This is a genomic window from Mesorhizobium sp. AR10 (assembly GCF_024746795.1).
Taxonomy (GTDB): domain Bacteria; phylum Pseudomonadota; class Alphaproteobacteria; order Rhizobiales; family Rhizobiaceae; genus Mesorhizobium.
Genome location: NZ_CP080524.1, coordinates 5653207 through 5710698, shown reverse-complemented (window position 1 = coordinate 5710698; position 57492 = coordinate 5653207). Strand labels below are relative to the sequence as shown.

At 63.3% G+C, this 57492-nt stretch carries 50 protein-coding genes (2 of these 50 cut by a window edge); 9 read left to right on the top strand and 41 right to left on the bottom strand.

Features of this window, described 5'->3' with window-relative positions; translation table 11 throughout:
- The 15 genes from LHFGNBLO_RS31480 to LHFGNBLO_RS31410 all read right to left on the bottom strand — a co-directional run.
- Window positions 1-1874, bottom strand: the 5' portion of a protein-coding gene (locus LHFGNBLO_RS31480) for a DUF1989 domain-containing protein (protein WP_258603858.1). The gene continues 496 nt to the left of window position 1, outside the view; only the first 1874 of its 2370 coding nucleotides appear in the window; its start codon is at window positions 1872-1874; its stop codon lies off the left edge, out of view.
- Window positions 1875-2244: 370 nt separating this feature from the next.
- Complete coding sequence (locus tag LHFGNBLO_RS31475) at window positions 2245-2871, bottom strand: sarcosine oxidase subunit gamma (protein WP_258603857.1); 627 nt, start codon at window positions 2869-2871, stop codon at window positions 2245-2247.
- A complete protein-coding gene (locus LHFGNBLO_RS31470) occupies window positions 2864-5842 on the bottom strand; it encodes a sarcosine oxidase subunit alpha (RefSeq protein WP_258603856.1) in 2979 nt (992 codons plus the stop codon). The genes LHFGNBLO_RS31475 and LHFGNBLO_RS31470 overlap by 8 nt, the downstream gene beginning before the upstream one ends.
- Window positions 5842-6117: a sarcosine oxidase subunit delta gene (locus LHFGNBLO_RS31465; protein ID WP_258603855.1), complete on the bottom strand. Its 276-nt coding sequence runs from the start codon at window positions 6115-6117 to the stop codon at window positions 5842-5844. Before LHFGNBLO_RS31465 ends, LHFGNBLO_RS31470 begins: the two co-directional genes overlap by 1 nt.
- Before the next feature lie 16 nt (window positions 6118-6133).
- Window positions 6134-7387: a sarcosine oxidase subunit beta family protein gene (locus LHFGNBLO_RS31460; RefSeq protein ID WP_258603853.1), complete on the bottom strand. Its 1254-nt coding sequence runs from the start codon at window positions 7385-7387 to the stop codon at window positions 6134-6136.
- A gap of 36 nt (window positions 7388-7423) precedes the next feature.
- The gene (gene glnT, locus LHFGNBLO_RS31455) at window positions 7424-8731 is read right to left on the bottom strand and encodes a type III glutamate--ammonia ligase (protein ID WP_258603851.1); all 1308 of its coding nucleotides are present in this window, start codon (window positions 8729-8731) and stop codon (window positions 7424-7426) included.
- Between the two features lie 89 nt (window positions 8732-8820).
- Window positions 8821-10149: an FMN-binding glutamate synthase family protein gene (locus LHFGNBLO_RS31450; RefSeq protein WP_258603849.1), complete on the bottom strand. Its 1329-nt coding sequence runs from the start codon at window positions 10147-10149 to the stop codon at window positions 8821-8823.
- Window positions 10150-10155: 6 nt separating this feature from the next.
- Window positions 10156-10887 (bottom strand): GXGXG domain-containing protein, encoded by a 732-nt coding sequence (locus tag LHFGNBLO_RS31445; RefSeq protein ID WP_258603847.1) that lies wholly within the window; start codon window positions 10885-10887, stop codon window positions 10156-10158.
- Between the two features lie 4 nt (window positions 10888-10891).
- Window positions 10892-11788, bottom strand: a complete 897-nt coding sequence (locus tag LHFGNBLO_RS31440; RefSeq protein ID WP_258603846.1) for a class II glutamine amidotransferase — start codon at window positions 11786-11788, stop codon at window positions 10892-10894.
- An 84-nt stretch (window positions 11789-11872) separates the two neighbouring features.
- Complete coding sequence (locus LHFGNBLO_RS31435) at window positions 11873-12196, bottom strand: hypothetical protein (RefSeq protein ID WP_258603844.1); 324 nt, start codon at window positions 12194-12196, stop codon at window positions 11873-11875.
- A complete protein-coding gene (locus LHFGNBLO_RS31430) occupies window positions 12193-12873 on the bottom strand; it encodes a hypothetical protein (protein WP_258603842.1) in 681 nt (226 codons plus the stop codon). The genes LHFGNBLO_RS31435 and LHFGNBLO_RS31430 overlap by 4 nt, the downstream gene beginning before the upstream one ends.
- A gap of 54 nt (window positions 12874-12927) precedes the next feature.
- Entirely contained in the window at window positions 12928-14322 is a 1395-nt protein-coding gene (locus LHFGNBLO_RS31425; RefSeq protein ID WP_258603841.1) for an APC family permease, read from the bottom strand.
- Window positions 14323-14336: 14 nt separating this feature from the next.
- Entirely contained in the window at window positions 14337-14498 is a 162-nt protein-coding gene (locus LHFGNBLO_RS31420; RefSeq protein WP_258603839.1) for a hypothetical protein, read from the bottom strand.
- Window positions 14499-14516: 18 nt separating this feature from the next.
- Window positions 14517-14894, bottom strand: a complete 378-nt coding sequence (locus tag LHFGNBLO_RS31415; RefSeq protein WP_258603837.1) for a hypothetical protein — start codon at window positions 14892-14894, stop codon at window positions 14517-14519.
- Between the two features lie 12 nt (window positions 14895-14906).
- Complete coding sequence (locus tag LHFGNBLO_RS31410) at window positions 14907-15194, bottom strand: hypothetical protein (protein WP_258603836.1); 288 nt, start codon at window positions 15192-15194, stop codon at window positions 14907-14909.
- A 285-nt stretch (window positions 15195-15479) separates the two neighbouring features.
- On the opposite strand from LHFGNBLO_RS31410, the gene LHFGNBLO_RS31405 reads away from it, so the two are divergent.
- Genes LHFGNBLO_RS31405 through LHFGNBLO_RS31390 form a run of 4 tightly spaced genes read left to right on the top strand, consistent with a single transcriptional unit; the run spans window position 15480 to window position 19262 of the window.
- Window positions 15480-16613 carry an aminomethyltransferase family protein gene (locus LHFGNBLO_RS31405; RefSeq protein ID WP_258603834.1) on the top strand — a complete coding sequence of 378 codons (1134 nt, stop codon included), beginning with the start codon at window positions 15480-15482 and terminating at the stop codon, window positions 16611-16613.
- A 40-nt stretch (window positions 16614-16653) separates the two neighbouring features.
- On the top strand, window positions 16654-17250 hold the full coding sequence (locus LHFGNBLO_RS31400; protein WP_258603832.1) for a dimethylamine monooxygenase subunit DmmA family protein: 597 nt from the start codon (window positions 16654-16656) through the stop codon (window positions 17248-17250).
- Window positions 17247-18212: a PDR/VanB family oxidoreductase gene (locus tag LHFGNBLO_RS31395; protein WP_258603831.1), complete on the top strand. Its 966-nt coding sequence runs from the start codon at window positions 17247-17249 to the stop codon at window positions 18210-18212. Before LHFGNBLO_RS31400 ends, LHFGNBLO_RS31395 begins: the two co-directional genes overlap by 4 nt.
- A gap of 9 nt (window positions 18213-18221) precedes the next feature.
- Window positions 18222-19262, top strand: coding sequence for a heme-dependent oxidative N-demethylase family protein (locus LHFGNBLO_RS31390; protein ID WP_258603829.1), 1041 nt, complete (start codon window positions 18222-18224; stop codon window positions 19260-19262).
- 169 nt (window positions 19263-19431) lie between these two features.
- Here the strand turns inward: LHFGNBLO_RS31390 and LHFGNBLO_RS31385 are convergent, their stop codons facing one another.
- Window positions 19432-20145 (bottom strand): helix-turn-helix domain-containing protein, encoded by a 714-nt coding sequence (locus tag LHFGNBLO_RS31385; RefSeq protein ID WP_258603828.1) that lies wholly within the window; start codon window positions 20143-20145, stop codon window positions 19432-19434.
- Between the two features lie 253 nt (window positions 20146-20398).
- On the opposite strand from LHFGNBLO_RS31385, the gene LHFGNBLO_RS31380 reads away from it, so the two are divergent.
- Window positions 20399-21757, top strand: coding sequence for an NAD(P)-binding domain-containing protein (locus LHFGNBLO_RS31380; protein ID WP_258603827.1), 1359 nt, complete (start codon window positions 20399-20401; stop codon window positions 21755-21757).
- Between the two features lie 16 nt (window positions 21758-21773).
- Here LHFGNBLO_RS31380 and LHFGNBLO_RS31375 read toward each other — a convergent pair whose 3' ends face one another.
- The 9 genes from LHFGNBLO_RS31375 to LHFGNBLO_RS31335 all read right to left on the bottom strand — a co-directional run bounded on the left by LHFGNBLO_RS31375 (window position 21774) and on the right by LHFGNBLO_RS31335 (window position 31581).
- Complete coding sequence (locus LHFGNBLO_RS31375; protein ID WP_258603826.1) at window positions 21774-23756, bottom strand: ABC transporter permease; 1983 nt, start codon at window positions 23754-23756, stop codon at window positions 21774-21776.
- Window positions 23753-24832, bottom strand: a complete 1080-nt coding sequence (locus LHFGNBLO_RS31370) for a quaternary amine ABC transporter ATP-binding protein (protein WP_258603824.1) — start codon at window positions 24830-24832, stop codon at window positions 23753-23755. The genes LHFGNBLO_RS31375 and LHFGNBLO_RS31370 overlap by 4 nt, the downstream gene beginning before the upstream one ends.
- Window positions 24833-24898: 66 nt before the next feature.
- Window positions 24899-25873, bottom strand: a complete 975-nt coding sequence (locus LHFGNBLO_RS31365; RefSeq protein ID WP_258603822.1) for an ABC transporter substrate-binding protein — start codon at window positions 25871-25873, stop codon at window positions 24899-24901.
- 32 nt (window positions 25874-25905) lie between these two features.
- Complete coding sequence (locus tag LHFGNBLO_RS31360) at window positions 25906-26115, bottom strand: hypothetical protein (protein WP_258603820.1); 210 nt, start codon at window positions 26113-26115, stop codon at window positions 25906-25908.
- 179 nt (window positions 26116-26294) lie between these two features.
- Entirely contained in the window at window positions 26295-27080 is a 786-nt protein-coding gene (locus LHFGNBLO_RS31355) for an SDR family oxidoreductase (protein ID WP_258603818.1), read from the bottom strand.
- A gap of 8 nt (window positions 27081-27088) precedes the next feature.
- Window positions 27089-27853 carry an SDR family oxidoreductase gene (locus LHFGNBLO_RS31350; RefSeq protein ID WP_258603816.1) on the bottom strand — a complete coding sequence of 255 codons (765 nt, stop codon included), beginning with the start codon at window positions 27851-27853 and terminating at the stop codon, window positions 27089-27091.
- Between the two features lie 125 nt (window positions 27854-27978).
- A complete protein-coding gene (locus LHFGNBLO_RS31345; protein ID WP_258603815.1) occupies window positions 27979-29487 on the bottom strand; it encodes a sugar ABC transporter ATP-binding protein in 1509 nt (502 codons plus the stop codon).
- Between the two features lie 19 nt (window positions 29488-29506).
- Window positions 29507-30445 carry a sugar ABC transporter substrate-binding protein gene (locus LHFGNBLO_RS31340; RefSeq protein WP_258603813.1) on the bottom strand — a complete coding sequence of 313 codons (939 nt, stop codon included), beginning with the start codon at window positions 30443-30445 and terminating at the stop codon, window positions 29507-29509.
- A 131-nt stretch (window positions 30446-30576) separates the two neighbouring features.
- The gene (locus LHFGNBLO_RS31335; protein ID WP_258603812.1) at window positions 30577-31581 is read right to left on the bottom strand and encodes an ABC transporter permease; all 1005 of its coding nucleotides are present in this window, start codon (window positions 31579-31581) and stop codon (window positions 30577-30579) included.
- A 444-nt stretch (window positions 31582-32025) separates the two neighbouring features.
- Here LHFGNBLO_RS31335 and LHFGNBLO_RS31330 point away from each other — a divergent pair, with 444 nt between their 5' ends.
- A complete protein-coding gene (locus LHFGNBLO_RS31330) occupies window positions 32026-33000 on the top strand; it encodes a sugar-binding transcriptional regulator (protein WP_258603810.1) in 975 nt (324 codons plus the stop codon).
- On the opposite strand, the gene LHFGNBLO_RS31325 is transcribed toward LHFGNBLO_RS31330, so the two are convergent.
- From LHFGNBLO_RS31325 to LHFGNBLO_RS31310, 4 genes are all read right to left on the bottom strand, one after another.
- Entirely contained in the window at window positions 32997-34487 is a 1491-nt protein-coding gene (locus LHFGNBLO_RS31325) for a xylulokinase (protein ID WP_258603808.1), read from the bottom strand. The two genes, LHFGNBLO_RS31330 and LHFGNBLO_RS31325, sit on opposite strands and share 4 nt — an antisense overlap.
- Window positions 34488-34507: 20 nt before the next feature.
- Window positions 34508-35830: an NAD(P)H-dependent oxidoreductase gene (locus LHFGNBLO_RS31320; protein ID WP_258603806.1), complete on the bottom strand. Its 1323-nt coding sequence runs from the start codon at window positions 35828-35830 to the stop codon at window positions 34508-34510.
- Window positions 35831-36218: 388 nt separating this feature from the next.
- Window positions 36219-37016 (bottom strand): DUF427 domain-containing protein, encoded by a 798-nt coding sequence (locus tag LHFGNBLO_RS31315; protein WP_258603804.1) that lies wholly within the window; start codon window positions 37014-37016, stop codon window positions 36219-36221.
- A gap of 265 nt (window positions 37017-37281) precedes the next feature.
- Window positions 37282-38937, bottom strand: coding sequence for an ABC transporter substrate-binding protein (locus tag LHFGNBLO_RS31310; RefSeq protein ID WP_258603803.1), 1656 nt, complete (start codon window positions 38935-38937; stop codon window positions 37282-37284).
- A 113-nt stretch (window positions 38938-39050) separates the two neighbouring features.
- Between LHFGNBLO_RS31310 and LHFGNBLO_RS31305 the strand changes: the two genes are divergently transcribed.
- On the top strand, window positions 39051-39953 hold the full coding sequence (locus LHFGNBLO_RS31305; RefSeq protein WP_258603801.1) for a LysR family transcriptional regulator: 903 nt from the start codon (window positions 39051-39053) through the stop codon (window positions 39951-39953).
- A 7-nt stretch (window positions 39954-39960) separates the two neighbouring features.
- Here the strand turns inward: LHFGNBLO_RS31305 and LHFGNBLO_RS31300 are convergent, their stop codons facing one another.
- The 8 genes from LHFGNBLO_RS31300 to LHFGNBLO_RS31265 all read right to left on the bottom strand — a co-directional run bounded on the left by LHFGNBLO_RS31300 (window position 39961) and on the right by LHFGNBLO_RS31265 (window position 49794).
- Window positions 39961-42000, bottom strand: a complete 2040-nt coding sequence (locus tag LHFGNBLO_RS31300; RefSeq protein WP_258603799.1) for an ABC transporter ATP-binding protein — start codon at window positions 41998-42000, stop codon at window positions 39961-39963.
- A complete protein-coding gene (locus LHFGNBLO_RS31295) occupies window positions 41993-42877 on the bottom strand; it encodes an ABC transporter permease (protein WP_258603798.1) in 885 nt (294 codons plus the stop codon). The genes LHFGNBLO_RS31300 and LHFGNBLO_RS31295 overlap by 8 nt, the downstream gene beginning before the upstream one ends.
- The gene (locus LHFGNBLO_RS31290) at window positions 42874-43827 is read right to left on the bottom strand and encodes an ABC transporter permease (protein ID WP_258609991.1); all 954 of its coding nucleotides are present in this window, start codon (window positions 43825-43827) and stop codon (window positions 42874-42876) included. Before LHFGNBLO_RS31290 ends, LHFGNBLO_RS31295 begins: the two co-directional genes overlap by 4 nt.
- 68 nt (window positions 43828-43895) lie before the next feature.
- Window positions 43896-45560 (bottom strand): ABC transporter substrate-binding protein, encoded by a 1665-nt coding sequence (locus LHFGNBLO_RS31285; protein ID WP_258603796.1) that lies wholly within the window; start codon window positions 45558-45560, stop codon window positions 43896-43898.
- A gap of 267 nt (window positions 45561-45827) precedes the next feature.
- Entirely contained in the window at window positions 45828-47012 is a 1185-nt protein-coding gene (locus LHFGNBLO_RS31280) for a mandelate racemase/muconate lactonizing enzyme family protein (protein ID WP_258603795.1), read from the bottom strand.
- Between the two features lies 1 nt (window position 47013).
- Complete coding sequence (locus tag LHFGNBLO_RS31275) at window positions 47014-48117, bottom strand: mandelate racemase/muconate lactonizing enzyme family protein (RefSeq protein ID WP_258603793.1); 1104 nt, start codon at window positions 48115-48117, stop codon at window positions 47014-47016.
- A 56-nt stretch (window positions 48118-48173) separates the two neighbouring features.
- Window positions 48174-48899, bottom strand: a complete 726-nt coding sequence (locus LHFGNBLO_RS31270; RefSeq protein WP_258603791.1) for a GntR family transcriptional regulator — start codon at window positions 48897-48899, stop codon at window positions 48174-48176.
- A 106-nt stretch (window positions 48900-49005) separates the two neighbouring features.
- Complete coding sequence (locus tag LHFGNBLO_RS31265) at window positions 49006-49794, bottom strand: 2OG-Fe(II) oxygenase (RefSeq protein WP_258603790.1); 789 nt, start codon at window positions 49792-49794, stop codon at window positions 49006-49008.
- Between the two features lie 100 nt (window positions 49795-49894).
- Here LHFGNBLO_RS31265 and LHFGNBLO_RS31260 point away from each other — a divergent pair, with 100 nt between their 5' ends.
- On the top strand, window positions 49895-50803 hold the full coding sequence (locus tag LHFGNBLO_RS31260) for a LysR substrate-binding domain-containing protein (RefSeq protein WP_258603788.1): 909 nt from the start codon (window positions 49895-49897) through the stop codon (window positions 50801-50803).
- A gap of 33 nt (window positions 50804-50836) precedes the next feature.
- On the opposite strand, the gene LHFGNBLO_RS31255 is transcribed toward LHFGNBLO_RS31260, so the two are convergent.
- From LHFGNBLO_RS31255 to LHFGNBLO_RS31245, 3 genes are read right to left on the bottom strand one after another with little or no spacing between them, the layout of a single operon-like run.
- Window positions 50837-51988, bottom strand: coding sequence for an efflux RND transporter periplasmic adaptor subunit (locus LHFGNBLO_RS31255; protein WP_258603787.1), 1152 nt, complete (start codon window positions 51986-51988; stop codon window positions 50837-50839).
- Between the two features lie 16 nt (window positions 51989-52004).
- Window positions 52005-55181, bottom strand: a complete 3177-nt coding sequence (locus LHFGNBLO_RS31250; RefSeq protein WP_258603784.1) for an efflux RND transporter permease subunit — start codon at window positions 55179-55181, stop codon at window positions 52005-52007.
- Window positions 55175-55432, bottom strand: a complete 258-nt coding sequence (locus tag LHFGNBLO_RS31245) for a hypothetical protein (protein ID WP_258603782.1) — start codon at window positions 55430-55432, stop codon at window positions 55175-55177. Before LHFGNBLO_RS31245 ends, LHFGNBLO_RS31250 begins: the two co-directional genes overlap by 7 nt.
- A 248-nt stretch (window positions 55433-55680) precedes the next feature.
- On the opposite strand from LHFGNBLO_RS31245, the gene LHFGNBLO_RS31240 reads away from it, so the two are divergent.
- Window positions 55681-56271 (top strand): TetR/AcrR family transcriptional regulator, encoded by a 591-nt coding sequence (locus tag LHFGNBLO_RS31240; protein ID WP_258603780.1) that lies wholly within the window; start codon window positions 55681-55683, stop codon window positions 56269-56271.
- A gap of 386 nt (window positions 56272-56657) precedes the next feature.
- Here LHFGNBLO_RS31240 and LHFGNBLO_RS31235 read toward each other — a convergent pair whose 3' ends face one another.
- A protein-coding gene (locus LHFGNBLO_RS31235; protein WP_258603779.1) for a LacI family DNA-binding transcriptional regulator crosses the window boundary here: on the bottom strand, window positions 56658-57492 show its 3' portion. 188 nt of this gene lie beyond the right edge of the window; only the last 835 of its 1023 coding nucleotides appear in the window; its start codon lies beyond the right edge, outside the window; it ends in the stop codon at window positions 56658-56660.

Here is a 57492-nt window from a genome sequence, read left to right as displayed (position 1 = left end):
AACACTTTTTCCGCGTCGCGCGGATGGCACCAGATCTCGTAGCCGAGCTCGCCGGTGTAGCCGGTGCGCGAGACGACCACGGGAATGCCATTGCCGCCGCCGATGCGGGCCACGGCGAAACGGAACCATTCGAGCTCGTCGATTGAAGGTTGTAGCGGCGAGGTCCAGATGACCTCCCGCAGGATGTCGCGGCTCTTTGGTCCCTGGACGGCGACATTGTGCATCTGGTCGGTCGACGAACGAACCAGCACGTTGAGGCCGAGCTTCGTCGCCGTCTCGCGCAGCCATTCGCCGGAAAGATCGTCGCCGCCGACCCAGCGGAAATTGTCCTTGCCCAGCCGCAGCAGCGTGCCATCGTCGATCATGCCGCCATGCTCGTAGCACATGGCCGAATAGACAACCTGGCCGACGCCGAGCTTCTTGACGTCGCGGGTCAGCGTGTATTGCAGCAGCGCTTCTGAATCCGGGCCGGTGACCTCGAACTTGCGCAGCGGCGACAGGTCCATGATCACCGCGTCCTGCCGGCAGGCCCAGTATTCGTCGATCGGGCTCTCCTTGGCGAAGGCATTGGCCAGCCAATAGCCCCTGTATTCGACGAAGTTGCGGGTGTGCTTGGCAAAGCTCGAATGAAAGGCTGTCTCGCGGGTCATTTTCGGTTCCGAATCGGGCGTCATGCGTCTTGCGATCGCTCGCGAGAATTTGTGCTGGCCGGAATAGGTCCGCACATGGATGTCGGTCAGGTTCCAGCCATTGGCCGGCGTCGTGTCGTCGGGGCAGGCCGACGAGACGCAGACGATGTCGGTCAGCGCCCGCAGCAGCACGTAGTCGCCCGGCCGCGACCACGGCTCGTCGGAGACCATGACGCCATGCGCGTCGATCGCCGTGTTGAAGAAGAAGTTGATCGCCATCCAGCCCGCGCGCGGACTTACGCCCCTGTCGGCCAGCGCGCGATTGAAATTCTCCGAGCAGTTGGTGTGGCCGGGATAGCCGATGTCGTCATAATATTTCGCTGCGCAAGCGAGCGCGAAGGCGTCGTGCCTTCCGCAAGTGTCCTGCACCACCTCGACCAGCGGCTCCATGTCCTGGTCGTAGTATTTCGAATGCAGGCCGGGCATCGGATAGCTCGAACCCATCAGCGTGCGCGTCGTCGTCACGTCGAGCGGGTGGTCGCGGCCCTTATCCAGCTTGCGCGCCGAAAAACACTGGAAGTCAGTGCACTGGCGGCCATCGACATCGATGATCTGCAGATAGTCGCCGGCTTTGACGAAATAGGATTCCGCCGTCGCCGAATGGACGCGCAGGTCCAGCACCGGATCGGCCAGCGGATCGCCAAGCTGCGATTTCGCCGCCGGACGGATCGTGGCGCGCCGGACGATGACGCTGAGCGGCGTCGCCGTGTCATGGCCGTCGACCAGCATCGGCCCGCCAGGCGCGGCAATCAGCATCGCGGCGTCGCGCGCGACGGTGAAACTTTGCTCGGTGCCAGCGGGCGTTGCACCGCCGAACACACGCACCGCCTTGGCCTGATCGAGCTGCACCTGGCGGCGCTCGAGCCCGCGCCGCAGGGTAGCGAGGCTGTCGTCGCCATCTGCCAGCAGCGCCTTGATGCCGGCGGCATTGCTGTTGGAAGTTTCACCGAAAATACCGGCGTCGGTGGCACCGGTCTTGTCCCATGCCAGCAACTCGGCGGCCTGCCCGCCCTCGACATTGCGCACCGTGATCGTATCGCCGACCTCGACCTCGATGAGCACCGCGCCATTGCCCTGGATCGTGTAGCGCTCCAGGCCGGGCGGCAGCGCGATCTGGCCGGGCCTCAAGATGAGGCTCGGCCGCGGCGGTCCGGCTGTTACGGCAGGGTAGGGCGACTGGCTCATCTCAGCCTTGCGGTTCGAGAAACAAGTTTGCCTGTGTGTGAAATTACTTTAGCAGCAAGAATAGCAGCGAGGTTGGATTTGGCAAGGCGAAGGTGGTGTTTCGGATGCAGTCGCTGCAGGTTAGACCTTCCAATCAAACCTATCTTCCGAACGTCGGCGCCGCCCCTCATCTGGCTGCCGCCATCTTCTCCCCGTAAACGGGGCGGGACGCTGTCGTCGCCGATTTCGCCAATCGCCAACGTTGCAGAACAAGCGCCGAGGGCGCGGCCAGCTTCTTTCTCCCCGTCACTATACGGGGAGAAATGCCCGGCAGGGCAATGAGGGGCGGCGCCGGGGTCCGAAAATTGGCAGTTCCAACAGAAACACGAAACTAGGCCAGTTCTTCGGAATGCCCGATCGCCACGCCATACTCCGCAGCCGAGTCCAGCATTGTATGCCACAGGCTCTCGGCAAACGTCGCGAACACCAGCAGGTTGAACACCGCCTGTCCGTCCGGCAGGTCGCTGCCGCGCCAGAGCGTGACGCTGGTGTGATCCATTGAGGTAGCGGCAGCAGCGCCAACCGGAAACGCATCGGGATGCAAATCGATCGACGACAGCTTGGCCAGCATCGTCCGCGCCTTGGCGCCCGAAATGCTGATCAGCGCGCGCGCATGCGACTGGTCGGACAGCGAGGCGGAGCCGGACAATACCGGCGCCAGCGATTCCATCGTGTGTTTGCCGCCCTTTGACAGCACAAGAAACTGATCCGGCCCCGACCAGATCAGCGTGGCGTCCTGCGTGCTATCCGCCTTGGGTGTTTCCGGAGCCGCGACGCCAAACCGAGTCTCCGCGGCCTTGGCCATATCAACCGCTTTGCCGCGCCGCGCCATCACCTGGATGAGGTCGAAGTTGCGGTTCTCGGTCAGCAACACGCCGGCTTCACCAGACGCGCCATAAGGCCCTACGGCAAGCACCCGATCAAGCGGGCTGCGGGCAACCCAGGAAAACTCAACCACGCTGGCGCCCTCCATCCGGATCGTAGAAGACGGGATTGCACAGCTCGACATCATAGTCCTCACCGCGCAGCGGGTCGTGCGCATGGACGATCTCGCCGATGCGTTCGCGGCCGCGCTCGACCAGCCCGAGTCCGATCCACTGGTCGAGCGTCGGCGAGAAGCAGACCGAGGTGACGTAGCCCTGGTCATTGTCAGGGCCGGGTGTCTGGCCCTTCGGAATGATATGCGCGCCGGAGCGCAAGCGGCGGGTCTTGTCCGTCGGCTTGATGCCGACCACGACCTGACGATCCGCGGCGACCAGCGCTTCTCGCCCAGCCATGACGCGGCCGATGAAATCCTTCTTGGTCGACATCATCTTGCCGAGGCCGAGGTCGCCTGCGGTTGTCGTGCCGTTCAGTTCCGGTCCGGCGACATGGCCCTTTTCGACGCGCATGACGCCGAGTGCCTCGGTGCCGTAGGGCGTCACGCCGAATTGCGCGCCGGCCAGCATCAGGTTGCGCACCAGCGCCTCGCCATAGCGTGCCGGCACCGAAATCTCGAACGCCATCTCGCCGGAGAAGGAGATGCGGAACAGCCGCGCCTTGAGGCCGCCACGCAGCGCCACTTCCCGCGCGCCCATGAACGGAAAGCCTTCGTTCGACAGGTCCTCGGCCGGATCGACGATCTCCTTGAGCAGGTCACGTGTCTTCGGTCCGGCGACGGAGAACTGCGCCCACTGGTCGGAGACCGAGGTCAGCTGGACGTCGAGTTCCGGGAACAGCACCTGGCGGCAGAATTCGAGGTGCTGCATCACCAGTCCGGCCTTGGCCGTGGTGGTGGTCAGGAAATAGTGGTCCTCGGCCAGCCGCGAGGTGGTGCCGTCGTCATAGACGATGCCGTCCTCGCGCAGCATCAGCCCGTAGCGGGCTTTGCCGACGGCGAGGCTGGAGAAGGTGTTGATGTAGACGCGATCGAGGAAGGCGCCGGCATCGGGCCCATGCACGTCGATCTTGCCGAGCGTCGAGACATCGCAGAAGCCGACGCCGCCACGCACCGCCTTGACCTCGCGGGTCACCGATTCCAGCCAGTCCTTCTCGCCGGCGCGCGGATACCATTGCGCCCGCTTCCACAGGCCGGTGTCGACAAAGATCGCGCCCTGTTCGGCGGCCCAGTGATGCGACGGCGTCAGCCGCGTCGCATGGAAAGTCTCGTCGCGATGATGTCCGGCGAAGGCGCCGATGGCGACCGGCACGTAAGGCGGCCGGTAGATCGTCGTGCCGGTCTCGGGAATGGACCGGCCGCTGACCGCAGCCATGATGGCGAGGCCGGCGACATTCGAGGTCTTGCCCTGGTCGGTCGCCATGCCGAGCGTCGTGTAGCGCTTCAGGTGCTCGACCGACTCGAAGCCTTCGCGCTGCGCCAGTTCGATGTCGGAAGCGGTGACGTCATGCTGGTAGTCGACAAAGGCTTTTCCCTTGCCGGCGACATGCCAGAGCGGGGTTAGAGAGAAGGCCTCGTCGTTGGCGACCGGCGCTATACCGGCGTTGCCGCTGCGTCCTCCATCCTGCGCTGCCACAGCACCGGCGGCAAAGCCTTCGGCTAGGCAGGCACCAAGTCCGAAGGCGCCGTTGGCGGCGCCGACTGCCACCATGCCCGGCGGCGCCCCATCCGGAACGAAGGCAGCAATATCGTCCTGCCATTTAGGCCGGCCGCGATGGTAGGAGGTCAACCCGACCGCCGGATTCCAGCCGCCGGAGACGGCAAGCCCGTCGGCTTCGACTTCGGCGCGCGCGCCGCCGGTCAGCGCCACTGCAATTTTTCGGACCCCGTCCTTGCCGCCATCGACGCCACTGACGGAGCCATGAAGCACAGTGAACCCGTTCTTGGAGGCCAGCGAGCGGTGCGCGGCGGACACATCCGGCCGTGCGTCGACCACCGCCGCGATCTGCAGTCCCGCACCCAGCGCGGTCTCGACCGTGCGCCAGCCATCCTCATTGTTGGTGAACAGCGCGATGCGCCTTGCCGGCGTTGCCGCGTAGCGCGCGACATAGGTCCGCATGGCTGAGGCCATCATCACGCCGGGCGTGTCGTTGCCGGCAAAAACGATTGGCCGCTCGATGGCGCCGGCGGCAACAATGCAACGCTTGGCCACGATCCGCCACAGCCGCTGCCGCACTTGGTGTTCGGGCGGGGAGGGCAAATGGTCGTTGACGCGCTCGATCGCGCCGTAGGTGCCGCCATCATAGACGCCGAACAGCGTCGTGCGGGTCATGAGGCGCACGTCGGGCAGCGATGCGAGTTCGGCCAGCGTGCGGGAAATCCACTCGGCTGCCGGCATACCATCGATCGTGCCGCCGTCCGAAAGCAAGCGGCCGCCGAGCGCAAAATCCTCTTCGCACAGGATGACGCGGGCACCTGAGCGGCCGGCGGCAAGGGCGGCCGCTAGACCGGCCGGGCCGGAGCCTGCGATCAGCACATCGCAATGCGCCCATGCCTTGTCGTAGTGGTCGGGGTCGGCAACGCCAGCGGCGCGGCCGAGACCAGCGGCGCGGCGGATCGCCGGCTCGTAGATCGCTTCCCAGAATTTCGCCGGCCACATGAAGGTCTTGTAATAGAAGCCGGCGACGAAGATCGGCGCGAACAGCTGGTTCACCGACATCACATCGTGGCGTAGCGACGGCCAACGGTTCTGGCTGGCGGCTTCGAGCCCGTCATAGAGTTCGGCGGTCGTCGCCTTGGTGTTCGGCTCGCGCCGCGCGCCGCTGCGCAATTCGACCAGCGCATTAGGTTCTTCGGAACCGGCAGTCAGGATGCCGCGCGGGCGGTGATATTTGAACGAGCGGCCGACCAGCTTGACGCCATTGGCGATCAGTGCCGAGGCCAGCGTGTCGCCCTGGTAGCCGGCAAAACTCTTGCCATCGAAACGGAAATTCAGCGGCACCGAGCGGTCGATCAGGCCGCCGCTGTCCAGCCGGTTTGTCTGCGCGGCCATCAGGCGCCAACCTTGGCGGCACCGACGCCGGCCGCAGGCTGAACCGAAGAAATCTCATGCGTCAGTGTGTTGCGGGCGATCTTCAGCCAGGCTCGGCAGCCACCGCCATGGTACCAGTATTCGCTGGTCTCGCCGGCGATATTGTCGCGCAGATAGACATAGTCGAACACCGCGTCTTCAGATGCGCCGGCCTCGGGACGCACCGGCTTGGCGTCGCCCAGATAGGTGAACTCGCCGAGTTCGCGTTCGCCGCAGAAGGGACAGACAATACGCATGTTTTCTGGACCGTCCTCAGTGCAGGTTCGCTTGGGCGCCCTGGCCCTTTTCGTCGATCATGGCGCCGCGCCGGAAGCGGTCGAGACGGAACCGTGCCGCCTCTGGGTGAGACTCGTCGCGGGCCAGCAGATGGGCAAAGACCAGGCCGGAGCCCGGCGTCGCCTTGAAGCCGCCATAGCACCAGCCGGCATTGAGATAGAGCCCGTCCACCGGCGTCTTGTCGATGATCGGCGAGCCATCCATCGACATGTCCATGATGCCGCCCCACTGGCGCAACAAGCGCACGCGGCCGATCATCGGCATCAAGGCCATGCCGCCCTCGCAGACATCTTCCATGACAGGCAAATTGCCGCGCTGGGCATAGGAATTGTAGCCGTCTATGTCGCCGCCGAAGACCAGCCCGCCCTTGTCGGACTGGCTTACATAGAAATGGCCGGCGCCGAAGGTCATGACACCGGGTATCAGCGGCTTGATCGCCTCGGAGACGAAGGCCTGCAGCACATGGCTTTCGATCGGCAGACGCAGGCCCGCCATCGATGCGACACGCGAGGAACTGCCGGCCACCGCCATGCCGATCTTGCCGGCGCCGATCTTGCCGCGCGAGGTCTCGACGCCGGTCACCTTGCCGTTAGTGTCGCGGGTGAAGCCGGTGACTTCGCAGTTCTGGATGATGTCGACGCCGAGCGCGCTCGCCGCGTGGGCGTAGCCCCAGACGACGGCATCGTGCCGTGCCGTGCCGCCGCGCCGCTGCAGCAGCCCGCCTTGCACTGGGAAGCGTGCATTGTCGAAGTTCAGGAACGGTATCATCTTTTTGACCGCGGCGAGGTCGAGCAGTTCAGCGTCGATGCCGTTGATGCGCATGGTGTTGCCGCGCCGTGCGTAAGCATCGCGCTGCGCGTCGGAATGATAGAGGTTGATGACGCCGCGCTGGCTGACCATCGTGTTGTAGTTGAGGTCCTGCTCCATGCGCTCCCACAGCTTCATCGACAATTCGTAGAAGCCGGTGTTGCCGGGAAGCCCGTAATTGGAGCGGATGATTGTGGTGTTGCGGCCGGCGTTGCCGGAGCCGATCCAGCCTTTCTCCAGCACGGCGACATTCCTGATGCCGTACTCGCTGGCGAGGAACCATGCGGTGGCCAGGCCATGGCCGCCACCGCCGATGATCACCACGTCGTAGCGGTCCTTCGGACTGGCGTCGCGCCAGGTGCGCTGCCAGTTCTTGTGGCCGGAAAGGGCGGCGCGAGCGAGCGAGAAGATCGAGTATTTCATGCGTTCATTCCGGGATCGCTCGCCTCACGCAGGCAGTTAGATATCCAGCGTGTGGTCGCGCTCCCACTGGGTGAAGTGGGAAGCATAGGAATTCCATTCCTGGTGCTTCAGCTTTAGATAGGCCGACGAGAATTCCTCACCCAGCGCCGCCTTGAGCGATTTGTCCTTGTCGAACTCGCGCAGCGCATCGAGCAGGTTGAGCGGCAGCTTCGGCGCGCCCTTCACCGTGTGCCCGAACTGGTACATGTCGATGTCGTAGCGCTTCCCCGGATCGGCCTTCGAGCGGATGCCGTCAAGGCCGGCGGCGATGATCACCGCCTGCAGCAGATAAGGGTTCGCCGCGCCGTCCGGCAGGCGCAATTCGAAGCGGCCGGGGCCGGGCACGCGCACCATGTGGGTGCGGTTGTTGCCGGTCCAGGTCACCGTGTTCGGCGCCCAGGTCGCGCCCGAAATCGTGCGCGGCGCGTTGATGCGCTTGTAGGAATTGACCGTCGGGTTGGTAATCGCTGCAAGCGCGGAGGCATGTTTCATGATGCCGCCGAGGAAGTTCTTGCCCTTGGCGGAAAGTCCGAGCTCCATCGAATTGTCGGCGAAGACATTGGTCTTTCCGGCCTTGTCCCACACTGAGATATGGGCATGGCAGCCATTGCCGGTCAGGCCCTGGAAGGGCTTGGGCATGAAGGTGGCGCGCAGGCCGTGCTTTTCGGCAACGGACTTCACCATGAATTTGAAGAAGGAATGCTTGTCGGCGGTCGCCAGCGCGTCGTCGAAGGCCCAGTTCATCTCGAACTGGCCATTGGCGTCCTCATGGTCGTTCTGGTAGGCGCCCCAGCCAAGCGCCAGCATGTGGTCGCAGATCTCGGCGATGACATCGTAGCGGCGCATCACCGCCTGCTGGTCGTAGCAGGGCTTCGACGCGGTGTCGTATTCATCGGAAATCGTCTTGCCGTCCGGCGAGATCAGGAAGAACTCGGCCTCGACGCCGGTCTTGACATACATGCCGTCGCTGGCAGCCTCGGCAATCAGCCGCCTCAGCGTGTTGCGTGGCGTCTGGTCGACCTCCTTGTCGTCCATGACGCAATTGGCTGCGACCCAGGCGACCTCGGGCTTCCATGGCAACTGGATGACCGAATCCGGATCCGGTACCGCCAGCATGTCGGGATGCGCCGGCGTCAGGTCGAGCCAGGTGGCAAAACCGGCAAAGCCGGCACCGTCCTTCTGCATGTCGGCGATGGCTTGCGCCGGCACCAGCTTGGCGCGCTGCCCACCGAACAGGTCGGTGTAGGAAATCATGAAATATTTGACGCCGTTCTCTTTGGCGAATGCGGCGAGATCGTTCCCCATTATAGTTCCTCGCTTATGGAATTTTTGGATGGTGTCTTCGTTTGAGCATGATCTTTCCGAAAACCGGATCCACTTTTCGGGATCATGCTCTAGAAGCCGTTCTTCCCCGGTATCCAGTTGGTGCCGGCCAGCGGCACGCCGGCCATGGCGGCGGCTTCTATGGTGAGCGCGACCAGATCCTCGGGTTCGAGATTGTGCAGGCTGTTCTTGCCGCACGCGCGGGCAATGGTCTGCGCCTCCAGCGTCATCACCTTGAGGTAGTTCGCCAGTCGCCGTCCGGCGGCGATCGGGTCGACCCGCTTCATCAGTTCGGGATCCTGCGTGGTGATGCCGGCCGGGTCGCGTCCCTCATGCCAGTCGTCATAGGCGCCGGCCGTGGTGCCGAGTTCGTTGTACTCGGCCTCCCAGCGCGGGTCGTTGTCGCCGAGCGCGACCAGAGCTGCCGTGCCGATCGACACCGCGTCGACGCCGAGCGCCAGCGCCTTGGCGACATCGGCACCGTTGCGGATGCCGCCGGAGACGATCAGCTGCACCTTGCGGTGCATGCCGAGGTCCTGCAGCGCCTGTACCGCCGGCCTGATGCAGGCAAGCGTCGGCTGGCCGACATTCTCGATGAACACTTCCTGCGTGGCGGCCGTGCCGCCCTGCATGCCATCGACGACGACGACATCGGCGCCGGCCTTCACCGCAAGGGCGGTATCGTAATAGGGCCGCGCGCCGCCGACCTTGACGTAGATCGGCTTTTCCCAATCGGTGATCTCGCGCAGTTCGAGGATCTTGATCTCGAGATCGTCGGGCCCGGTCCAGTCCGGGTGGCGCGAGGCCGAGCGCTGGTCGATGCCCTTCGGCAGCGTGCGCATTTCGGCGACGCGGTCGGAAATCTTCTGGCCAAGCAGCATGCCGCCGCCGCCGGGCTTGGCGCCCTGGCCAACAACGACCTCGATGGCATCGGCCCGGCGCAAATCGCGCGGGTTCATGCCATAGCGCGACGGCAGATACTGATAGACCAGCGTCTTCGAATGGCCGCGCTCTTCCTCGGTCATGCCGCCGTCGCCGGTGGTGGTCGAGGTGCCCGACAACGTCGCACCACGGCCGAGCGCTTCCTTGGCCGGTCCGGACAGCGAGCCAAAGCTCATGCCGGCAATGGTGATGGGGATTTTCAGCTCTATCGGCTTCTTGGCATGGCGTGAGCCCAGCACGACGCTGGTGTCGCAGCGCTCGCGATAGCCCTCCAAGGGGTAGCGCGAGATCGAGGCGCCGAGGAACAGCAGGTCGTCGAAATGCGGCAGCTTGCGCTTGGCGCCGGCGCCACGGATGTCATAGATGCCGGTCGCGGCGGCGCGGCGGATTTCAGAAAGCGTGTAGTCGTCGAAGGTCGCGGATTTGCGTGGCGTCGTCGGCGGGTTGCGATAGGTCATGCTGCCTCAATACGCGTCGGCGTTGTCGATATTGAAATTGTAGAGCGTGCGTGCCGAGCCGTAGCGCGTGAATTCCGCCGGCTTGACCCCGGTCACACCGGCGCGGTCGAGCAGACCCTTCAGCAGCTCCAGATGTTCGGCCCGCATCTCCTTGGCGATGCAGTCGGCGCCGAGGCTGTCGACCTTGCCGCGCACGAACAGCCGTGCCTCGTAGATGGAATCGCCCAGCGCATCGCCGGCATCGCCCAGCACCACCAGATTGCCGGACTGCGCCATGAAGGCCGACATATGGCCGATATTGCCGTGGACGACGATGTCGATGCCTTTCATCGAGATGCCGCATCGCGACGAGGCATTGCCCTCGATGACCAGCAGCCCGCCCTTGCCGGTGGCGCCGGCATACTGGCTGGCGTCGCCTTTGATGGTGATCGAGCCCGACATCATGTTCTCGCCGACACCGGGTCCGGCCGAACCGTGGACGGTGATTGTGGCGCCGTCATTCATGCCGGCGCAATAATAGCCGACGCTGCCACGTACATCGATGGTGACCGGCTGGTCGACGCCGACGGCGACCGAATGGTTGCCTTTCGGGTTCAGCACTTCCCACGCCGTTTCGTTCGAACCGGGGGTCAGATTATGCAGCGCGTGGTTGAGCTCGCGCAGCGACGACACATCGAGATCGAAGACCCGAGAGGCGTGGTCGTGCGACACAGTCTTTGAAAGCTTGGTTGCCGGCATGAACTCAATGCTCCCAGAAATAGACGGTCGCGGGCTCGGGTTCCCAGACCTTGGCGCCGTCTATACCGGGCAGTTTGGTGAGCGCGCGATATTCCGAGCCGAAGGCGACATACTGGTCGGTCTCGGCCATGACGGCCGGCTTGCAGGCGATCGGATCGCGCACCACGCCAAAGCCGTTCTTGGTGCCGACGACGAAGGTGAAGAAGCCGTCGAGATCGGAGAGCGTGCCTTCCAGCGCCTCGCCGAGGTTCTTGCCATGCGCCATCTGCGATGAGAGATAGGCGGCGGCCACTTCGGTGTCGTTCTCGGTCTCGAACTTCATGCCTTCGCGGATCAGCTCGCGACGGACATTGTTATGGTTGGACAGCGAGCCGTTGTGCACCAGGCACTGGTCGGCGCCGGTCGAGAACGGATGCGCGCCCATCGTCGTCACCGCCGATTCCGTCGCCATGCGGGTATGGCCGATGCCATGCGTACCGGTCATGCTGCGGACGTCGAAACGGTCGACGACCGCCTCCGGCAGTCCGACTTCCTTGTAGATCTCGACAACGTCGCCGACGCCCATGATGCGGATGTCGGGGCGCAATGCCTGGATCGCCTCGCGTGCTTCGTCGATCTTGGCAGGCGTGGTCCTGACGACCGCATGCGTTGATTTCACCGCGATGCCCACAGGCGCGCCAATGGCCTTGGCGAGTTCGGTGTCGAGGCCACGGAAGTCGCGCTCCGGCTTGGCCGACTGGATGGTGATCTTGGCCTCATTCCTGGAAGGCGCGCCATAGATGGCGATGCCGGCGCTGTCGGGACCACGATCGCTGAGCGAGATCAGCATCTGCGAAAGCATCGCGCCAAGCTGGGGCTCAAGCGACTTGTCCTTCAAAAAAAGTCCGACGATTCCGCACATGTCAGGCTCCCGCGCGATTGGTTTCAGGAGATGTACCGGATGAACCTCTCAAATTCAATTGGTATGAAAGAAATTTTCCTGTCATTACGTATGCGGCTCAATGCCGCTGCTCTTACTATCGTCGCCTGCGCGGGTATTGTGAAGCCACTGGGCTGTGCGGATGCGGGCGATCTTGTAGGCATCGAGGATCGACAGCGCATAGATCAGAATGCCGCCGGCATGACGGCCGATGAAACTGGCGTCGGGCGGCGCGATCTTCATCGTCACCCAGGCCAGGATCACCATGAAGAAAAGGAACTGCAGGCCGCGCACCGGCACGCCGAGAACGACATGTCCGCTGGCCGGCAACACGATTGCGGCGCCGAGAACGAGATAGGGATTGACTGGTGCGGACGAGGAACTGGTCATGCGGCTTGCCGTTCGCTTTGGTTGATGGCATCGCGAAGTGCCGATGCGGATCTGAGCAATCTCTCGATCAGCGCTGGGTCAAGCATGACGCCGCCGAACTCGGCTTGCCGGAACACGCCATAGCGTGCCCGTTCCGCCTCCGCCAGCAGCCAGACGATACGCACGCCTTTCGGCGTTATCAGCAACTCCTTGGCGCGGCCCGAGGCGAAGAGGTCGAGGTGGGCGGCGATGATATCCTGCGGGAAGCGCACGCCCTTGCGATCCGTCCGCAGCACTGCCTCTGCGGGAAAGTCCGCTGCTTTCGCCAGCGTATGGTCGAGGTGGTCGAAATTGGAGAATGTCGTCGGCGAGCCCGGCCGCATCATCATGTCGAAGGTAGCAGGGACGGCGACCGGTTCGGTGATCGAGACAGACAGCCAGCATACGGGGAGCTTTCTCGTCGCCAGCGTGTCGACGATTGTGCGTATCTGCACGCGATGGCCATTCCACGAACCGGCCCAAGTGGAAACGCCAGCCGTGCCGTTCGAGATGTTGGTTGCATCTGTGACGACGGCATTGATGCTCGCCTCGTCGGCGGCAAGTGCGGCCATGGCCTTGTTGCGGTTGGCGCGCACAAGCCAGGCGAGGCGAAAGACGAGAGCCAGGGCGACTGCCGCTGCGAGCAATGCCGATGTCACCTAACGCACCTCGTCACGCCCGCCCGTAAACAGGGCGGGCTTTCCTCTCTTGTTTCAATAGCCCTGTGGCTTCGGCCACGGCATGGTGAACTGGTCGCCACGGCGCACGAATTTGTAGCGGTAGAAATGGAACCACAGCGAGATCAGGAAGTAGAAGGCGACCATGGCGATCAGCTGCGAGCCGAAGCCGAGGAAGATGGCAAAGAAGGTGACCACGCACAGGCAGAACAGCACGATCGCCGGCAGCGGATGGAACGGATGCGTGTAGCCGCGGCGGATCGAGCCGAGCGGCCACTTCTTGCGGAACATGACGATGTTGATGCTCATGAAGGTGTATTGCAGCACGCCTGACAGGATCGAGAAGGTGATCGCCTGGTTGAGGTCGGCGATGAAGGCGAAGGCGAGCGCAATCGGCAGCAGGAACAGGATCGAGCGATAGGGCGTGCGGTATTTCGGATGCACGGCCGAGAACCAGCTCGGCAGATAGCGGTCGCGTCCGAGCGAGAACCAGGCGCGGGCTGCGTCGTTGATGCAGCCATTGGCGGAAGCCAATGCCGCAAGCAGCGTCGCGACGAACAACAGGTTCTCGAGCAGCGGGCTGCCGGTCAGCTTGCCCGCGTCCCACAGCGGGTAGTAGGTGATCCCGAGATATTCCCACGGCATCATCGAGGCGCAGACATACCAGGTCATGGCGGCGGCGATCAAAAGCGTGATCATGCCGGCCATGGTGCCGTAGGGCAGCGAGCGGGCCGGCGAGCGCACTTCCTCGGCGGCCTGCGTCGTTCCCTCGATGCCGAGATAGTACCAGATGCCAAACTGGAACGCGGCGATGACGCCGATCCAGCCATAGGGCAGGGCGTTGTCGGGGGTCACCAGTTCGTTCAGCTTCAGCACCGCGCCTTGCGTCCATGGGCTGACCGAGAAGAACAGGATCACGATCGATATATAGGCAATCGCTGTGATGACGAAGTTGACGTTGAGCGTCATCAGCACGCCGCGATAGTTCAGCCATGCCAGCACGACGATGGTCGCGGCAATGAAGGAATTGTGATTGAGCCCTTCGACGCCTGCCTTGGCGACGATCGTGTCACCGAGCAGGATGGCGTCCGACACTTCGAGCATCGTGTAGGCAAAGACCAGGAACAGCGCGACGTTGAACGCCATCAGCGGTCCGACAATGTGCTTTGCCTGCGCATACTGGCCGCCGGCGGCGGCCACCGTCGAGGTGACCTCGGAATCGATCATGGCGACCGAGGTGTAGAGCAACCCGACCACCCAGCAGACGATCAGCGCCGCCAGCGCGCCGCCCTTGTCGGCCGAGAAATTCCAGCCGGTGAACTCGCCGACGAGAACGATGCCGACCCCGAGCGCCCAGACATGGGCCGGGCCGAGCACCCTGAGCAGCGAAACCCTGTCGCCATGGACTGTCGGTTCAAGCGCGATCGTCATTGGTTGGTCCCCACTCAGATCCGGTGCTTTTCAGACGCGGCTTCAAGTTCGCCTTCCCGCGAAGAGGTCAGCACCTCTTCGGAAAAAGTCGTGTCGATCTTGAACCAGTCGTAGAGCATCCACAGCGCGAGCACGATCGAGATGCCCCAACATGCATAAGAGAGTGCCATCCACATGATGATGCTTCCCCGGGTTTATTTGTCGTCGAACTTTTCGTTGATGACGTCGCGGTATTCGCGGTCGGAGGCGCGAAACAGGAAGACGAAATAGCCGATCAGCACCGCGGCCATGATGATCAGCGTCGGCCAGTCGATGATGTAGTGGAAGCGGTTCTGGATGATGTCGTGCGCGGTCTCCGGCGTGTAGCCGAGCTTTTCCCAGATCGACGCCATGGTCGGGTTCTGTCCCAGCGCTTCCCACGTCTTGGTGTCGAGTGCGTCGATAGATTTAGCCGCACCCGCCAGCCCCAGCTTGAGCGGCAGCCACAGCGCCACGAAAATGGCGACCACGACGACGACGATATCGAAAATCTGCCCGGCCTTGCTTTGCACCGGTGGCGTGTAGCGGGACATGTTTCCTACCCCTCAGGACTTGCGGTTGCGGGCCGCGTCGGCGTTCTTGATGTCGAGACCGTAGATGAAGTCCTTGTCTTCCTTGTAGTGATTGACCATCGCCAGGATCGCGGCCGTGTTGAAGATCAGCACGGCGGCGGCGGCAATTGCGACGACGACCTTGATCCCGGTGTCGGGGATGTATGGCCACGTCATCACCAGGACGAAGAGGATCGTCGCCCACAGGCAGACGATCAGAAGTACCGATCCGCGCACGTCGGAACGGTACAACGCTTCAATGCGCTGCTGCAGGTCTGGCATCGGTCCTCCCCTTTTCCAACGTCCGGCTCCGATATGACCGGTCGCTGCCTCTTTCAACAGAGTGAAATTTTTTTCACAAGTTCCGTCCGAATTCTGGAATTGTCAAGCCGATTTTACGTTGGGTTAACCGTTTGTTCCACGCAACCAATTTTTGCCTGACAATGAAATTATTTGCTTGCGGGTATTGCAGGCTTCCGACGTTTGCGGTCAATATTCGGCCAATGCTCCCGCCTCTGCGCAGGGAGCCGGGAACAGCAAAAGATTTTTCGAACGGAGGACGAGCGGATGACGGCATCCTGGAGATTTTCGACCCTGGCGGATCGCCACCGCGCGCTTGGTTCGAAGCTCGAAGACTGGAGCGGCATGGGAACCGCCTGGACCTACGACAAGGATGCCGACGAGGAGTACATCGCCATCCGCACCAAGGCTGGGCTGATGGACGTGTCCGGCCTGAAGAAGGTTCACATCACGGGGCCGCATGCCTCGCACCTGATCGACCTCGCGACAACGCGCGACGTAGAGAAGATCTATCCCGGCAAGTCGGCCTATGCCTGCATGCTGAACGAGGCGGGAAAATTCACCGACGACTGCATCCTCTACCGCACCGGGCCCAACGCCTGGATGGTCGTGCATGGTTCGGGCACCGGCCATGAGGAATTGCAGCGCGCCGCCATGGGCCGCGATGTCTCGCTGCGCTTCGACGACAATCTGCATGACCTGTCGCTGCAGGGGCCGACCGCCGTCGACTATCTGGCCAAGCACGTGCCAGGCATTCGCGACCTGGCCTATTTCCACCATATGCAGACGCGGCTGTTCGGCTTTCCGGTGATGATCTCGCGCACCGGCTACACCGGCGAGCGCGGTTACGAGATCTTCTGCCGTGGCCAGGATGCCGGCACGATCTGGGACACGATCCTGGACGAGGGCAAGAGCGCCGGCATCATCCCGTGCCGGTTCACCACGCTCGATATGTTGCGCGTCGAAAGCTACCTTCTGTTCTACCCGTACGACAATTCGCAGAAATACCCGTTCGACAATGAAGGTCCCGGCGACACGCTGTGGGAACTCGGCCTCGACTTCACCGTCAGCCCCGGCAAGACAGGCTTTCGCGGCGCCGAGGAACATTATCGCCTCAAGGGCAAGGAGCGCTTCAAGATCTATGGCGTGCTGCTCGAAGGCAAGGAGCCGGCCGACGAGGGTGCACCGGTCTATCGTGACGGCAAGAAGATCGGCGTGGTGACCTGCGCCATGTATTCGCCGCTGGTCAAGAAATCGATGGGCATCGCCCGGCTCGATGTCGACTGCGCCGTCCAGGGGACCAAGCTCGAAATCCGCAACAAGAACGGTGCGATCAAGGCGACGGCCGAGCCGCTTCCCTTCGACGATCCCAAGAAGACCAAGCGCACGGCGAAGGGCTGAGGCATAGTCAACGGCGAGGGGTTCGAGGCATAAAGCAAGAATGGCAGCCAAAAGCATCATCAGCCGGCCCGTTTACGGAACGCTGTCTCCGCAGCCCGGCAAGCATCATCTTTTCGTGGCGGATGCAGACGGAGCGCTGGCGATATCGGACATGGCGGCCAGGGCGCCGGCGGATTTCTTTGCCGACGCCCACATCATCTTCGTCCCCGGTCACGACGCCAGGCACGTCGCCGCGCTTGAGGCGCTGAAGCCGGCGCAGCTCTACCGGGGTCCTTCCTTCGCCAGCGCCTTGCCGCGGCTGAAGCAGACGCTGGCCAACGCACATATGGGCCTGCGCGTCTACCTCGCCGGAACCGAAGGGCTGATCGGCCAGGCCATGCAGGCAGCACTCGATGCCGGCATCGACCACACCTCGATCCAGACCGAGCATCGCGGCTCGCTGGCGCGGCGCATGCAGTGCGTCCACTGCAAGGGCATCACCGAGAATGTGACGACGCAGCCGGCGACCTGTTCGCATTGTGGCCTGCTTCTTTTGGTACGCGATCACTATTCCAGGCGCATCGCGGCGTTCCAGGGCGTCTGCATCAATGCCGAAGACCGCAGCGAGATTCCTCCGATGGAGGAGATTTTTCGATGAGCACCGGCACCACCAAGCTCGACGTCGTGGTCAGCGATGTCGTCCCGGTCAACGACCTCGTCACGCGCTTCCATTTCCGCAGGCGTGACAGCCAGCTGTTGCCGACCTTTTCCGGCGGCGCGCATGTTGTTGTCGAAATGCGCGACGGCGAGCGGACGCGGCTCAATCCCTATTCGCTGATGGGCTCGCCGCTCGACACGCGCGAATACACCATCTCGGTGCGCCGCGACGATATCGGCCGCGGCGGCTCGCTGTTCATGCACAGGAATGTCCGGCCCGGCCATGAGATGGTGATCAGCTATCCGGTCAATCTGTTCTCGCTCGATCTGCGCGCCAGGAAGCACCTGATGCTGGCGGGCGGCATCGGCATCACGCCGTTCATGGCGCAAACCGCGCAACTGGCGGCGGAAGGCGGCAATTTCGAACTGCACTACACGTGCCGCACCGCCTCGCTCGGCACCTATGCCGACGTGTTGAGGGAGCGCTACGACCGCCGGATCAGGCTCTATCACGATGACCGCGAAGAGCGCATCGAACTCGACCGGCTACTGTCGTCGCAACCGCTCGGCACGCATCTCTATGTCTGCGGTCCGTCGGGCATGATCGGCTGGGTGCGTGACCGCGCCGCCGCCTTGGGCTGGCCGGCGGAGACCGTCCATTTCGAGCATTTCGCAGCACCCCAGCCGGGCGCGCCGTTCGACGTGACGCTCGCCGTCACCGGCAAGACGATCCGCGTCGACGAGCAGCAAAGCCTGCTCGAGGCGATCGAGGCGGCCGGCGTCGATCCGCCCTATCTCTGCCGCGGCGGCGTCTGCGGTCAGTGCGAAACCAACGTCATCTCGCATGATGGCAAGTTCATCCACAACGATCACTGGCTGAGCGAGGACGAGCACCGCTCCGGCTGCAAGATCATGCCGTGCGTGTCGCGCTTCGAAGGCCGGTCCCTGGTGCTGGAGCGGTAGGAGGAAATCATGGGCATCACCTTTCGCAAGGAAACGTTCCGCGACGATTTCTCCTTCAAGAACAGTCCGGAGCACATCAGGCGGTTTCCGTTTCCGTTCCACGAAGACGCCTACATGTATGCGGTTAACATCGAGCCGCATGTCGTCGGGCCGAAGGGCAGCGTGCTCGAAAACCTGATCGACGTCGACGAGCACTACGTCGCCGAGATGCAGGATCGCGCTCTGGTGCTGGCCGAGGACCCGCTGCGCTGCCAGTCGCTGCCGCATATGACGTTGGCCGGCTGGGACCTGCTCGAACTTCTGATGGAGCAGCAGGCGCTGGGCTATCCCGAGCACTTCACGCTGACCCGCGACGGCGACCGCTGGCGCTGGATCAACCGACCGCTCGGCATCGACGACAGCTTCACCTTCGGCGACACCTCGACGCTGCCCTACGGGCCGATGGAGTACATCACGCGGCAGAGCCAGGGCGATTTCTGCATCCTCGACCAGCGCGACGGCAATCTGTGGATGGATGCCGGCATGGTCACCACCCAGGCAGACTGGTCGCTCGATTTCGACATCGGCATGAACTTCTTCGAGTGGCACGCGCCGGTGCCGCTGGCGCATGAGAAGGGGATTTTTGTCAGGGCGCTGAAGTTCCTCACCAACATCCAGCAAGGCAAGCCGGCGCGGCGGCTGAACTGGACGATGACCATCAATCCGCGCCTCGATACCAGCCCGGAAAACTATCACAAATGGGGTCCGGACCGGACGACGGTGACGCCGGAAAATGTCGGCGAAAAGGTCCATCTGCGCGTGGAACTGCAGAGCTTCTGGCGGCTGCCGCGCTCGAACGGCATCGTCTTCCCGATCCGCTGTTATCTGATCAAGATGGACGAGCTGGTGACGCAACCGAAATGGGCGCGGCGGCTGCATCGCGTCATCCGCGACCTTCCCGAGGAGCTTGCCACCTACAAGGGCCTGACCCGCTACCGCCCGACGCTGGTCGAGTGGCTGTCGAAGCTTGACGATGGCAGCCCAACGAGCCCGGGGTTTGGGCCGGATTAGAGCAAGGCCCCCTCATCCGGCCGCTTCGCGGCCACCTTCTCCCCGAGGGGAGAAGAGATCGCCAACGCTGATGCCAGCCTCCTCTCCCCTCGGGGAGAGGTCGGATTGCCCCGAATTGCCTTTTGCAATTCGGTTGGCAATCCGGGTGAGGGGGCTGCCCGCGTTCCGCTCAGCCCGCGCTCTGCGGATAGCAGATGATCGAGAGATAGCGCATCGGCAGCTGTGTCAACTTTTCCGGCCCATGCGGCGCATCGGCATCGAAGAACAGGCTGTCGCCGGGCTTCATCGGGTAGAGGTTGCTGCCGTGCCGGTAAACCACCTCGCCCTCCAGCATGTAGAGGAACTCCATGCCCTCATGCTGGAAGGTCGGAAACACATCGGAATCCTCTGTCAGCGTGATCAGATACGGTTCGACGACGACACCGCTGGTGTTGGAGCCGATATGGCCGAGCAGATTGTACTGGTGGCCGGCGCGCGTGCCGCGGCGCTCGACATCCAGCCCTTCTCCGGCCTTGACGAAGACAGCGCTGCGCTCTTCCTCGAAACGGCGGAAGAAGGCGGTGACCGGAACACCGAGCGCCCGCGACAGCGCCTGCAGCGTGGTCAGCGACGGTGAGGTGATGCCGTTTTCGATCTTCGACAGCATGCCCAGCGAAATGTCGGTGGCAACCGCCAGATCGGCGACGGTGATGCCGAGCTTCTTGCGGAACGCCCGCACCTCGCGGCCGATCGCGACTTCCAGCACTTTCTCGCGGGTGTCGCGAATGGCGTGCGGATTCTGGGTCAGCGGCGCCCGGATGGTTCGTCCGTCGGCGGCCTTCGGCAACGGCTTGGCTTTGGCCGCGGCGGCAGCTGGCTCGGGATCGGAAATCTTCTTCGCCATGTCGCCCCCTCTGCGGATTTATTTCACTCAAGGTGAACATATTCGGTGCCGATACAGGAGCGCAACCGCCACAACAAGCCAATTGCGGTCGATCCCCGTATTTTCCCGACGCCCTCTATCCCCGCTTTTCACCAGAAGTTGCCGCGGCGAAACGAAGTTTTGCCACAAGGCCTGTTGACAGCTTCAAAGGGGCAATTACTGTCCTGTCAGTGAAATTTGTTTCGTTAGAGAAAAAGAGATCGGGAGGCCCGGAATGAAAAGTCGTGTTGCCGTCATCGGAGCCGGACCGTCCGGCATGGCGCAGCTCAGGGCCTTCAAGTCGGCTGCCGACAAGGGCGCGGATATTCCCGAAATCGTCTGCTTCGAAAAGCAGTCCGACTGGGGTGGCCTGTGGAACTACACCTGGCGCACCGGCCTCGACGAGCATGGCGATCCGGTGCACGGTTCGATGTACCGCTACCTCTGGTCGAACGGACCGAAGGAATGCCTGGAGTTCGCCGACTACACATTCGAGGAGCATTTCGGCCGCCCGATCGGCTCCTATCCGCCGCGCGCCGTGCTGTGGGATTACATCAAGGGCCGCGTCGAAAAATCCGGCGTGCGCAAATGGGTGCGCTTCAACAGCCCGGTGCGCATGGTGACCTTCTCCGAGGCGACGAAGAAATTCACCGTCACCGCGCATGACCGCACCAACGACGTCACCTACTCCGAAGAGTTCGACAACGTCGTCGTCGCTTCCGGGCATTTCTCCGTGCCCAACGTTCCTTATTTCGAGGGCTTCGCCACCTTCAACGGCCGCATCCTGCACAGCCATGATTTCCGCGACGCCATGGAATTCAAGGGCAAGGATATCCTGATTATCGGCCGCTCCTATTCAGCCGAGGACATCGGCTCGCAATGCTACAAATACGGCGCCAAATCGATCACCTCCAGCTACCGCTCGAAGCCGATGGGTTTCAAATGGCCGGAGAATTGGAAGGAAGTGCCGCTGCTGCAGAAGGTCGTCGGCAAGACCGCGCACTTCAAGGACGGCACATCAAAGGATGTCGACGCCATCATCCTGTGCACGGGCTATCTGCACTCGTTCCCGTTCCTAACCGAGGAACTGAAGCTCAAGACCGCCAACCGCATGTGGCCGGACGGCCTCTATGAGGGCGTCGTCTGGGAGAAGAACCCGAAACTGTCCTTCATCGGCATGCAGGACCAGTTCTACACCTTCAACATGTTCGACGCGCAGGCCTGGTTCGCCCGCGACGTCATCATGGGCCGCATCAAACTGCCTTCGGCCGAGGCGATGGCAGCGCATGGCGCGAAATGGCGGGCACGCGAGGAAACGCTGGAAGATGCCGAGCAGATGATCTGGTTCCAGGGCGACTACACCAAGGAGCTGATGGAGCAGACCGACTATCCCGGCTTCGACGTCGAGGCGACCAACCAGACCTTCATGGAATGGGAACACCACAAGGCGGAAGACATTATGAGCTTCCGCGACCATGCGTACCGCTCGCTGATGACCGGCACCATGGCGCCGCTGCACCACACGCCGTGGCTGCAGGCGCTGGACGATTCGATGGAGAGCTATCTCGCGGTGAAAGGGGTGGCGGCGGAATAACCGTCGCGCCTCAAATCTATCCCAGCCTCGCCCTGGCCTTTGCCGTCCAGGCGTTGAACAGCCGGTCCGCGACGATGCCGATGAAGGCGATGGCCAACCCGGCCACGATGCCGCGGCCGGAATCGGCTTTGGAGAGCGCAATGAATACCTCCTGGCCGAGATCGCGCGTGCCGACCATGGCGCAGATGATGATCATCGCCAGCGCCATCAGGATCGTCTGGTTGACGCCGAGCATGATCTCGGGCAGCGCCAGCGGCAGTTGCACGCGCAGGAACGTCTGGCGCTTTGTGCAGCCCGAAACCTTCGCTGCCTCGATCAGCGCCGGCGGCACCTGCCTGATGCCGTGATTGGTGTAGCGGATGGCCGGCACCACGGCGAAGGCGACGGTGGCGATCATCGCGGTGACGTCGCCGACCCGAAACAGCATCACCACCGGAATGATGAAGCAGAAGGACGGCAGCACCTGCAGCGTGTCGATGATCGGCGTGACGATCTTCTCGAAACGGTCGCTGCGCGATGCCATCAGCCCGATCGGAATGCCGATCAGGCATGCGATGAAGGCAGAGATGCCGCAGAGATAGACCGTCGCCATGGTCTTCTCCCAAAGGCCGGTGACGGCACAGAAAGCGGTCAGCACGGCGACCAGGGCGGCAAGCCGCAGGCCGCCGAGCTGGTAGCCGGCAAGGCCGAGCAGAGCCACCGCGCCCAGCCATGGGAACCCTTCGCAGAAGGCGCGCACCGGGTTCAGCACGTTGAGGATGAGCGCAACCCGGAACATCTCGATGGTGTCGAAGAAGTTGATGGTGATCCAGCTCACAGCGGCCTTCCACAGCGGCGCCGTGGTGAAGGTGATCGCCTTCGGCACCGCCGCGAAGGCCGGCACGAACAGGCCAAGCAGCGTGGTGACGGCAAGGATGAGAACCGCCAGCGTCAAATTGGGATAGCGCCGCCAGAAGCTGGGGCTGGCCTCTTGGTGGACATGTCCCTTGGCATGGTTGTGGGCGATCGCCTGGCTCAGCCGGTCGAGCGCGATGGCCAGCGCGACGATGGCGAGACCGGCTTCCATCGCCTCGCCGACCTTCAGCGCCCGCAGCGCCAGCAGCACGTCGTAGCCGAGGCCGCCGGCGCCGATCATCGAAGCGATGATCACCATGTTGAGCGCCAGCATGATGACCTGGTTGACGCCGACCATCAGCGTTGGCCGCGCCGAAGGGAGCAGCACCCGCCACAGTTTCTGCCGCGCCGTGCAGCCGGCCATCTCGCTGAAGTCGTCGATCTCGGACGGTACCCGTGACAGGCCCAGCATCGTCGCCCGCACCATCGGCGGCGTGGCGAAGATGGCGGTCGCGATCATCGCCGAAACCGGGCTGTTGCCGAACAGGAGCAACATCGGGATCAGATAGGCAAAGGTCGGGATCGTCTGCATCAAGTCGAGGGCAGGGGAGATGATCAGCTTCTCGGCCCACGGCTTGCGCCAGGCCCAGATGCCGGCGAACAGGCCGGTGACGATGCAGAACGGCACGGCGATCGAGATCAACCCGAGCGTCAGCATGGCGTTGGTCCACTGGCCGAACAGCGCGATGTAGAGAAAGCAGCCGCCGACCAGCGCGCCAAGTTTCCAGCCGCCGGCGGCACGACCGGCAAGATATGCAGCGACGCAAACGCCGACCCAGGACAGGCGTGGCAAAACATAGGCGTCCGCGCCATGGCCGATCTTAAAATTCTTGGCCAAGAGATTGAGCGCGAAATCAAGGGGAACGCCGAGCACCGCGGTGATCGATCGCGTCAGCCAGGACAGGTTCGACTTCATCCAGCGCATCAGCGCGCTGACCCAGTCGGCGACGGGGATGGTCGCTTCGGCCGGATAGTTGACCGCCCAGGGCATTCTGTCCTGCAGAAGGAAGACGGCAAGCACTGCGGCGAGCGCGGAGGCCCAGACCAGCAGCCAGACCTGAACCGGACGCGATCTCGCCGCGCTGGCGCTTGCCGTCACCGTCATGCGCCGGCCCCCGGACGTTCGATGCCGGCCAGAAGATCGATTACCGCTTGCGGCGTCACCTCGCCGATCGGCTTGCCGCTGCCGTTGACCACCGCGAACGGCTTGCCGGCGGAGACGATGCTTGCTGAAAAACTTGCGATCTTGGTCTCCGGCGCCACCGTGCCGCCATGCGCCGCGCCTTCGCAGGCGCGCATCAGGCTCCTCGCCGAGATCACCTTGGCGCGGTCGACGTCGCGGGTGAATTCGGCGACGTAGTCGGTCGCCGGGTTGACCACCAGTTGTTCCGGCGTACCGATCTGGATGACCTCGCCGTCCTTCATGATGGCGATGCGGTCGGCCAGCCTTATGGCTTCGTCGAAATCATGGGTGATGAAGACGATGGTCTTGTGCAGCATGGTCTGCAGCCGCATCAACTCGTCCTGCATCTCACGACGGATCAGTGGATCGAGCGCCGAAAACGGCTCGTCGAGGAACCAGATCTCCGGCTTGGTGGCGAGGCTGCGGGCGATGCCGACGCGCTGCTGCTGGCCGCCGGAAAGCTCGCGCGGATAGAAATGCTCGCGGCCGCGCAGGCCGACGAGTTCGATGACTTCACGCGCCCGTGCTTCGCGTGTCGGCCGGTCCTGCCCCTGGATGCTGAGCGGAAAGGCGATGTTCTCCAGCACGTTGAGATGCGGCAGCAGAGCAAAATTCTGGAACACCATGCCCATGCGGTGGCGCCGCAATTCGATCAGTGCGGCATCGGAAATCTTCAAGAGATCCTTGCCCTCGAATTCGACCTTCCCATGCGTCGGCTCGACCAGCCGCGACATGCAGCGCACCAGCGTCGATTTGCCGGAGCCGGAAAGGCCCATGATGATGAAGATCTCGCCCTGGCGGATTTCGAGGTCGACGGCGCGCACTGCGCCGACCAGCCCGGCCGCGGCGATATCAGCCATACTGGCTTTGCCGTCGCGCTGGCGGATGAAACTGGCGGCGTTCGATCCGAACAGCTTCCAGACATTGCGGCAGGCAAGCTTTATCAGGCGGGCATCCTTGACCGCGGCATTCGGCACCTGTTCAGTCGCTTCCGTCATGCGATCGTCCTTCTGGAATAGGGATAGAGACCCGACCACAAGGGCCGGGTCCTCCAGTCGGAACGATCACTGCGCCCAGGCTTTCCAGTCGGCTTCGTGGGCGGCGATCCAGGCGGCGGCGACCTCTTCCGGCGTCTTGCCTTCGAGATCGATCTCGCCACTCATCTTATTGAGCTCGTCGGTGTCGACCGTGTAGGCTTTCGCCACCTTGTAGGCGACCGGCCATTTGTCCTTCATGCCGGCCCAGGAATATTTCCAGATCTCACCATGCGGCTTGCCGCAATCATATTTGGCGTCGGGGTTCCCGCCCCATTTCGGGTCGGTGTAGCACTCCGGCGTATATTCGGGGAATTCTACCCACTCGCCCTTGTACTTGGCCGGCGCCCAATGCGGCGAATAGATCCACAGCATGATCGGCGCCTTGCGCTGATAGGCCGAATCCAGTTCGGCGAACATCGCCGCGTCGGTGCCGGCATGGATGACGGTGAAGGGCAGTTTCAGCGCGACGACGCGTTCGTCGTCAAAGCCTTCCCATGTCACGGGGCCGCCGAGATAGCGGCCGTTCGGCGCCGTTTCGGCGGTCGAGAACGCCTCGGCGCATTTCGGATCCTTCAGCGCTTCCCAGTTCGGCAGGCCGGGGCATTTTTCCTTCATGTATTCGGGAAACCACCATTCTTCCTTGGCCTTGGGTCCAAGCTTGCCGAGGCGCTCGGTTTGGCCGGTCGCATCGGAAGCCTTCATGGCTTCGCCGGCCGTCGTGTCCCAGAACTCCATGCCGACATCGAGATCGCCATTGGTGAGGCCGGTGGTCAGGCTGGAGAGATAATCGGCGGTCGGGTATTCGACGGTGTAGCCGAGCTTTTCCAAGATGCCGCCAAGAATCTTGGCGTTCAGATTGACACTGGTCCAGTCGAACAGCGCGATCTTGATAGGGTCGTTTGATTCAGGCGCCGCCGCTTGGGCCGAAGGCGTCAGTGCACTTGCCGCGGCAAGTGCGAAGGCTCCCATTGATAGGCTCGAAATCACACTCCGAAATGACATGCATGTTCTCCTGTGAAACCATGTGGAAGTTCTTAGTCGTTCCCTTCTTGCGTCTTTTTTTGATTGTGTTGGAAAAGCTCGTCGTTGCGCAAGGCCGCTGGCACCACACTGCTGCCGGTGCTGATGCCGGCGCAGAACGGTTGGTGCTCAATCTCTTGAAGATGTGGTGTCGGAGGGGATCGCGTCATGGCATCAGATGGATTGCTGCGCGAGCAATCATCCGCGGAACGATCGCCGCTCATGCGGCGCTCTGAGACGTGCGAGCCATCAAGGTCCCATGATCTCGGCTGTCAACCTGGCAAGCCCCATCTCGCCAAAGCCGTTTCATGGGATGAAATTATATATACCAACGTCTATGCCGCGCAACGCATATTGCTATTTCTGCGTGCAATTCGAACGGCGCACGGCCGTTCCGGTGTCCTCACGACATGATCAGGCCGCCATCGACGTTGATGGTCTGGCCGGTGATGTAGGTCGCGTCGTCGCTGGCGAGAAAGCTGACCAGGCCCGAAACGTCTTCGCCACTGCCGGCGCGACCCATCGGGATGTTCTTGACCCATTCGGCCATCAACTCGCCGGGCTTGTAGTCGCCCATCAGTCTGCCCCATGCGGCGTCGTTATAGGCCCACATGTCGGTGTCGATGATGCCGGGGCAGATGGCGTTGACGGTGATCTTCTCCTTCGCCACTTCCTTGGCCAGGCTCTGGGTGATGCCGACGACGCCGAATTTCGACGCCGCATAGTGCGGTGTGAAGATGAAACCCTGCCGCGCCTGGCCGGATGCGGTGTTGATCAGCCGGCCGCCATCGCCATGCTTGCGGATGCGCGCGATCGCCTCCTGGCAGCACAGAAACACGCCCTTGGTATTGACCGCCATCACCTTGTCCCACTCGGCCTCGGTCATCGCCTCGATCCTGGCGATGGTGATGACACCGGCATTCTGCACGGAGATGTCGACGCGGCCGAACTGTTGCTCGGCCAGATCGTAGAGGGCAGTGACCTCATCTTTTTTGGTCACGTCGATCCGCATCGACGCGACCTTGGCACCCGCCGCCTTCAGGCTGGCGGCAACCTCGTCGACGCGCGGGTCGATGGCGCTGACGACGACGGCAGCACCTTCAGCCGCGAAGCGTTTCGCCATCGCAGCACCAATGCCGCCGCTGGCACCTGTGATGACCGCCGTCTTTCCCTCAAAACGCTTCTGCATTTTTTCTCCTACCAGCAGACAAAGCCGCCATCGACGATGAGGTCGATGCCGGTGACGAAACTCGCGGCGCGGCTGGCCAGGAACACGGTCGGGCCGACCATCTCCTCCGGCGTCGCCATGCGCCCCATCGGGGTGTCGCGCTCGAAGATCTTCACCTGTTCGGCGACTTCCGGACGCTTGTTCATCGGTGTCAGCGTGTAGCCGGGGCTCACCACATTGACGCGCAGACCGCGATCCGCCCATTCCATGGCGAGGCTCTTCGACATGTGGATGACGGCGGCCTTCGATGAATTGTAATGCGCCTGGGTCAAACCGCGGTTGACGATAGAACCCGACATCGAGGCGATGTTGATGATCGATCCCTTGCGCCGCGCCAGCATTGCGCGCGCCTCGGCCTGGCAGGACAGGAACACGCCGCTGACATTGACGTCGTAGATCTTCTGCCACTTCTCCAGCGACAGCGTCTCGGCCGGCTCGGCTCCGGCAATGCCGGCATTGTTGACGGCGATGGTCAGCGCGCCGAGTTCGGTTTCCGTGCGCTCGATCGCGGCTGCGAGATCGGTCTCCGAAGTTACCGTGCCGGTCAGCACCAATGCCTTGCGGCCGAGTGCTGCAATCCTGTGCGCCGTCTCCTCCAGCCCACCCTTGGAGGTGTGGCCGAAACAAGCAATGTCGGCGCCGGCTTCGGCGAGGCCAATGGCGATCGCTTGCCCGATGCCGCTGCCGGCGCCAGTGACCAGCGCAACATCCCCATGAAGATCGAATAGTGTCATCGTCGGTTCCTCTCCTCCAACCGCCGGCCCTCCCGAAATGAAGGGGCGCCAGCCCTTGGCTGACGCCCGCGCGGTCCGGTGCCTGGGAGGATATCACCTGCTGCGCTTTGTTCCGATTCGCTGTCCTAGCTGGTGGCGAGTTCCATGACGGCAACGTTGCTGGCTTCGCTTCGGTCGAGGATGCCGCGCTGGCGGCCGCGGCTCAGCACCAGCACGCGATGCGACAGGCCGAGCACCTCCTCGAGATCGGAGCTCACCACCACCACCGCCATGCCGGAGCGGGCGAGGTCGGCGATGACGTCGTAGATCGCGGCGCGCGCGCCGACATCGATGCCGCGCGTCGGCTCGTCGAGGATAAACACCTTGGGCGGCCGCGACACCCATTTGGCGATGATCACCTTCTGCTGGTTGCCGCCGGACAGCTTGCTGACCGCCTGGCCCGGTCTGCCCTTGACGCCGAGCCTGGAGATGCCGGCCTCGGCGAATTTCTGCACTGCCTTCGGAAAGACCCAGCCATTCGGCGCCACATGGTCGAAATTGCCGAACGCCAAATTTTCGCCGATCGTCTGGTCGAGCACCACGCCTTGCGCCTTGCGGTCTTCCGGCACCAGCACCACACCGGCTTTGATCGCCGCCGCCGGGCCGCTGAGATGCACTGGTTTGCCGGCAACACGCACAGACCCTGATGAAATCGGATCGGCGCCGGCGATCGCCCGCACCAGCTCCGTGCGTCCGGCGCCGATCAGCCCGGCGATGCCGAGGATTTCACCGGCGCGCACCGAAAAACTGACATTGTTGAAGCTCTTCTCCGGCGACGACAGGTTCTCGACCTCGAGCAGCATCTGGTCGCCCGGCGGCGACAATTGTGGGAACATCCGCTCGACCGAGCGGCCAACCATCTGCTCGACCACGGTGCGCACCGGAATGTCGGCGCGCTCGTGCCGGGCGACGATACGCCCGTCGCGCATCACCACCACGCGGTCGGCAATCTGCGCGATCTCGTCCAGCCGGTGGCTGATATAGATGAAGGACATGCCCTCGGCCTTGAGCTTGCGGATCTGCTGGAACAGCAACTCCGTTTCCTCGCCGCCAAGGGCTGCCGTCGGTTCGTCGAAGATCAGCAGCTCGGCATTGAGCGTCAGCGCCTTGGCGATCTCGACCTGCTGCTGGGCCGCAATGCGCAGCGTGCGCACCTTGCGCTCCGGCGAGACATCGAGGCCAAGCCGTTTCAGCTGAGCCGATGCCTGCGCATTCATGGCGGCGCGGTCGATGCGGCCGCCGCGCATCGGCAGCCGCCCGACATAGACGTTCTCGGCGACCGATAGATCCGGCAGCAGCTTCAGCTCCTGGTGGATCATGCCGACGCCGGCATCGATGGCGGCGGCGGGAGAGGCGGGGGAATAGGGCTTCCCCCGCCACATGATGCTGCCGGCATCGGGCTTGGTCGACCCGGCAATGATATTGGAAACGGTGGACTTGCCGGCGCCATTTTCGCCAAGCAGCGCCACGACCTCGCCCGGCCGCACCTCAAAGCTCGCATCGGCCAGGACCTGGACCGGTCCATAGCTCTTGCAGAGGCCGTTGACGGAGAGCCCCAGATGGGGGCTCTCGGCTTGGCGCGGGTTCAAGGACATCGTTTCGCTCGTCGACTGATCAAGGATGCTTTTCGATGAACTGCTCGACATTGTCCTTGGTGGTCAGCGTCGCGTCCTGCAGCTGTTCGGCGGGAATGGTTTCGCCGGCCACCAGCTTGATCGCCGCATCGACGGCAAGCCGGCCCATGCCTTGCGTCTGCTGCGTCGCGGTCACGTCGAAGACACCGTCCTTCAGCGCCTTGAGCGCCGCCACGTCGCCGTCGAAGCCGGCAACCCAGACCTTGTGGCCGGGATTGGCGACCTTGACCGCCTGGGCAGCACCGAGCGCCAGCGCGTCGGCCTGGCCGATGACGATCGACACGTCGGGATGCGCCTGCAGCAGATCCTGCGTCAGCTTGAAGCCTTCATCCTGGTGCCAGCCTTCGCTCCACAGCTCGCCGACCACCTTGATATCAGGATAGGCCTTGAGCGCTTCGCCGCAACCCTTCGAACGGTCGACCTCGGGCGTCGTGCCCTTCTGGCCGTGGATGATGATCAACTCGCCCTTGCCGCCGGCCTGCTTGGCGATGTAGTCGCACACCGCCTGGGCCGAGGCCACGCTGTTGGTGGCGATGAAGGTGTCGCCCGGCGCGCCGTCGGCATTGCGGTCGACATTGATGACCGGAATGCCGGCAGCCTTGGCCGTCTTGGTCGGCACCGTGGCGGCGGTGGCGCCGGCCGGGATGTAGATCAGCGCATCGATGTTCTGCGTGATCAGGTCCTGCACCTGGCTGACCTGGGTCGCCGAATCGCCCTTGGCGTCGACGGTGACGACTTCGATGCCCTTTTCCTTGCCGTAGGCTTCGACCGATTGCTTGATCTGGTTGAAGAAGTCGGCCTGCAGATTGGCGACGGCAAGCCCGAGCTTCTTGGCGTCCTTGGCCGAGGCCATGTCGGACAGGCCAAGCAGCGGAATGACGGCCGCGGCAGCAAGCAGCAATGAACGTTTGGTCAGCATGGTATTCCTCCGTTGATACAGTTCAATCTGTTCTGCCGGCGCACCATGGCGCCCTTGGCCGAACACTCCCAGTCTCGGATCAACCGATCCGTTTTCCCCCGGACATCCGGGCGAATCTCATTGCGCCCCATTCATTGCGCTCGCCGCCGCCAGGTATCGGTGGCGACCGCCAGCGCGATCACCACGCCGATCACCACCTGCTGGATGAAGGGCGAGACGCCGAGCAGGTTCAGCCCGTTGCGCAGCACGCCGATGATGAGCACGCCGACGGCGGTGCCGCCGATAGAGCCGACGCCGCCCGACAGGCTGGCGCCGCCGATCACCACGGCGGCGATCGTGTCCAATTCGTAGCCGAGGCCGGAGCTCGGCTGGACGGAATCCAGCCGTGCCGCAAGCACGATGCCGGCGAGCCCGGCCAGCACGCCGCAGATCGCATAGACCCAGTTGGTCAGCGACTTGACCGGGATGCCGGAGAGCCGGGCGACCTCGGCGCTGCCGCCGATCGCGTAAAGGCTGCGGCCGGTGGCGCGGTAGTTGAGGAAGATCGCGAAGATGATGGCTAGCACCATCATCAGTCCGACGGTGACCGACAGGAAACCGAAATGGCGGATGATCGACAGGTTGGTGAACCAGTCGGGAAAACCGACGATTTGCGAGCCGTCGGTGATCATGTTGGCGAGGCCGCGCGCCACCGACATCATCGCCAGCGTGGCAATGAAGGGCGGCAACCTGGTGATCGTCACCAGCAGGCCTGAAACCAGCCCGCAAAGGCCGGCAACGACGAGTGCCGCGACGACGCCCGCCGCAAGGCCGAGATTGAGATAGTCGGGATGGGCGACAAAGCCCATCACCATGGCGGCGAGCGCCAGCACGGAACCGACGGAAAGGTCGATGCCGCCGATCAGGATGACCAGCGTCATGCCGATCGCCATGATGCCGAGCACGGTGATCTGGTCGAGCACGTTGAGGATGTTGCGGACGGTCAGGAAGGTGTCGGTGGTCAGCGTCAGGGCAAGGCACAGCAGCAGCAGCCCGATGAGCGGACCCATGGTTCCGGCGAACAGCGCCGAAAGCTTCGCGCCCGTCGCGGCCTGTGCGCCGGCTTTCAAATCGCTCGCATCGTTGCTCACAGCCACTTCGTCTCCTCCGCCAGCAAAACGGCGATGTCTCGCCATCCGCTCTTGTTCACCAGGCACCTCCCTGTGAACAATTTATCTTTGATATGCAATTTTGTTCAGCTAAACGGTTCATTAGAAAATTGTCAAGGCCTGCCGCTTCATTCGATGCTGGTTTGCGCTGCTGTTCGGTTTGGCTTACGAAAGGGCGCAGAATGCCGCGTTTAAATCCGGTTTTCATCTGCTCTATCTCTGTGCGATCATTTTTGGCTGGCTGAGTAGCGGCAGGCGACCAAGACAAAGTAAATGTTGACCATTTCGGGTTTTATCTCGCGTTGCGGGCGATATCCCGAGGCTTTCCCGGGGCACACCCGGCGATTGCAGGCTGTCAGGTCGCAAACACCGGTTGAATGACCCGGTTGAACGGCGTTGAGCGGTTGTGGACAGCCGCTGGAGGGGAAAGAGATGGCGACCATCGAGAACGAGAAGACCTCGCGCTTTCCGGACTCCGAGCTCAAGGCCCGCGCGGCGTGGCACTACTATGTCGAGGGTCTGACGCAGGAACGGATTTCCGAGATCCTCGGCATCGGCCGCATCAAGGTGCATCGCATTCTCTCCGCCGCCCGCGAGGAGGGCATCGTCCAGTTCCGCATCCGTGACAGCGTTGTCGAATGTGTGGTGCTGGAGGAGAGCCTGAAGCAGCGTTTCGGCCTCAGCCAGGCCGTGGTGGTGCCGTCGGCTGCCGACAGGAGCAACGCGCCGCTGATGATCGGCCATGCCGCCGCTGCCTACCTGGCCGACCATGTGAATGCCGGCGATGTCATTGCACTCGGCTGGGGGCGGACGCTGAAATTCGCCATCAACGAATTGCCGCGGCGGCCGATCGCCAGGACGACCGTCGTCTCCATGCTTGGCGGCCTCACGCGTGCCCAGCCGCTCAACCCGACCGAAAGCGCGTGGGATTTCGCCGAAAAGATCGGCGCCGAGTGTTTCCTGCTGCCGGTGCCGGTCTATGCCGACAGGCCGGAGCAGCGTGACGCCTTCATGAGCCAGCGCAGCGTCCAGGATGTCGTCTTTCGTGCGCGCCGGGCAAACATCGCCGTCCTCAGCGTCGGCTCGTTTTCCAATGAAAGCCCGATCGCCAATTACGGCTTCATCAAGCCCAGCGAACTCGAGGAATTGCAGGCCGCCGGCGCCGTCGGTGACATTCTGTGCCATTTCGTCGACGCCGAGGGCCGTCCGGTCGAGCATGAGGTCAATCGCCGGGTCTGCGCCTATCCGCTGCAGGATCTGTCGGAGATCCCGAATATCATCCTGGTTTCGGGAGGCCAGGAAAAGGTCGCCGTCATGCGGGCGGCACTCGCCGGCACCAAGGTTTCTGTCCTGATCACTGACGAGGATGCGGCCAAGGGCCTGCTCAACGGCGGACCTTCCGCCTAGCCGAGTGCGCCAAGGCGGGTGTGGATGTCGCGCGTTGCCTGATAGAGGTCGCGATAGATCGCCTTGCGGGCGCGGTAGAAGGGCACCAGTCCGTCGACCGGGTCGACATGCCGGGTCGGCGGCGCCGTCATCGCCTCGGCTGCCGCCGCTGACGATGCAAACCATCCGACCGCCGAAGCCGCCAGCATCGCCGCGCCGAGTGCTGCGGCTTCGTTGACCGGCGAGACCGAGAGCGGCCGCTCGAGCACGCTCGCCATGATCCGCATCAGCAAAGCCGAATTGGTGCCGCCGCCGGCGGCGACCATTGCGGCCGGCTTGCCGCCGGTCCGGGCTTCCATCGCCTCGGTGGCGATGGCCTGCTCGAAGGCGATGCCTTCCAGAGTGGCGCGGAAGAGATGCTCCGGTCGGTGGTCGAGCGACAGGCCGACAATGGCGCCGCGCGCCGCACCATCCCAATAGGGGCTCATGACGCCGGCCCAATAGGGCATGACAAGCAGGCCTTCGCTGCCGGCGGCAACATTGACCGCCGCCTTCTCCAGCGCCGCCGCCGACGGCGAGCCGGTGGTGCGGACGATCCAGTCGACCAATTGCATGCCCGAGCGCAGCACGGTCTCCAGCATGAATCCCGAACCTGTGGGCGAGACCAGCGTACGAAAAGCGTCCGACGTTGTGACTGTGCCGGAATAGCAGCCGCTGACAACGCCCGAGCCGAGCGACAGGTAGGTCTTGCCTTCGCCGTACACACCCATGCCGAGGCCCATCGCCTGACCGTCGCCGGCGCCGACGACAATGGGAGTGCCGGCCTTCAGGCCGGTCAGTCCTGCCACGCTTTCGCTAAGTCCACCGCAGACCATGCCCGGCGCGACCAACTCCGGCAGTTGGTCCGGCCGCAAACCCGCCGCCGCGACAAGCTCAGGGTGCCAGATGCCTTTCTCTACATCGAGAAGTCCGAGCGGATCGGCGCTTGCGGTGCTGGTAACCAGCCGGCCGGTCAGCCGGAGAACGAAGAAGCCATGCACGTCGACCAGTGCCGCAGCCTTGGCCAGCACTTGCGGCTGGTGTTCGGCGAGCCAGGCGATGGCATAGAGCGCCGGCGTCGGGTCCGGCGGCTTGCCGCTCCAGTCGCGGATCGCCTCGCGGCCGAGTTCGGCCGAAAGCCTGGCAACCTGCGGGCGCGCGCGCTCATCGAGCCACAGGATGGCTGGAATGAGCGGCTTGCCGGCATCGTCGATCAGCGTGAAGGTCTCGCGCTGGTGGGCAATGGAAATCGCCGCCACCCGCGAAGCGCCAACCGCCTCTGTGACCTGCCTCAGGGCGCCGAGCAGCGCTGTCCACCAATGTTCGGCGTCCTGCTCGAAATGGCCGGGCCTGGGATTTGAAAGCGGATAGGTCTCGCGTGCCTGGAACAGTTCTTCGCCGTCACGGGTGAAGGCAATCGCCTTCACGGCCGTCGTCGAGGCATCGATCCCGATTACGACATCGTTCATCAGGCGGAGATCCGGCGGAGTCAGGCGGCGTTGGTAACGAACCGTCCATCCGACTGGTCGAGACGACGGCGGATCTGGGTTATCACCATCGAATCGTCGGGTACACAATTTTCATAGGTGAGGAAGTCGCCGGTCTTGACCGGCTTGACCACCTTGGCGCGTTCGGCAAGCCCGAGCGGCAGGGCGCCGCGGGCGCGCGCGTCCTCCCAGGTCATGGCAAAGCCGCGATAGTCGTTCTCGCCGATCATGCCGAGCGACTGGCCAAGGCCAAGGTCGCTCTTGGCCACAGCCACCGCTTCGGCGACCGGATGGTCGAGCGGCTCCATGTCGGCGCGCTTGTAGACCACGGCACGCGCCGCCGACAGCGGCACTTCCAGGCTGGTCAGGTGATAGGGGCGGAAGATCGTGAAATACGGGCCCTTGCCGACCTTGAGGTCGACCATGCGTTCCAGCACGCGCGGGTGCCTTGTCTCGATGATGCAGAACACGCCGGGCGCCACGCCCTTGCCGATGGAGTAGTCGACCACGCCCTTGCGATGCAGCACGCCGCCGTCCTCGCGCGGGCAGAGCACGTTGGCCAGTTCTTCCAGCGTCGCAGTCGGCCCATGCATACCCGGCACGTCGGGCACCAGTCCGGTGGCGTTGGCGATCGCCACCATCTCGATCGCCGTCTTGGAGCCGTCGACGAATTCGACCAGCATGCGCGCATTCATGTTGCGCTCGGCCGCTTCCTTCTCGTAGTCGGCAGGCATGGCGTCGATCTTCAGCGGATTGTTCTTGCCCTTGCCGGCGGCGATGATGTTGAAGCCAAGGCTCCTGGCAAAGCCGATGATCTCCAGTGTGCAGGCGGGCTCGTCGCCGGCCGCACCCGTGTAGACCACGCCGGCCTTGCGCGCCTCTTCCTTGAGGAAGCGACCGATGGTGATGTCGGCCTCGACATTGAGCATGACGATGTGCTTGCCGTTCTTCATCACTTCGAGCGCAAACAGCGTGCCGATGTTGGGGTTGCCGGTGGCGTCGATGATGACGTCGATGCGGCCGGCGGAGGCCAGCGCATGCAGGTCTTCGGTCACCGCGATCTTGCCGGCCTCGATGGCGCGGTCGATGGCTGACGCATTGGCCGCCTGCACGATATCGGAACGGTCATGGCCGGCGAGCAATGCGGCGTCGATCGCCGCTTGCGGCCTAACTTCGGAAATTGCACCGATGCGCATGCCCGGCATCAATGCGACCTGAACGACGATGTCGGTGCCCATCTGCCCGGCGCCGGCCAGACCGATGGTGATCGGTCCCTGCTTTTCAGCGCGCTGCAGAAGTTCCGCTGCAAATTGCGGATGGGACATGTCGCTTCCTCCAGTTCCTGACGCGCCGCAGCGTCGAAATCATCATTTTGAACATTCCTATTTCCAAATGAACAATATTTCAACCGGCAATTTGGCAATAGGAGCAGGTCATTCAAATCATGAAGTGAAGTTGCGCTGATGGTGCAGAACCTCTTTGACGCTGGCGGGACATGCCCTGCCGGACATCTCCCAACGAGGGGGGAGATTGGCCGTCGCCGGCCGCTGTGGTTATTTTTCAACGTTGCAAGATGAGCGGAGCGCCAAAATTGCCAATCTCCCCACAAGTGGGGGAGATGTCCGGCAGGACAGAGGGGGGCGCGAAGGATCGCCACGATCGCCAATCGGCGCCGTTTGCTTCGCCCCGAAATGACGACGGGAGAAATGCGGCTCAGAAATAGCCGGCCGACGCGGCCGTGGCTTCCTTCGGGATTTCGACGCCGTCGACCAGGATCTTGTCGACCAACTCGTGGTGGAAGCACACCAGCCCCTTGATGCGCTCGGCCTCGTGGACGGGCTCGGGATAGTACCAGACGAGGTTCTCGTGGCGCTTAGCCTTGGTCGTCACATGATAATAGTTGGAGATACCCTTGTAGGGGCAGCGCGAGATGTAGCGGCTGGGCGCAAACAGATCGAGCCGCGTGTCGGCGATCGGCAAATAGTGGCGCACCGGATGCCCGGTCTCGAACAGGAAGACGCCACGGCGTGAATCGGCGACCTGCTCGCCGTCGAGGACGACCTGGACGCGCCGCGACGACGGCAGGCAGTCGACCCGGCGGAACGGATCGCGGGCGTGGACGAAGATCTCCTCGTCCTCCTCGAACCAGTGACCAATCTTGCTCCAATAGAACGACATGTAGTCTGAAATCGGCGGACAGCCCTTGACCGGATCGAGATAGCGCCATGCGCCATCCTCGACCAGCGTGATGCCGGTGTTGAGCGAGTAGTGCGTAGCGACACCCTTGTATGGATCCTCCGTCGTCGTCTTGCTGGGCAGCAGGAACTCCTCACGCACGTCGCCGATCGGGAAATAGTAGACCGGCAGATGATCGGATTCGTAGAACACCAGCGCGTTGACCGTGTCGGCGACAATCATCGACCCGACCTGGACGCGCAGCCGTTTCGGCGATGGCATGGTGAAGGCGACATAGCCCGGCTCGAACTCATACTGGACGATGGTGTCAAGCAAGGGGAAATGCGGTCCGCGACCGCGCAGGTGGGGCTTGCGAATGATGGCCTCCCGTTTCTTTTCTTTTGTGATCAAGCGTTGGCGCACGACTAGAGCGAGAAGGTTGGCGAGGGGTTCCGGGCGGCGGGCATTCTCTGCGTCGAACCGCTCGAGCGATGGCCCCCCATCGCTTGTCGCGGCCCTGCTGCCGGATAGCCTCGCCGCCCGAAACGCTGAATGGTCCAATCTAGCCTCTACCTTTTTGGTTGAGCGATCTTTGGGATCTCTATCCCAGGGACACGCGGTCGAGCAGCAGCCCGGCCGCGATTGGCGGCAGGCCGCTGACATTCTTGCGCACCGGCACCAAAAGGTCCGGGAAATAGCTGAAGATGACCGGGGTCTCGTCGAGCAGCAATTTCTGGATGTCGGAGGCAGCACTGCGCTGGGCGCCGATATCGAGCGCCTTCAGGTAACTTTTGACCATGCCGTCATAGGTGGAATTCTTGAAATGCGCCGCATTCCAGGGTCCGTCGCTGGTGAGCGGGCTGTTGAGGAACACATTCGGCACGCTGCGGTGTGCGTAATCGGTGATACCGAGTGGGCTGTCCAGCCAGTCCGATTGGCCGAACACCGCCTTCCCGTAATATTTGTCCTGGTCTTCGATGTTGAGCGCAATGCGGGCGCCGATCTCCTTGGCGAAGTTCTGGAACAATTGCGCGTATCCCGGAATGTCGGAATAGCGCAGCGTCGTCAGCGTCATGTCGAAGCCGCTGGCCAGTCCCGCCGCCTCGAGCAGTTGCTTGGCCTTGGCAATGTCCTGCACCCGCTGCGGCACCGACTTGTCGGTCGCCGGAAAAGCCGGCGCGAACGGGCTGTCATTGCCGGTGGCGGCCATGCCGCGGCACAAGCCATCGACCAGCTTGCTGCGGTCAATGCACAGCGCCAGGGCCTGGCGCACGCGCTTGTCGGTAAACGGGCCGGTGTCGCAGCGCATATGCAACTGGCGGTGGGCGGTCGAGGCGACGCGCAAGACGGTGATATCAGAGCTGTTCAGCACCACCTGACTGACATCGAGCGGCACCGCGTCGAGCAGATCCACTTCGCCGGCCTGTAGCGCCAGGATGCGCGGTTGCACGTCGCCGTAGAACTTGAATTCGAGCCGGTCGGGCAACGCCTTTTCGCCCCAATAGTCGGGGTTGCGGATAAAGCTGGCGCCGACCTTCGGCGTGTAGCTCTCGAGCCGGAACGGCCCGGTACCCTCGAAGGTCTTTTCGTAATCGCCCTTGTAGCTCGCCGGCAGGATGACGGCGTTGTAATTGTCGATCGACACCGAATAGGGAAAGCTGCCGTTCGGCGCATCGAGATGGAAGGCGACGGTATGGTCGTCGACCTTGCGGGTGCCGCCCTTCGACAACAACCCCTTGAACACCGACAGCGCGTTGGATGCACCGCTCGGATCGGCGAGACGGTCGAAGGTCGCCACAACGTCGTCCGCCCGAAACTCCTCGCCATTGTGGAATTTTACGCCCTTGCGCAGCTTGAAGGTCCAGACGCTGCCATCCTCGTTCGGCGACCAGCTTTCTGCCAGCACTGGCTTCAGGGTCAGGTCCGGCTGGGTGACGCAGAGAAATTCGGCGGTCTGGAACACCAGCTGGTAGCTGCCACTGTCGTAATAGGTGACGGGGTCGATCGCGCCGCCCGGCGTCGCGATGCCGGCGCGCACGGTTCCGCCCGGCTTGCCCTCGGCGCGCGCCTGTGGCGTGCCGAGACCGGCGGCGGCAACGATGCCGCCCAGCAACGGCAGCGACAGGCCGAGCAAGCTGCCGTGGCGCAAGAAATCGCGGCGGCCGATCCTGCCCGCCAGAAGCTCGTCGACAGCGGAATTTTCGATTGCGGTGAGATTTTTGCGAGCGGTATCGATCATCTTGAAATGCTTGGGCATGGCTGCATTCCTTTGTCCTTGGGGGGCTGGCCATCTAGGTCATTGTTGACTGCGGCCGAAAAGCGATATTTTTTGATGGGAGCCATCGAAATTTTCGATGCGGGAGCCAAGGCATGGACACTGAAAATCTGCGCAGTTTTCTAGAGGTTGCCGCCCATGGCAGCTTCACTGTTGCGGCCAGCCGGCTCAACCTCGCCCAGTCCACAGTCAGCGCGCGAATCCGCGGTCTGGAGGACCAATTGGGACGCCGGCTTTTCGTTCGCGATCGCGACGGAGTGACGCTCACTCCGGCCGGCCGGCAGTTCCTGCCGCATGCCTCCTCGATCACCCGCACCTGGGAGCAGTCGAGGCAAGACATCGCGGTTCCCGATGGCTATGAGACTTTGCTGCGGCTGACCGCGCCTGCCTATCTATGGGACCGGATCACCTCGCCCTGGGTCGCCTGGATGCGCGATAGGTGCCCGAACGTCGCGCTGCGGCTCGAAGGCAGTTTTCCCGACCTGGCCATAGACCAGCTGGCTGAGGGCCTGCTCGACATCTGCATCCTCTATCTGCCGCGGCCGCATCCCGGCATCGTCTATGAAACGCTGGCTGTCGATCAGGTCGTGCTTGTCCAGCATGCGGCACAGACCCAGCCCTGGACGGAGAACTACATCCTCATGGACTGGGGGCTCGAATTCCGCATCGAGCACGACCGCGCTTTTGCCGGCATGGTGAAGCCGGCCATTTCGGCCGGGCTGGTCTTCATCGGTCTGCAGCATGTGCTGTCGCAGCAGGCGGCCGCCTATCTGCCGCTCAGCGCCGTCAGCGGCTATATCGAACGGGGCGACATGAAACGCATCGAGGATGCACCGGTTTTCCAGCGACCGATCTACCTCGCCTATCCCTCGAACCCCGTCTCGTCGGATACGCTGGATGTCGCGCTGATGGGACTGCGTGCGCTGGCAAGGGACTGGTCGGGCGGTCAGGGTTTTTCGGAGGGCGACCGCGCTTTCAGCATGGCTGACGAGTCCTAGCAGCGGATCAGGCCGGTTCGGTTTCGATCGGTTTCTGCTTCTGCAGCCGCGCAAGTTCCGCATAGGGAATATGGCAGCGGATCGTGTGACCGGGCTCCGCCTCGGCCAGTGGCGGCTCCTGTTCCTCGCAGATCGATCCGATCTTGCGCGGGCAGCGTGTATGGAACACGCAGCCCGATGGCGGATGGGTGGCGCTGGGGATTTCGCCGTCGAGGCGAATGCGCGACGTCTCGGTCTGATCGAGCTTGGGAACGGCCGAGAGCAGCGCTTCCGTATAGGGGTGATGCGGGCCGGAAAAGACGTCTTCGGACGGCCCCAGTTCCATGATCCGCCCGAGATAGAGGACAGCGATCTGGTCGGAGAGATAACGCACCACCGCCAGATCATGCGAGATGAAGATGTAGCTGACATCCTCTTTCGACTGCAGGTCGGCGAGCAGGTTGAGGATAGCCGCCTGCACCGACACATCGAGCGCCGAGGTCGGCTCGTCACAGACGACGATGCGCGGCTCGCCGGCGAAGGCGCGCGCGATTGCCACGCGCTGCTTCAGCCCGCCCGAGAGCTGGCGCGGCTTGACGGCGAGATGCCGGTCGGTAAGCCGCACCGAACGCACGAGTTCATCGAGGCGGGTCTGCAGCGCCGAACCGCTCAAGCCCGCCAGCCGCTTCAGCGCCCGGCTGATCAGATGCCGGATCGAGTGCGAGCGGTTCAGCGCCGAATCCGGGTTCTGGAAGACGATCTGCATCGCCTTGATCTGGTCCGCGGTGCGGCTGTCCAGCCGCGGCGCCAGCGGTTTGCCCTCGAGTTCGATGCTGCCGCCTTCGTCCGGCGGCACCAGGCCAAGCAGAAGCCTGGCGAAGGTGGTCTTGCCGCTGCCGGATTCACCGACCAAGCCAAGCGTTTCGCCAGGCCTCAGGCTGACCGAAACATCCTTCACCGCCCGCAGCGCATGGCCATGGCTGGCATAGGTCTTGTTCAACCCCTCGACGCGCAGCACGGCTTCCGGTGCCGCCTTCGGCGCGGCAGCCGCCGCATCGCTTGGCGTGGCGCGCGGCAGCGACTGCGCCTGTTCGTGATAATGGCAGCGCGACAGCCTTCCGCCGAGATCATAGAGCGGCGGCAATTCGCTGCGGCAGCGGTCCGTCGCCAGCGCGCAGCGGTCGGCGAAGGCGCAGCCTTTGATCGCGGCGCCAAGGCTGGGCAGGAATCCCGGTATGGTGTCGAGGCGGCCCTGGTCCTTGCGCTGGCCGCCGCGCGGCAGGCAGCGCAGCAGCGCCACCGTATAGGGGTGGCGCGGATCGTTGAACACGGCTTCCGTCGGCCCTTCCTCCACCAGCATGCCGGCATAGAGCACGCCAACCCGGTCGCACATGTTGGAGACGACGGCGAGGTTGTGGCTGATGAACAGGATTGACGCCGAAAGCTCCTGGCGCAGCTGCGCGATCAGGTCCAGCACTTCGGCTTCCACGGTCGCGTCGAGACCGGTCGTCGGCTCGTCGAGGATCAGCATGGTCGGGTCGTTGGCCAGCGCCATGGCGATGGCGACGCGCTGCTGCATGCCACCTGAAAGCTGGTGCGGATAGCGCTGCATGACGCTGACCGGATCGGAAATGCGCACCCGGTTGAGCATGGCGATCGCCCGCTCGGTGGCGGCCTGTCCCGAAATGCCGCCAAGCTCGAAGATCTCGGTCAACTGGCGGCCGATGCGGATCGACGGGTTCAGCGCCTTGCCCGGATCCTGATAGACCATCGAGACGCTTTCGGCGCGGGCGCGCCGCAAGGCCTCGGCGTCGAGCTTCATGACATCCTGGCCGTCGAGCGAGATCGCCCCGCCGGTGATCGAGCCGTTGCGCGGCAGATAGCGCACGACGGTAAGTGCGACCGTCGATTTGCCGCAGCCGGATTCGCCGACCAGCCCATAGGCCTCGCCTTGGCCGATTGTGAGGCTGAGGTTGCGCAGCACCGCCCGGTTGCGGCCGGCGACGCGGTAGGCGACGGAGAGATCGTGCAATTCGAGCGCATTGGCGGCTTTGGCGGGCTCAGTCATTGAGCGCCCCTTGCACGCCGTCGGTCACCAGATTGACGCCAATCACCAGCGAGGCGATGGCGAGCGCGTCGAACAGCACCGTCCACCAGAAGCCACCGCCAATCATGCCGTAGTTGCTGGAGATTGAGAGCCCCCAGTCGGGTGAGGGCGGTTGGATACCGAAGCCCATGAAACTCAGCGTGGCGACGGCGAAGATCGCATAGCCCAAGCGGACCGTCGTTTCGACCAGGATCGGCGGAATGACGTTGGGCAGGATTTCGACGAACATCGTATGCATGGCACTTTCGTGCCGGAGCTGGGCTGCGGCGACGTAGTCGAGCTCGCGTTCGGCCAGCACCGCCGAGCGCACCGTGCGGGCGATGATCGGCGCAAAGCTGAGGCCGATGACGACGATGACGGTGGTCTTGGAGGTGCCGAGCGCGACAATGGCGAGCAGCGCGACGATGACCACTGGGATCGCCATGAAGGCTTCGAGGATGCGGCTGATGATGTCGTCGACAATGCCTCTGAAATAGCCGGTGAAGAGACCGAGCGCCGTTCCCGCTATGGTGGCCAGCAAGGTGGCCAGCGGCGCCACTGTGAGGATGTCGCGCGAGCCGACGATGACGCGCGAGAAGACGTCGCGGCCGATCTGGTCAGTGCCGAACCAGTGCTCGGCCGAAGGCCGCGCCAGTGCGTTGATGATGTCGTCGGCAAGCGGGTCGTAGGGCGCGAAATGCTCGCCGAACAGCGCGCAGGCAACCCAGAACAGCACGATGCCGAGGCCGGTGAGGAACGTGCCGGACCGCAGCAGCGAAAAGAACACTTCCGCCATCGGGCCGCGCCGGCTCATATTGTCGGGCGCAGGCAGGCTGGCCTGGCTGTCGGTGGGACTCATTGGTCTGTTCCCAGCCGGATCCGTGGATTCAGCACGGAATAGAGAAAATCGGCGGCCAGCGTGGCGATGGCATAGACGATGCCGATGGTGAGGATACCGGCTTCCAGGATCGGGAAGTCCTTGCCGCGTGCGGCGGTGAAAATCAGCGAGCCGATCCCCTGGTAGCGGAACAGCGTTTCGATGACGACGAGGCCACCGATGAGATAGCCGGTCTGCGTCGCGATGACGGTGATGGTCGGCAGCAGCGCGTTGCGCAGCACATGCCGCCAGATCACGGTTCGCCACGGCAGCCCCTTGAGCACCGCGGTTCGCGTGTAGTCGGAATCCAGCGCCTCGATCATGCCGGAGCGCGCCATGCGGGCGATATAGCCAAACAGCACCAGGAACAGCGGCAGGGAAGGCAGGATCAAGTAGTAGAGCTGGGTGAAGAAGCCGGCATTGGGCGGCCATGCGGCCGAAATCGGCAACCAGCGCAGCCAGACCCCGAAAATCAGGATCAGGATGATGCCGGTGACGAACTCCGGCAGCACCGTTACCGATAGGCCACCGAGGCTGATGACGCGGTCAAGCGGCCGGTTGAGATTGAGCGCTGCAATGACGCCGCCGAGAATGCCGATTGGCACCACCAGCACGAAGGCAACCGCCGCCAGCTTCATCGAATTGCCCAGCGCATCGATGACGAAGGGCGCCACCGGCGAGCGGAAAATATAGGACGTGCCCATGTCGCCCTGGATGAAGTTCCAGATCCAGCTGCCGTATTGGGTGAGCAGCGGACGGTCGACGCCGAGCGTGTGATTGAGCGTGTCGACGGCGCGCTGGTCGGCAAACGGTCCCAATATGGCGCGACCGACATTTCCGGGCAGCACCTGGCCGCCCAGAAACACCATGATGCTGAGCAGGAACAGCGTCACGAGCGACAGTGAGACACGCCGGACGAGGAAGGAGAGAATGGCTAATACTCCTTGTGGAGCCAGCCCCCGCAAGGGAGCTGGCTGTTAGAAGATTGGCTTCTTTCCGTTCAGGCCTTCGATGCTCCGCTGAGGAAGAGCTGCGACATGGCAGTTGGCTGCACGCCGGCGACACCTTTCACGGTCGCCGTCAGATAGTCGTAGAAATAGCCGAAGATGACCGGCGATTCCTCGAGCAGCAGCTTCTGGATCTTGCCGGCGTCCGCCTTTTGCGCTTCGAGATCGAGGGCTGCGATGTAGCTGGTCGCCAGCGTATCGTAGTCCTTGTTCTTGAAGTGCGCCGCATTCCAGGTGCCGTCACTCTTCAGCGGTGCGGCAAGGAAGACGTTCGGCACGCCGCGGTGACCATAGTCGGTGATGCCCATCACCGAATCCAGCCAGTTCGACTTGCCGAACACCGCGTCTCCATAGTAGGCGCCCTGGTCGAGGATGTTGAGCTCGAGCTCGATGCCGATCTCCTTGACCGCGTTCTGGATCAACTGGGCATATTCGGGGATTTCCAGATAGCGCTCGGTGGTCAGCGTCACCTTGAAACCCTTGCCGGCGCCAGCCGCCTCCATCAGTTGCTTGGCCTGCGCGATGTCCTGCTGGCGTTGCGGCACGCTCGGGTCGGTCGAGGGATAGGCGGAGGCAAACGGACTGTCGTTGCCAATGACGGCGCGGCCCTTCATCAGGCCGGCGACCAGCTTGTTGCGGTCGAGGCTGAGCGCGATCGCACGGCGCACACGTGCATCCTTGAACGGATCGGAATCGCAGCGCAGGTGCAACTGCTGGTGGGCGACCGATTTCAGGCTGATGATCTCGATGTTCGGATCGGTCAGCAGGCCGACGCCGGCCAGCACCGGCAGCTGGTTGATGATGTCGACCTGGCCGCCCTGCAGCGCCAGGATCATTGGCTGCGTGTCGGCGAAGAAGGTGAACTCGGTGCGATCGGGCAGCGCCTTCTCGCCCCAGTAACCGTCATTGCGGACGAACGACGCACCGACCTTCGGCGTGTATTTTTCGAGCTTGAATGGCCCAGTGCCGTCGAAGCTCTTCTCGTAGTCGCCCTTGTAGCTCGCCGGCAGGATCACGGCGTTGTAGTTGTCGGACGACAGCATGTAGGGGAAGTTGCCGTTCGGCGCGTCGAGGTGGAACTCCACCGTATAGTCGTCGACCTTCTTGGTGGCGCCCTTCTGCAGGATGCCGGTGAACACCGACAGCGCGTTGGACGAATTGGCCGGATCGGCGAGCCGGTCGATGCTGGCCACCACGTCGTCCGCCTTCATCTCGCCGCCGCTGTGGAACTTCACACCCTTGCGCAGCGTGAAGGTCCACACCGTGCCGGTGTCGTTCGGCTTCCAGCTTTCGGCGAGCGATGGCTGCAGCACGAGGTCGGGGCCGTCGACGCAAAGGAATTCGGCGACCTGCTGCAGGACGACAAGACCGCCGGCATCGGCAATGGTCACGGGATCGATTGCCGCGGCGGGGACGCTGCTGGCGACGCGGATGGTGGCGCCGGGCGCCCCCGCGGCACGAGCGAGCGACGGCATGGCGCCGAAGCCGGCAGCAGCGCCGATGCCGCCGAGAAGCGGCAGCGACAGGCCGAGCAGGCTGCCGTGGCGAATGAAGTCGCGGCGGCTGACCCTGCCATCGACCAGTCCGTCGATCAGGTGATTTTCGAGCGGCGAGCGGCTGCGCCGGATGAAGTCGAGAATGCGAAAGTCCTTGCTCATGGGTTCTACCCTTTCCCCTGTGTTCTTGTGGTTGGCGAATGCTTTGTTGTGGTTGACGAATTCCGTGGATTTCTCCTTCTCCCGGCCGTCAACGAGTTTATTGACCTGGACTGTAGCATGCGGGTTTTCCCGGTCCATCCAGTCCTTGCGGAGGAGGGGCCAAATTTTTTTCGAGGCACTGCTTCCGCCCGTTCCGTCCTGCATCCCGGGCGAAATCGCCGCTGCAGGCTTCTCTTTCTGGTGTTCGTCTCTCTGTCTCCTGTCCTCCTAGTTAAGCGGCAGACGGCGATACGTCCCGGGCTTCACCGGATCGTGATACTTGTTGCACGGCCCGTTCTCGGCAAAGTCGCGATGGCAGGCGGCGAGGTTCTCGCGCGACAGCGTGACGCCGAGGCCGTGACCTTCCGGCACCCGCACGACATTGTTTTTCGGCGAAAACGGTCCTTCCTCGACGACGTCCATCGGCAACATGCGAAACAGCGACTGGTTCGGCTCCCTGATCCAGCCGAGCGCCGCACACAGATGCAGATAGGCAGCGCTGCCGACGCCGCTGTCGCCGCTGTAGCACCAGTAGTCGATGCCGGCGTGCTCGCAGGCGCCGACGAAGCGCAGCATGCGGCCGATGCCGCCATGCGCCGTCGGATTGCCGACGAACGCGTCCGGTACCTTGATCTCCATGGCGCGGGCAATGTCGATATTGTGCGTCGAGAACGGGATCGAGCAATGGCGGCGCAATTCGCGCATCTCCTCGAGGGTCGCCACCGGATCTTCCCAGTTGCGCACGCCAAGCTCCTCCAATGGCCGCGCCAATCGCCTGGCCGTCGCCAGCGAATAGGCCTGGTTGGAATCGATGCGGATCATCGCCTCGTCGCCGAGTTTTTGGCGGATCAGCTCGACCATCCGGAGCGAGACTTTCGGATCCTGCGTCGAGAACTTGCCTTCGAAGAAGGTCGTCCCATAGGTCTCGTGCATCTCGACGCAATAGTCGGCGACCGCTTCCGGTGTCTTCTCGCCTCTCACCTTAGGTCCGTCGCCGCGCAGCGAGAAATAGTCGGTGAACGGGATGTCCTTGCGCACCGCGCCACCGAGCAATTGATAGAGCGGCTGCTTCCACGCCTTGCCGCGCAGATCCCACAACGCCATCTCGATGGCGCCGAAGGCCATGATGCGGGTGCGATCGTTGATTGACTGCACGCCGGTCCAGTAGGGCAGGCAAACATGTTCGGCGCCGGCGATATCGAAGGCGTCGCGGCCGATCAGCCGGGACGCAAGGACATCGTTGATAACAGCCGCGGCGGCCGGTGTCGGCGCTTCGCCGAGGCCGATCAAACCATCCTCGGTCTCGACTTCGACGATGGTTGGCGAAAATCCGTCGAGCTCGCCGAATACCCAGGCGTAGGGCGCTTCGAGCCGAAGGTTGATCGGTGTCGCGGTGATGCGGCGGATCTTCATCTCAACCGATCTCGAAGAAGGGTTTGCCCAGCAGGTCAGGCACGACATCGATGCCGAGGCCTGGCCCGTCTGGAATGCCCATGCGGCTGCCGGTGACCGGCGGCATGTTCGAGGCGGTGCGAACCGTCACCCATTCGTGGAAGGCAATGGCGTGCAGCCGCCGCTCCTCCGGCGTCGACAGTGACAGATGTGCCATGGCAGCAGTATCGATCTCGGCGCCGCCGGTGTCCTCCACGGTGATCATGAAGCCGAGGTCGACGGCGAGGTCGCGGATCTGGCGCGTCTTGCTCACGCCGCCCAGCCGCGAGATCTTCAGCGTCAGCCCGTCGGCCGCGCCCTTGCGGTGGATGTCGAGCATGTCGTCCAGCGACGCCACGGATTCGTCGAGCACCATCGGCTTGTCGAGCGAACGGCGCACCGACATGCATTCGTCGATCGTCGTGCAGGGCTGCTCGAACGTGTAGTCGATGGCGCGCGTCGCATCAGTGAATTGGCGCGCCTGATAGGGCGTCCAGCCGGCATTGGCGTCGCAGAAGATGACCGTGCCTTTCGGCACTGAAGCGGCGACGGCGGTGACGCGTTCGATGTCATCATGGACTTTGCCGCCGACCTTGACCTGCAGCCGGTGAAAGCCCTGGCCAACGATGCGCTTGGCAAGGGCGGCCATGGCGTCGACCGTGCCGTGGGTGACGACCTTGTAAAGTTCAGCAGTCTCGCTCTCGCGTCCGCCAAGCAGCGTGACCAGCGGCACATCGGCGGCGCGCGCCGCGAGGTCCCAGCACGCCATGTCGAGCGCCGATTTGATGTAGGGGTGGCCCTTGAACACCGTGTCCATCAGCCGGCCGATGCTGGCCAGCGCGCGCGGATCCTGGCCGATTAGATGCGGCGCGATTTCCACGACGCCCGCGCGGACACCCGCGGCGAACGCTGGCGAATAGAAATTGCCGAGTGGCGCCATCTCGCCCCAGCCGGTGATGCCGCTGTCGGAGGTAATGGCGACGATCACCGCGTCGAACGCGTCGGCCTCGCGCCCCTTGGACATCCGGTAGGGCCCGTCCACAAAGGGCTGCACGACATGGTAGGCCTTGATGGTTTTGATCTGCAATTTGTCTGTCCATTGTCTGCGATGTCGGGGTGGTCAGGCTCTTTGCGGCGGCGACCTCAGCCGCCGTCGGCCCTGCCTGCGCGATCGGCCTTGCCGCCCTTGGACGTCCGCTGTTCGAGGCTGCGCGCGTAGGAAAGCAGTTCCTCGAAATCGAGGCCGATATGCTCCCTGGCATGGCGCTGGGCGGCGCGCATGTCCTTGCCCTTCAGCAGTTGAACATAGGTCTCGTGGACGTCTTCGGCCGGCACCGGCTCATTGCGCGCATGCTGGTGCAGCGCAAAATACATCTGCAGCCGGCTGGTCAGCCGCTGCCAGGTCTCGAGCAGCACCGAATTGTCGGCCCATTCATAGATCAGACCATGCAATTGCAGCGCCGTTTCGATCTGCCTAGTGGTGTCGAGGTCACGTGTCGCCTGCTTCACCGCCTCGTGGCGGCGATCGAGCTCGTCGAAGAAGCGCTGGTCGCGCAGCGGCCAGGTCTGCTCGATGGCGAACTCGTCCATCACCTTGTTGAAGGAATAGGCGTCGTCGATGTCCTTGGCTGTGACATCGATGACGAAGGTTCCGGCATAGGGGATGCTGGTCAGGATGCCTTCCTGCACCAGCTCGCGCATCGCCTCGCGCAGCGGCGCGCGGCTGACCCGCATCTGCTCGGATATCCTGAGTTCATTGAGCTTCTGCCCGGGTTCCAGCTGGCCGGTCAGGATCGCGCGCCTGAGCAGCGCCACGATCTCGGCCCTGCGTGTCGTATCCGCGATCGGACTGAAATCCAGCTTCGCCATTCGGTCACTCCAAAAGGAACCGAAAGCAAGACAAACAGATTGTCGACAATCTAGCAAGAGGCTGTTTTCTGAATCTTCGAGTCCGGTAGCACAGGGCGTCGTCGGCTTAAGCGGCCCGACCGTAGAAGCCGACCCGTTCCTCGCTGCTGAACATCACCCCGGGCTTCTCGTAGTAGGAAAACACCGCGATCATGCGCTCGCGCTCGCCCTCGACAGTGGTGACGCGATGCGCGGTGTTCTTGCCGCGAAAGACGTTCAGCGTGCCCGGCTTCAGGCGCAGGATTTTCGCGTCGGGGTCACGCCCTTCGAGCAGTTTGGCAACACCGTCATAGTTGGGATTGTCGTCGGATCTCAGATCGGTGCGGTACTGGAAGTCGCCGCCGCGCTCCGGCGCCTGCAGCAACAGCGTGGTAGTGAATTCCGAGCGGTCGAAATGCCAGTTCAATGCTTCGCCGGCGCGATAGGCCATCACATTGGTGCGAGCCAGCGGGTCCTGCATGACATGCAGCTTCGTCTTGCCCATCGCCGCCGCCAGGAACTGCAGAAGCGGTTCGTATTCGTAGATCGCCAACACGACGCTGCCCGGGATCTGGTCGGCACACACCGTGTGGCTGATGGTCTCGACCTTGCGCAGGGCGGGATGGTCGGGCGCAAGCTCGGGAATGTCAGGCTTGAAGTAGATGTTGTGCATGCGCTTGTGCACATGCGATCGCGTGTCCATCACGGGCTGGATTTCCTGCACCGCCCGTTCGGCCACGCCGGGCCGCAAGAAACCTTCGAGATTGAACATGCCCTCGGCTGCCAGCGCCGCTCTGGAGGTTTCCAGGAGGCGATTCCATTCGGCGCTGCCTTCACGGTCGAGGGGGTAGCGGTCCAGGTCGAGAATGTCTTTCATGTCTCTTGCTCCAAGGCTGAGACCACAGAAGACGGCAAAAAAATCTTTCTCTCAACGCCGAAAATAATTAGGCTTGCGAAAGAAAAACTATGGAGATCGCATGGAACGGCTGCCACCCCTGAACGCGATCAAGGCTTTCGAAGTGGCTGCGCGTGCCGGGAGCTTCACGCTTGCCGCCACCGAACTCGGTGTTTCCTCAGCAGCGGTCAGCCAGCAGATACGCAATCTCGAGAGCTGGTTCGGCAAGCAGTTGTTCGTGCGCACTGGCAACCGCATCGCGCTTACCGATGCCGGCCATGCGATCTACCCGCAGACGGCGCGCGCTTTAGGCGACATCGCCGCGATCGGGCGGCGCATGCTGGAAGGGACTTTGAGAACGCGCCTCGTCGTCAGCGTGCCGTTTTCACTGGCCGAACTGTGGCTGGCGCCGAGGCTCGCCGTGCTTCTCGATGTTTTTCCGCAGATGGCGATCGACGTCCGGGTCGAGAACGATCCCGTCGATATTGCGCGCCAGAACATCGACCTGCGCATCAGCTATGGCGACTATCACTATCCCGGATTGAAGCTCGTCCGTCTCGTCCATGACGATGTGCTGCCGGTGTGCGCGCCGGAGTTCTGGCACCGTCACGGCAGCGGCGCGTCCAGTCTGGCGGAGCTGCACGAGAGCCTGTTCATTCATACCAACTGGGGTCCGAACTATGCCACGCACCCGACCTGGGCGGACTGGTTTTCGGCCTCCGGAGGCAACCGCGCGCCCGATCCCTCGCACGGGCGGCGCGTCGGCTTGTCCAGCCTGGCGATCGCCTCGGCACGGCTTGGTCTGGGGGTAGCGCTTGGCCAGCGGGTCATGGCCCGTGCCGATCTGGAAGCGGGGCGCCTCATCGCGCTCTCATCCGTATCGGTGCGCCTCGGCCATCCCTATTGCGCCTTCATGCCTGCGGCCAAGGCCGATCGTGCCGATGTCGCCGGCCTGGTCGAACTGCTCAGCAAAACGGCGCCCTCGACATAGCGAGGGCGCCGCTGGACCGGACCTGACGGGGGTTCAGGTGGCCGGCTTCTCTGGCAGCGGAGAGATCGGCATTCCAGGTCCGATCTTCTGCAGATTGCCTGTTATCACCTGGTCGCCTTCGGCCACGCCGCTCAGGACAGCGACCTGGTCGCCATTGATCGGTCCGAGCGAAACGATGCGCTGGTCGACCGTGTTGCCCTTGCCGACGACGTAGAGGTATTTGCCGAGCTGGCTCGAGCCCAATGCCATCTGCGGCACCATCAGCGCATCGGGCTGCTGCTTGATGTGCAGCCGCACACGAACATACTGGCCAGGCAGCAGCGTGAACTTCCCGTTGCCGATCGTCGCCCGTGCCGTGATGGTACCGGTCGAGGGATCGATCGTGTTGTTGATGAAGGTGAGCTGGCCCTTCTGGCGCGGTTCGGTGTCGCCGGGAAGCAGGATGTCGACATCGATCGGCCCCGCCGCCTTGGCTTCCTCGATCTGCGCCAGATCGGTTTCGCTCGGATTGAAGGTGACGTAGATCGGGTCGAGCTGCACCAGCGTGTTGAGCACCGTGCCGGCAACGCTGACCAGAGTTCCAACAGAGGCCTGATTGCGGCCGATGCGCCCGGCGAACGGGGCCTTGATTTCGGCGTAGCTCAGATTGAGTTCGGCAGTCCGCACGGCGGCCTGGTTGACAGCCAGCGACGCCTGGGCTTCGCGCAAGGTGCTGGTGCGCTGGTCGAACGCATCCTTGGCGATGTATCCGCTCTTGGCGAGCTCGGTGCCGCGGCCAAGATTGGAACGTGCGTAGTCGAGCGTTGCCGTGTCACGCTGGACCTGCGCCTTCGCCTGGTCGAGCGCAGCCTGGAAGTCTTCCGGGGCTATTCTGTAGAGAAGGTCGCCTTGCCTCACGTCGACGCCGTCGGCAGCAGCCTGCTCCTGCAAATAGCCCGGCACGCGCGCCTGCAGCGTGATGCTGCGGATCGGCTCGGTCCGCGCGGCATAATCGAGATAGATCGGGATCGTCCTCTTGACGACGCTGACCACCGGCACCGGCATGACAAACGCTTCCGGGGCAGGCGCTGCCCCCGCCGTGCCGGCATTGAGGCTGAGGTTGCCCATATCGAGCAGATGAACGCTGGCGACCGAGACAGCCCCCAGGGCGACGGCCGCACCCAACGCGATTTTCCATTTACGCATGATCAAGTCTCCAATCCTATTCGGCCGCTTGCGCCAAAGGCGCGAAAACGGGTTCGGCATCAGGTTCAGTTGGTTCGGAAACGGGTTCGCTGTCGCTGCGGCGCTCGCGCAGCTGCTCGATCACCGCGTAGAAAACCGGCACGAACACCAGCGACAGGATCGTCGCCGCGACCATGCCGCCAAAGACGGTGGTGCCGATAGATTGACGGCTCGCCGCACCCGCACCGGTCGCGAACATCAGCGGCAGCACACCGAGGATGAAGGCGAAGGCGGTCATCAGGATCGGCCGCAGCCGCAGCCGTGCCGCTTCCATCGCGGCATCGACGATGCTCAGGCCTTCCTCGCGCCGGCGTCGGGCAAACTCGACGATCAGGATCGCGTTCTTGGCCGCCAGCCCGATCAGCATGACGAAGCCGATCTGCGAGTAGACGTCGATCTGCATGCCGCGCACCCACAGCACCGCGAAGGCGCCGAACAATGCGAGCGGCACCGCCAGCAGCACCATGAACGGCATCGCCCAGCTCTCATATTGCGCGGCGAGGATCAGGAAGACGAAGACGATGGCGAGGCCGAAGACGACGGACGCGATCGAGCCCGCCTTGAGCTCCTGATAGGTGATGCCGGTCCATTCATAACCGAAATCCCTGGGCAGGGCCGTCGCAGCCGCGCGTTCCATTGCCGCCACCGCCTGGCCCGAGGAAAATCCGGGTGCCGCACCGCCATTGATCAGGGCCGACGCATTGTTGTTGTAATGCGGGACGGTTTCCGGACCGACGACCGGCACCAGCTTGCCGAGCGTGCTCAACGGCACCATGCCGCCGGACGCATTGCGGACGTAGAGCCGCGAAATGTCGGCAGCACCCGCACGCGCATCCTTGTCGGCTTGCATCGTCACCCGGAAGGTGCGGCCGAACAGATTGAAGTCGTTCACATAGAGCGAGCCGAGATAGATCTGCAGCGTGTTGAACACGTCAGGCAGGTTGAGGCCGAGCAGCTTCGCCTTGTTGCGGTCGAGCTCGTAGTTGTACTGCGGCGTCGAGGTCGAGAACGACGAGAACAATTGCTGCGCGTTGAGCTCGGGCTGCTTGCGCGCCTCGGCAAGGACCGCCTGCGTGGCATCGTTGAGCGCGACGCTGCCACGACCGGTCAGATCCTCGACCTGGAACTCGAAGCCGCCGGTCGTACCGATGCCGGGGATGGACGGCGGATCGAAGCTCAGCGCAAAGGCTTCCGGAATCTGCAGCAGCTTGTTGCGCACCTCGGCGACGAGCTTCGAGGCACTCTGGTCGGGGCCGCGTTCATCCCATGGCTTCAGGATGGCGAACTCGACCGCCGAGTTCGATTGGGCGGCGTTGGTCAGGAAGTTCAAACCGCTGATCGAGCCGACGATGTCGACGCCGGGCGTGTTCTGCAGGATGTCACGCGCCTTCTGCGCCACCGCGTCGGTACGCTCGAGTGCTGCACCATCGGGCAGCTGGATGACCACGAAGAAATAGCCCTGGTCCTCGACCGGCAGGAAGGTCGAGGGCAGGCGCTGCCAGACGAAGTAGGTTGCCACAAGTCCGGCTGCGAACAGGCCGAGCATGATCCAGCGCAAGCGGATGAGGACGCGCACGCCATTTGCATAGGCATGCGACAGCCGGTCGAAGCCTTCGTTGAACCAGCGGAACAGCACGAACTGGGTTGCCGGGCGATGGCGCAGGAAGGCGGCGCTGAGCGCTGGGCTCAGCGTCAGCGAGTTGAAGGCGGAGATGCCGACGGAAATCGCCACCGTCAGGGCAAACTGATTGTAGAGCCGCCCGGAAACGCCGGGAATGAAGGCAACCGGCACGAACACCGCCATCAGCACGGCGGTGGTGGCAATGATCGGTCCTGTGACCTCGGCCATCGCCTTGCGGGTGGCGGCCAGCGGACTGAGGCCGGCCTCGAGTTGACGCTCGACGTTCTCGACCACGACGATCGCGTCATCGACGACAAGGCCGATCGCCAGCACCATGCCGAGCAGGCTGAGCATGTTGAGCGAGAAGCCGAGCATGTACATGACCACCAGCGTCGCCACCAGCGACACTGGAATGGCGATGGTCGGGATGATCGTGGTGCGCCAGCTTTGCAGGAAGATGAACACCACCGCGACGACCAGGATCAGTGCTTCGCCAAGCGTGATCAGCACGTCGTGCATCGACGCCGAGACGAAGCGCGTCGTGTCGTAGTGCATGGCGTAGCTGACGCCCTTCGGGAAACGGCCCGACAATTCCTGCATCTTGTCCTTGACGCGCTGCTGCAGATCGAGCGCATTGGAACCCGGCATCTGGTAGACCGCGAGCACGACGGTCGGGTCCTTGCCGAAGAAAGCCGACGACGAATATTGCAGGGCGCCGAGTTCGATGCGGGCGACGTCGCGCAGGCGCACCAGCGAGCCGGAAGCCGCATTGGCGCGCACGATGATGTCGCCGAATTCCTTGGGATCGCTCAGCCTGCCGACCGCGTTGACCTGCATCTCGAAGGCGGTGCCGGCCGGCGCCGGCGATTGGCCGATCTTGCCGGCCGCCACCTGGACGTTCTGCTCGGCGATGGCGTTCTGCACGTCGACGGCGGTGATGCCGAGATTGGCGAGTTTGTCGGGATCGAGCCATACGCGCATCGAATAGCGCCGCTCGCCAAAGATCTGCACGTCGCCGACGCCGGGCAGGCGCTTCAGCGGGTCGACCACTTGCAGATAGGCGAGGTTGCTCAGCGCCACCGGATCGACGGAGCCGTCCGGCGAGGTGAGGTCGACGATCAGGACGAAATTCGGGTTCTGTTTCTTGATCGTCACGCCACCCTGGTTGACGATTGCCGGCAGCGAGGACGCCGCCTGCGACACCCGGTTCTGCACATCGACGGCAGCCGTGCTCAAGGAATAGCCGACCTCGAAGGTGATGGTGATCGTCGATGAGCCGTCATTGGAGGACGACGACGACATGTAGGTCATGCCCTGGACGCCATTGATCTGCTGTTCCAGCGGCGTCGTAACGGTATCGGCGACCACCTGCGCGCTGGCGCCCGGGTAATGGGCGCTGACCACGACCTGAGGTGGGGTGATGTCGGGAAACTGCGAGACCGGCAGCAGGAAATAACAAATCGTCCCGGCGAGCACCATGATGATGGCGATCGCCGAGGCGAAGATCGGACGCTGGATGAAATAGTTCACCATGACACGCACGCCTCGTTGAATGCCCTTGCATCACCAAATGCCTTGGCAACTCTCGCCAGCCGCCGGCTGCGCCCCGAACCGGAGTCTGCCAGGAAACCTGACGGCGCCTTGCGGCTCAGGCCCTGCTCATCGGCCAGGGAACGAAGCATCGCTTCGAACGACCGCGGGTCGACACGGTCAGCCTTCATCACCATCCGGATCATTGGATCCCGGATGACTTCATCGATCGTCAGATCATTGCGCTGCGACATAGGAGCGGCTCCTGGCTGGCGATTCGCATCGGATGATCGCGAACCGTTTTTTCGTCGTTCTCACCGGCCGAAGCCGCATGATTTGCAGTTTTGCACCCGGTTTCGAGCAGGCAGTGCCAATGGGTATTGCCTGTCATTGACGAGGGGGCTATATGGGTGTTACCAGTAAGTAACATTCGTGACGTTACAGACCGGTAACACCCTAGTCAAGAGGTGTGCCGAATTTTTAGGGAGACAAGGAGACTTCGATGGCAGACGGCACTTCGGAACGCGCTCGGCCCCGGGACAGGATCCTGGAGACGGCGCAGGACATGTTTCACAAACATGGCATCAAGGGCGTCGGCGTCGACGCCATCACCGAAGCCGCCGGCACCAACAAGATGACGCTCTACCGTCATTTCGAGTCCAAGGACGATCTGATCATCGAATGCCTGCGCGCCACCGCATGTAAGGCCGGCGCGATGTGGGATGCATTTGAGGCTGAGCACCCCGGCGACAAGCTCGCGCAACTGCACGCCTGGGTTGGCAAGGCCGCCGATATGCTCAGGGCTGACGGCCGCGGCTGCGACATGGCCAATGCCGCAGTCGAGTTGAGCGAGACCGACCATCCGGCCAGACGCGTAATCAAGGAGCTCAAGGAAGCCCAGCGCGACCGACTGGTAGCCCTGTGCCGGGATGCCGGCATCGGCCAGGCGGAACTTCTCGCGGATACGTTGTCGCTGTTGCTCGAAGGCGCCCGCGTCAGCCAGCAAAGTGTCGGCGCCGAAGGCCCCAGCGCGCAGTTTGTCCGCATGGCCGAAGGCCTCGTCGCCTCTTTCAGGGGTGCTGCGGCAAGATAGTCTGCCGCCAACCTCTCCATCTTGCCGACGCGAGTGACATCCCGGTTCTGCGGCCGGCCAGTTCTATGGCCGGAACGAAAAAAGCCCGCTGCCGGGAGGAGGTGGCAGCGGGCTCGATTTCGAATGAGACGCGGGAGGAGGTGCGCCGCATTCAGCGTCGGCATCGCATCTGGGAGGAGTAGATGGCCGACACCTACATGTTTACGGGTTGCTTAATGATTCGGCAACCATGAAATGTGCATGGCTGATGTGCAGATTTGTGGCATCACCTTGGGGAAGGGCGCCGCCAACTGGAGCCTGAGCCAGAAATCGGAGTCGGCCTCAGCTCCGGATCATGTTCACAATCAAAGCGTTGCAGCCTCCGCTCAGTGCCATGGTATGCACCATCACTGCACCGGGACGTTTTCCTTGAAGATCAGACGCGGCTCGATGAATTTCTTGGTCAGATAGGGCGCCGACGACGCAATCGAGCCAAGCAGGCGGATAACCGATTGCTCGGCAATCAGCCGTGCATTCTGGTCGATGACGACATCGAGCAAGTCGTCGACGAGGTATCCGCGCGTCTCCTTCGTCAAATCATGGCAGATGAACACCGGCTTCTTCTGAGGCTTGGCTTCCCGCAGCGCTTTCGCCACGCCCGAACGTCCGGCGCCGACGCAGTAGATGCCGAGCAATTCCGGCTCGTTGTGCAGCGCCTTCATCGTGGCGGCATAGCTGCCCTCCGGTTCGTCGTTGATCTCGACCGCGCTGGTGATGGTCAGGTTGGGAAACTCCTCGCTGAGCACCGAGCGAAAGCCCATTTCGCGCTCCTCGTGGCCGCGATAGGAGCGCGAGCCGACGACCATCGCCAGATGGCCGGTGCGCCCGCCAAGGAAGCGCCCCATCAACAGCGCCGCCGTGCGGCCGGCCACCCGGTTGTCGATGCCGACATAGGCGGAGCGGGGTGCTGCCGGAACGTCGGAGACCAGCGTGACCAGGCGGATGCCGGCGTCGACGATCTCGCGCAGGATGTTGCGCGTTCTGGGATGGTCGACGGCGATGACGCCGACGCCATTCGCCCGCAATGAAAGATTTTCGACGGCCGCCTGCAGCGCGTTGGGCGAGATGCCGGCGAGATTGTGGATCCGGCAGGAGGCGACCAGCGGCAGCCGTGCGGCGTAATCCTCGATATGCCCCGCCAGATCGATCATGAAGGCGTTGCTGCCGATCGGCAGGAAGAAT

Coding starts and splice junctions, on each gene's coding strand:
- LHFGNBLO_RS31470 (WP_258603856.1), bottom strand. CDS start 5,842: ATGGCCGCGCAGACAAACCGGCTGGACAGCGGCGGCCTGATCGACCGC.
- LHFGNBLO_RS31465 (WP_258603855.1), bottom strand. CDS start 6,117: ATGCGTATTGTCTGTCCCTTCTGCGGCGAACGCGAACTCGGCGAGTTC.
- LHFGNBLO_RS31460 (WP_258603853.1), bottom strand. CDS start 7,387: ATGAAATACTCGATCTTCTCGCTCGCTCGCGCCGCCCTTTCCGGCCAC.
- glnT (WP_258603851.1), bottom strand. CDS start 8,731: ATGGGGAACGATCTCGCCGCATTCGCCAAAGAGAACGGCGTCAAATAT.
- LHFGNBLO_RS31450 (WP_258603849.1), bottom strand. CDS start 10,149: ATGACCTATCGCAACCCGCCGACGACGCCACGCAAATCCGCGACCTTC.
- LHFGNBLO_RS31445 (WP_258603847.1), bottom strand. CDS start 10,887: ATGCCGGCAACCAAGCTTTCAAAGACTGTGTCGCACGACCACGCCTCT.
- LHFGNBLO_RS31440 (WP_258603846.1), bottom strand. CDS start 11,788: ATGTGCGGAATCGTCGGACTTTTTTTGAAGGACAAGTCGCTTGAGCCC.
- LHFGNBLO_RS31435 (WP_258603844.1), bottom strand. CDS start 12,196: ATGACCAGTTCCTCGTCCGCACCAGTCAATCCCTATCTCGTTCTCGGC.
- LHFGNBLO_RS31425 (WP_258603841.1), bottom strand. CDS start 14,322: ATGACGATCGCGCTTGAACCGACAGTCCATGGCGACAGGGTTTCGCTG.
- LHFGNBLO_RS31420 (WP_258603839.1), bottom strand. CDS start 14,498: ATGTGGATGGCACTCTCTTATGCATGTTGGGGCATCTCGATCGTGCTC.
- LHFGNBLO_RS31415 (WP_258603837.1), bottom strand. CDS start 14,894: ATGTCCCGCTACACGCCACCGGTGCAAAGCAAGGCCGGGCAGATTTTC.
- LHFGNBLO_RS31410 (WP_258603836.1), bottom strand. CDS start 15,194: ATGCCAGACCTGCAGCAGCGCATTGAAGCGTTGTACCGTTCCGACGTG.
- LHFGNBLO_RS31405 (WP_258603834.1), top strand. CDS start 15,480: ATGACGGCATCCTGGAGATTTTCGACCCTGGCGGATCGCCACCGCGCG.
- LHFGNBLO_RS31400 (WP_258603832.1), top strand. CDS start 16,654: ATGGCAGCCAAAAGCATCATCAGCCGGCCCGTTTACGGAACGCTGTCT.
- LHFGNBLO_RS31395 (WP_258603831.1), top strand. CDS start 17,247: ATGAGCACCGGCACCACCAAGCTCGACGTCGTGGTCAGCGATGTCGTC.
- LHFGNBLO_RS31390 (WP_258603829.1), top strand. CDS start 18,222: ATGGGCATCACCTTTCGCAAGGAAACGTTCCGCGACGATTTCTCCTTC.
- LHFGNBLO_RS31385 (WP_258603828.1), bottom strand. CDS start 20,145: ATGGCGAAGAAGATTTCCGATCCCGAGCCAGCTGCCGCCGCGGCCAAA.
- LHFGNBLO_RS31380 (WP_258603827.1), top strand. CDS start 20,399: ATGAAAAGTCGTGTTGCCGTCATCGGAGCCGGACCGTCCGGCATGGCG.
- LHFGNBLO_RS31375 (WP_258603826.1), bottom strand. CDS start 23,756: ATGACGGTGACGGCAAGCGCCAGCGCGGCGAGATCGCGTCCGGTTCAG.
- LHFGNBLO_RS31370 (WP_258603824.1), bottom strand. CDS start 24,832: ATGACGGAAGCGACTGAACAGGTGCCGAATGCCGCGGTCAAGGATGCC.
- LHFGNBLO_RS31365 (WP_258603822.1), bottom strand. CDS start 25,873: ATGTCATTTCGGAGTGTGATTTCGAGCCTATCAATGGGAGCCTTCGCA.
- LHFGNBLO_RS31360 (WP_258603820.1), bottom strand. CDS start 26,115: ATGAGCGGCGATCGTTCCGCGGATGATTGCTCGCGCAGCAATCCATCT.
- LHFGNBLO_RS31355 (WP_258603818.1), bottom strand. CDS start 27,080: ATGCAGAAGCGTTTTGAGGGAAAGACGGCGGTCATCACAGGTGCCAGC.
- LHFGNBLO_RS31350 (WP_258603816.1), bottom strand. CDS start 27,853: ATGACACTATTCGATCTTCATGGGGATGTTGCGCTGGTCACTGGCGCC.
- LHFGNBLO_RS31345 (WP_258603815.1), bottom strand. CDS start 29,487: ATGTCCTTGAACCCGCGCCAAGCCGAGAGCCCCCATCTGGGGCTCTCC.
- LHFGNBLO_RS31340 (WP_258603813.1), bottom strand. CDS start 30,445: ATGCTGACCAAACGTTCATTGCTGCTTGCTGCCGCGGCCGTCATTCCG.
- LHFGNBLO_RS31330 (WP_258603810.1), top strand. CDS start 32,026: ATGGCGACCATCGAGAACGAGAAGACCTCGCGCTTTCCGGACTCCGAG.
- LHFGNBLO_RS31325 (WP_258603808.1), bottom strand. CDS start 34,487: ATGAACGATGTCGTAATCGGGATCGATGCCTCGACGACGGCCGTGAAG.
- LHFGNBLO_RS31320 (WP_258603806.1), bottom strand. CDS start 35,830: ATGTCCCATCCGCAATTTGCAGCGGAACTTCTGCAGCGCGCTGAAAAG.
- LHFGNBLO_RS31310 (WP_258603803.1), bottom strand. CDS start 38,937: ATGCCCAAGCATTTCAAGATGATCGATACCGCTCGCAAAAATCTCACC.
- LHFGNBLO_RS31305 (WP_258603801.1), top strand. CDS start 39,051: ATGGACACTGAAAATCTGCGCAGTTTTCTAGAGGTTGCCGCCCATGGC.
- LHFGNBLO_RS31300 (WP_258603799.1), bottom strand. CDS start 42,000: ATGACTGAGCCCGCCAAAGCCGCCAATGCGCTCGAATTGCACGATCTC.
- LHFGNBLO_RS31295 (WP_258603798.1), bottom strand. CDS start 42,877: ATGAGTCCCACCGACAGCCAGGCCAGCCTGCCTGCGCCCGACAATATG.
- LHFGNBLO_RS31285 (WP_258603796.1), bottom strand. CDS start 45,560: ATGAGCAAGGACTTTCGCATTCTCGACTTCATCCGGCGCAGCCGCTCG.
- LHFGNBLO_RS31280 (WP_258603795.1), bottom strand. CDS start 47,012: ATGAAGATCCGCCGCATCACCGCGACACCGATCAACCTTCGGCTCGAA.
- LHFGNBLO_RS31270 (WP_258603791.1), bottom strand. CDS start 48,899: ATGGCGAAGCTGGATTTCAGTCCGATCGCGGATACGACACGCAGGGCC.
- LHFGNBLO_RS31265 (WP_258603790.1), bottom strand. CDS start 49,794: ATGAAAGACATTCTCGACCTGGACCGCTACCCCCTCGACCGTGAAGGC.
- LHFGNBLO_RS31260 (WP_258603788.1), top strand. CDS start 49,895: ATGGAACGGCTGCCACCCCTGAACGCGATCAAGGCTTTCGAAGTGGCT.
- LHFGNBLO_RS31255 (WP_258603787.1), bottom strand. CDS start 51,988: ATGCGTAAATGGAAAATCGCGTTGGGTGCGGCCGTCGCCCTGGGGGCT.
- LHFGNBLO_RS31250 (WP_258603784.1), bottom strand. CDS start 55,181: ATGGTGAACTATTTCATCCAGCGTCCGATCTTCGCCTCGGCGATCGCC.
- LHFGNBLO_RS31245 (WP_258603782.1), bottom strand. CDS start 55,432: ATGTCGCAGCGCAATGATCTGACGATCGATGAAGTCATCCGGGATCCA.
- LHFGNBLO_RS31240 (WP_258603780.1), top strand. CDS start 55,681: ATGGCAGACGGCACTTCGGAACGCGCTCGGCCCCGGGACAGGATCCTG.